Source organism: Streptomyces sp. Je 1-4 4N24, assembly GCF_026239515.1.
Lineage (GTDB): Bacteria > Actinomycetota > Actinomycetes > Streptomycetales > Streptomycetaceae > Streptomyces > Streptomyces nigrescens.
This window is the reverse complement of record NZ_CP110836.1, coordinates 3,883,047-3,940,717: the sequence shown is the minus strand read 5'-3', so window position 1 is coordinate 3,940,717 and position 57,671 is coordinate 3,883,047. Positions and strand designations below refer to the sequence as shown.

The following is a 57,671-nucleotide window of genomic DNA, read 5'->3' as shown; positions in this document are numbered from 1 at the left end:
AGTCATGTCGGAAGCAACGCAGCACGATCCGGTCTTACCGGGGCCCCACCTTCGCGAACCGGACCGGATGCGCAGTCTGCTCGACGCCGTGATGAGTCTGGGGCGTGGGCTCGAACTGCCGCAGGTGCTCAAGGGCATCGTCGAGGCGGCGGTCACCCTCACCGACGCGGAGTACGGGGCGCTTGGCGTGGTGGGTGACGGGCAGCGGCTGTCGCAGTTTCTGCCCGTGGGCATGTCGGACGCGCTCATGGCCGAGATCGGCCGTACGCCCTGCGGACGGGGCATCCTCGGTGAGCTCATCCGCCGTCCCGAGCCCCTGCGGCTGACCGATCTGAGCAGCCACCCGCACAGCTACGGTTTCCCGGACCACCATCCCCCCATGCGGACCTTCCTCGGGGTGCCGGTCCGGGTCCGTGACGAGGTCTTCGGCAATCTCTATCTCACCGAGAAGCGCGGCGGGGGCTCCTTCGACGCGGACGACGAGGCCGTGTTGACCACCCTGTCCATCGCGGCCGGGGTGGCGATCGACAACGCCCGTATGTACCACGAGAGCCGCCGCCGGGAGCGTCGGCTGGAGGCGCTCGCCGAGATCACCCGCAGCCTGCTGTCCGGTACCGAGGCGGACCGGGTGCTGCAGCTGATCGCCGAGCGCGCGCTGGAGGTCGCCGGGGCCGACAGCGCCGCCGTGCTCCTGCCGGCTCCGGCCGGGCCGGACTTGCTGCGGGTGGCGGTGGCGCACGGTGCGGGCGCCGGCCGGATCGCCGGTCTGCTCGTCCCGGCCGAAGGTTCACTGCCCGGTATGGCCGCGCGCACCGGCCGGCCGGTGGTCAGCGCCGACATCCGGTCCGACCCCCGCGCGTATCCGCTCGGGCTGGGTGACGGGACCGAGGGCGGGACCGAGGACGGGATCGAGGAGGAGTACGGTCCGGCCATCGCCGTCCCCCTCCAGATCGACAGCGGACGCGGTGCGCTGCGGCTGGGCCGGCTGGCAGGCCGGCCCCCGTTCGACGACGCCGAGGCGACCTTGATCTCGGGCTTCGCCGACCAGGCCGTGATCGCCCTCGAACTCGGCCGCCACCGCGCCGAGTCGGAGGAGCTGGCGGTCTTCCACGACCGCGACCGCATCGCCCGGGATCTGCACGACCTGGCGATCCAGCGGCTCTTCGCCACCGGTATCACCCTGCAGAGCGCGACCCGGCTCATCGACCGGCCCGAAGCGGCCGAACGCGTCGGCCGCGCGGTCGACGACCTGGACGACACCATCAGAATCATCCGCTCGACCATTTTCGGGCTGCGCACCACCGGCGACGGCCGGGGCGGTCCGAGCCTGCGCCGCGATCTCACCGAGGCCGTGCGGGGCGCCACCGGCACGCTCGGCTTCGCCCCCTCGCTGCGCATCGACGGGACGGTGGACGCCACCGTCCCGGACGCCCTGGCCGAGCAGTTGCTGGCGGTGGCCGTGGAGGCCCTGAGCAACGCCGCCCGGCACGCCCGTGCGCACCGTCTCGACCTGGTGCTGACCGTGGACGACGCGGTGACGCTGACGGTGACGGACGACGGGGTGGGGGTGGGCGCTGCCCGGCACACCGGCGGGCTGGCCAATCTGCGGGCACGGGCCGAGATGTACGGCGGCCGGCTGACCGTCGGGGCGCCCGCGTCCGGCGGTACCTGTCTGGTGTGGAGCGTTCCTCTGCCGTCTTGAGGAACGGGCACCGGCCGGCGGGGTGTTGCTCAGTCCCCGGTATCCGTTTGGTGTGGAGCGTTCCCCTGCCGCCCTGAGGAACAGGCCCCCGCCACCGGCGTGTTGCTCAGTCCCCCGGCTCCCGGAGCCGTTCGGCGACCATCGCTGCCTGGACGCGGCGGCCCACGCCCAGCTTGGACAGGATGGCGGAGACCCGGTTCTTGACCGTCTTCTCCGCCAGGAACAGCCGGTGGGCGATCTCCCTGTTGGTCAGGCCCTGTCCGATCAGTTCCAGGACCTCGCGTTCGCGGGGTGAGAGCCGGTCCAGCTCCGACGCCGGCGGCTCCTGGGGTGTGTGCTGCCGCGGGCCGCGCAGCCGGGCCATCACCCGGGAGGCCGCCCGCGGGTCGAGCATCGATTCGCCGGCCGCCACGGTGCGTACCGCCTGCACCAGTTCCGAGCCGTTGATCTGTTTGAGCACATAGCCGGCCGCCCCCGCCATGATGGCGTCGAACAGTGCCTCGTCGTCGTCGAAGGACGTCAGCATCAGACAGGGCAGCTCCGGCATCCGGGCGCGTAACTCCCGGCAGACCTCGATGCCTTCGTGGTCACCGCCGGTGCCGGGCCGGCCGCCGAGGCGTACGTCCAGGACGGCCACCTGCGGGCGGGCGGCGGGCACCCGCGCGAGGGTCTGCCGGGCGTCGCCCGCCTCCCCCACCACCTCGATGTCGCCCTCGGCCTCCAGGAGGTCGCGCACCCCGCGGCGGACCACTTCGTGGTCGTCGAGGATGAAGACCCGCAACGGGCCGGGTGGGGTGTGCTGGTTCATGCAGTGCTCGCTCTGTAGCCCGGGGCATACCGGCAGTCGGTCCGCTGACGGATCATCCAGTATGTCCCTCTCCGGTGGCGGTCCGGCATGCGGGACGGGACGTCCCGGCACGAGGGTGCCGTGGCGGAACGGGGCCGCGAAAGGGCCGAAAGGCCCCGGGGAATGGGGCCGTTTGGGCAGGTGTGTCCGGTGCCATACTGGCGCCCCCTTTCCGTCGGACGGGCGGAATCCACGGCGGTCCGCGGCGCCGCCCCGCCCTCCGTCACCGCAGGAGGCCCGTTCATGGAATCCCTCACCGGCACCGTCGGTGGCGAGTACCACGCCCTGCTCGCCCGGCACGACGCGATGCGGCTGCGCAACCGGCTGCTGTCCCCGAGGCGGTCCGCCGAGCCGGACTTATCCCGCCCGGCGCGCTACGACGGTGCCGCCGACCAGCGTCTGATCACCCAGTACCTGGATCTGGTGACCCCCTTCGGCGAGCTGATCGAACACCTCTATGCGGAGATGTTCCGTCGCCGCCCCTATCTGCGGAGTCTGTTCCCCGCGTCGATGGACTTCCAGCGCGCCCATCTCGCCCGGATCTTCCGGTATCTGATCGAGAATCTGCACGACCCGGACGAGGTGGCGGCGCTCTTCACCCGGCTCGGCCGCGACCACCGCAAACTGGGTGTCCGGCCGGTGCACTACCGGACGTTCGAGGCGGCGCTGCGGGTGGCGCTGCGCCGCACCGCCGGCAGCCGGTGGACCGACGCCGTGGAAGCGGCCTGGGTGCGGATGCTGCGGTTCGCCGTCGCGGCCATGGTCGAGGGCGCGGAGGCGACCCTCGCCGAACCCCCGTACTGGCAGGCCACGGTGACCGCCCATGAGCTGCGCCGCCCGGACCTCGCCGTCCTGCGGGTACGGCCCCATGAGCCGTACCCCTACCGGGCCGGGCAGTACGCGGCCGTCGAATCGCCGCTGCTGCCCCAGGCGTGGCGGCCGTACTCCCTCGCCCGCGCACCCCGGCCGGAAGCCGAGCTGGAGCTGCATGTGCGGCAGACCTGCGAGGGCGGGGTGAGCGAGGCCCTGGTGACCCGCACCCTGGTCGGGGACGTCCTGCGGCTGGGCCCCGCGAACGGCACGATGACGCTCGACGACGACGCCCTCGACCGCGATCTGCTGCTGGTGGCCGGCGGTACGGGCTGGGCGCCGGTCAAGGCGCTGGTGGAGGAGCTGGCCGGGCGCCGGCCCGGGGGTGCCGGGCGTCCGGTGCGGGCCGCCCGGGAACGCCGTCGTGTGCAGCTGTTCCTCGGCGCCCGCAGCCGCGACGAGCTGTACGACGCACGGGTGCTTGCGGATTGGGCGGACTGCCGCCCGTGGCTGCGGGTGGTGACGGTGCTCGACGAGGGCGCCGCGGCCGGTGCGTACGGTCCGGTGGCCGAGGCCGTGGCCCGCCACGGTGACTGGTCCGGTCACCTCGCCTATGTCAGCGGCCCGCCCGCGATGGTCGGCGCCACGGTGTCCCGGCTGGCCGCGGCCGGGACACCCGCCGACCGCATCCGCCATGACCCGCTCCTCGACGCCGGCGGGATCCGGCCCGGCCGGCGGAGCCCGGCCAGGGCCCGTTAAGGGCCGAACGGCCCCTGGTGTGCGGTGACCGGTGATCGTCTACTGGGCAGATATGCGTGTGCGGACGAGAGGGAGCAGGTGGTGAACGACACGTCGGCCGGGCGCTGTGCCGCGGCCCGCACCGGGCAGGGTGGGGCAGCCGCCGAGGGGCCGCGCCGCAGTGCAACCCTGCACCGCGCGGAAGCGCTGCGGCTGTTGGGCACGGTCTCCCTGGGCCGGATCGTCTTCACCCGCCACGCGCTGCCGGCCATCCACCCCGTCCCGCACCTCGTGGACGACGGCGACATCGTGCTGCGCACCCACGAGGGCGCCGCACTGACCACCCGGGACCGGCGGGCCGGCGCCGGGGGCGTGGTCGTCGCCTACGAGGCCGACGCCATCGACACCGTTACCCATCTCGGCTGGAGCGTCGTGGTCACCGGCTACTGCCATCTGGTCACCGACCCCGATGCGCTGGCGCGCTACCGGCGCCTGCTGCGGCCCGGGTGGAGCGGGCCGGACGAACACCCCCGGTGGGAGCGGCCGCATGAGCACGTGCTGCGCATCCGGCCCGATCTCGTGACGGGGGTACGGCTCATGGCCTGAGAGCCGTACCGCGGTGTGCGCAGGTCAGACGTACCGCTCCAGGATCGACGACTCCGCGAGCCGCGACAGGCCCTCGCGGACCGAGCGGGCGCGGGCCTCGCCGACGCCGTCGACCGTCTGGAGGTCGTCGACGCTGGCCGCGAGGAGCTTCTGCAGGCCGCCGAAGTGGTCGACGAGGCGGTCGATGACCGTGCCGGGCAGCCGGGGGACCTTCGCCAGCAGGCGGAAGCCGCGCGGCGAGACCGCGGAGTCCAGGGTCTCGGGGGCGCCGCTGTAGCCCAGCGCGCGGGCCACGATGGGGAGTTCGAGGAGCTCGGTGTGGCTGAGGGCGTCCAGCTCGGCGAGCGCCTCGGCGACCGTACGGGAGCGCTTGGCGGTCGGCTCGGGGACGTAGTCGCGGACGACCAGCTCCCGCTCGGGCTCCACGCCGGCGATCAGCTCCTCCAGCTGGAGGGCGAGCAGCCGGCCGTCCGTGCCGAGTTCGACGACGTACTCGGCGATCTCGGTGGCGATCCGGCGGACCATCTCCAGGCGCTGGGCGACCGCGGTGACATCGCGGACCGTCACCAAGTCCTCGATCTCCAGGGCGGAGAGGGTGCCGGCGACCTCGTCCAGGCGGAGCTTGTAGCGCTCCAGGGTCGCCAGGGCCTGGTTGGCGCGGGAGAGGATCGCGGCCGACTCCTCCAGGACGCGGCGCTCGCCGTCGACGTAGAGGGCGATCAGGCGCATCGACTGGCTGACGGAGACGACCGGGAAGCCGGCCTGGATGGAGACGCGCTGGGCGGTGCGGTGGCGGGTGCCGGTCTCCTCCGTCGGGATGGAGGCGTCCGGGACCAGCTGGACACCGGCCCGCAGGATCTTGGTGATGTCCTTGTCGAGGACCAGCGCACCGTCGAGCTTGCACAGCTCGCGCAGCCGGGTCGCGGTGAACTCCACGTCGAGGACGAATCCGCCGGTGCACATGGTTTCGACGGTCTTGTCGAAGCCCAGCACGATCAGTCCGCCGGTGTTGCCGCGCAGGATGCGCTCCAGTCCGTCGCGCAGGGCCGTACCGGGCGCGACGGCGCTCAGCGAGGCGCGCATCAGGCTCTCGGTGGAGGAACTGCCACCGGACCTGCCGGGAGTCGATGCCCGGTCGTTGGCTGCCACTGCACTCCTCCGTCGCAAGGTCTGTCGGTCCGCAGGCCGCCCGGCCCATGCTGTGGTTGACGTACCAGCGGAGCGTACGTGGCCGACAGGCAATTCTGCGGTGACGGGCGAGACCAGGGCAAAGTCTACCGGCGTGCGCCCTCTTCCTGTGGGGCCTCCCGGCGGACCCGCTTGGGCAGCACGCTGAGTGCCTGTCCGACGTCGGCGACCTCCAGCACCCGCATCCCGTCGGGGATCTTGCCGGGGTCGGAGGGGACGAGGGCGTGGGTGAAGCCGAGCCGGGCCGCCTCGGACAGCCGGCGCTGGACGCCCGTGACCCGTCTGACCTCGCCCGCGAGCCCCACTTCGCCGATGGCGACCAGGTTCTTCGGCAGGGGGGTGTCACTGGCCGCGCTGGCCAGTGCGAGGGCCACGGCGAGGTCCGCGGCGGGCTCGGTCAGCTTCACGCCGCCGACCGTTGCGCTGTAGATGTCGCGTTTGCCCAGGGAGCTGATCCGGCCGCGCTGTTCCAGGACGGCGAGCATCATCGAGACCCGGGAGGTCTCCAGGCCGGAGGTGGTGCGCCGGGGGGAGGGGATCTGGGAGTCGACGGTCAGCGCCTGGACCTCGGCGACCAGGGGGCGGCGGCCCTCCAGGGTCACGGTCAGGCAGGTGCCGGGCACCGGTTCGGCGCGGCGGGTCAAAAAGAGGCCGGAGGGGTCGGCGAGGCCGACGATGCCTTCGTCGTGCAGCTCGAAGCAGCCGACCTCGTCGGTGGTGCCGTAGCGGTTCTTGACGCCGCGGACCAGACGGAGCCGGGCGTGCCGGTCGCCCTCGAAGTGGAGGACGACATCGACGAGATGCTCCAGCAGGCGCGGTCCGGCGATGGCGCCGTCCTTGGTGACATGGCCCACCAGGAGGGTGGCCATACCGCGTTCCTTGGAGGCCCGGATCAGTGCGCCGGCCACTTCGCGGACCTGGGCCATACCGCCGGGCGCCCCTTCGATCTCGGGGGAGGCGACGGTCTGCACCGAGTCGAGGATCAGCAGCGACGGCTTGACCGTGTCCAGATGGCCGAGCACCGCCGACAGGTCGGTTTCGGCGGCCAGATACAGATGGTCGTCGAGGGCGCCGATGCGGTCGGCGCGCAGCCGTACCTGGCTCGCGGATTCCTCGCCGGTGACATACAGCGTGCGGTGGGCGTCGGAGGCGGCCTTGGCGGCGACGTCCAGCAGCAGGGTGGATTTGCCCACACCGGGCTCGCCGGCCAGCAGGGCGACGGCGCCGGGGACCAGCCCGCCGCCCAGGACGCGGTCCAGCTCGGGCACGCCCGTGGAGCGGGCGGTGGCCTGCCTGCCGTCGACCTGGCCGATGGGCAGGGCGGCGGTGGTGACGCGGCCGGGCGCGGTCGTGCGCACCGCGGGGGCGCCGCCGAACTCCTCGACCGTGCCCCATGCCTGGCACTCGGGACAGCGGCCGAGCCATTTCGCGGTGGTCCAGCCGCATTCGGTGCAGCGGTAGGAGGGACGCTCCTTGCCCGACGATTTACGCGTTGCCATGGGGTCACCGTAGCGGCGGGGTCCGACAATGCCGCCGGGAGCTCTCGCGGAGGGGGCCCGGCCAAGGTCTTCGGGGGCGGGGGCGCCCGATGCCGGCGGTTGCGCCGACCGAGTGGCGCATACGGAGTGCAGCGCCCGTGTAAAGAGCTATTCGTGTCCCCTTTTGAGGGAGATGGTCACCCGTAAGGGTTAAAAGTGTCCAACGCGAGCAAGCAGGGCTGCATCATCCGCCTACCGTCGCCGGGGTGATGAGCAGCAGGCCCGAGCACCCCACGCACTCCACCGGCGCACACCGGTCGCGCGGCGACGCGCGGCGCCGGAACCGTTCGCAGCCGTCCGAGCGGCCCGGCCCGGACGCCGCGCGCCCCCCGGACGGGAGCCGCGACGGCTACCAGCCCTATCTGGACGGGCTGTTCACCTACTGCCTGTCGGTGCTGTGCGAACACGACGCCGCGACCGCGGTGCTCGGCGAGACGCTCGCGCTCGCCGAGCGGCACCGCGGCCGCCGCCCCGCCGACCCGGCGCTGCACCGCTCCTGGCTCTACGCCCTGGCCCGCTGGGCCTGTCTGCGCCGGCTCGCCGAGCGGACCGTGCCGGCCGCCGGGAAGCCGGGCCCCGGAGCGGCCCGCGAGGCCGAGCGCCGGCAGCGTGAACTCGCCGCGCTGGCCTGGCCGGAGGCCGCGGGCACCACCCCCGAGCAACGCGAGGCGCTGGAGCTCTCGGTGCGCCATCACCTCTCGGCGGACGAGGTCGCCGCGGTGCTCGGCGCCGACCCGATCGCCACCCGCGCCCTGCTGGCCACCGCGTCCTGCGAGGTCGAACGGACCCGGGCGGCGCTGGCCGTCGTCGAGTCCGGCCGCTGCCGTGAGGTCGCGCGGCTGGCGGGCGACACCCAGATGCTGCTGGGCGCGGCGCTGAGCCGCGAGCTGGTGCGCCATGTCGACGACTGCGCCGAGTGCCGGCGGACCGCGGAGCGGGCCACAGCGCCGGGGACCTGGCCGGGCACCGCGCCGGTGCCCCAGGGCACCCTGCCGCTGGTCACCGCGCCCATGGAGGCCGTGTTCGGCGCGCTGGCCGCGGCCCGGCGCGCCAAGTCGGGCCGCGCGGAAGGGGTGGCCGGTGCGGGAGGCGGCGGCCGGGCTAGTGGGGCAAACGGTTCTCCTCGCTATGACCGCAGTGGATTCCCCGTGGGCCCCCCGAAGGACCGGGTGGCCCGCCGGCGCCGGCTGCGCAGCCGGGCGCTGACCACCACCGTGGTCGCCACGGTCGTCGCGGCGCCGGTGCTGGCCCTGTGGGCGGCGTACCGGGGCGGCCCCGCCACCGATGTGGCGGCGGACGACTCGCCCTCGGTGACGGCCAGCGACACGGAACCGGGGCCGCGGCTGGGCGGCCGCCCGTACGAGAACGCCGGCAACGCCAGGACGACACCCGGGCCCGGCTTCACGGCGGGCGACGGGACGCCCGATGTGTCCGTCGAGGTGATCAGCGCGGACGGCACCCCGCAGCGGCCGGGCGGCCGGGCGGAGTCGGGCCCCGGCCGGCTGACCGTCGCCGCCGAGCCCCGCGGCCGGACCACGGTCATCACGCTCAGCGCCTCGGGCGGCACCCCGGTGCGCTGGCGGGCGTCGGCGGGCGCGGCCTGGCTGCAGATGAGTCATACGGCGGGCGCACTGCGGCCGGGCGAGTCCACGACGATCACGGTCTATATCGACCACGACCGGGAGCCGGCGGGCCACTGGCGGGCCAGGATCGCCATCGAGCCCGGTGGCACCGTCGTCACGATGCACGGCCATGGCGTGACCGGCCCGGCGCCCGGCCCGCAGCGTCCGACGTCCCCGCATCCGAAGCCGACCCCGCCGGCCCCGAAGCCGACGCCCACGACGACCCCGACGTCCCCGTCGCCCACGCCCACGCCCACGCCGCCGAGTCCGACGCCGAAGCCGACCGGCCCGGACCCGTCCTCGACACCGTCGAACACGACGCATCCGGCCCGCTGAGCGCACCCGGGGCCGCCGGCCCCGGTGGGTCCCGGCGGCCCCGGGGTGCGCCTACTTCTGCGGCTTCTGCGACTTCTTCGGGGGCCGGGGGTCCGCCGGATGCGGCGCCATCGGCAGCGTCGCCGCCAGCCGCTCCTCGCACAGCTCGGCGAGCTTGGCGTAGCCCTTCTTGCCCATCAGCTCGGTCAGCTCGGGCTTGTAGGTGACGTAGACCGGTTCGCCCGCGCCGTGCGCCGAGGTCGCCGACGTGCACCACCAGTGCAGGTCATGGCCGCCGGGGCCCCAGCCGCGGCGGTCGTACTCGCCGATCGTCACCTGCAGGATCTGGGTGTCGTCCGGCCGGTCGATCCAGTCGTAGGTGCGCCGGACCGGCAGCTGCCAGCAGACGTCCGGCTTGGTCTCCAGGGGCTCGCGGCCCTCGCGCAGCGCGAGGATGTGCAGCGAGCAGCCCGCACCGGCCGGGAAGCCGGGGCGGTTCTGGAAGATGCAGGAGCCCTCCCAGCGCCGGGTCTGGCGGTCGCCGTCCTCGTCCTCCTCGATCCAGCCGGTCTGGGTGCCCACGTCGTGGTACTGCCACAGGTCGGGCGTGAGCCGTGCCACATGCTCGGCCACCCGCTTCTCGTCGTCGTCGTCCGAGAAGTGCGCGCCGAGCGTGCAGCAGCCGTCGTCCGCCCGGCCGGCCTGGATGCCCTGGCAGCCGCTGCCGAAGATGCAGGTCCAGCGGGACGTCAGCCAGGTCAGGTCACAGCGGAAGAGCTGCTCGTCGTCGCCCGGGTCCGGGAAGGTGACCCAGGCGCGGGCGAAGTCGAGCCCGACCTCGTCGGCCGGGGCCCGGTGCCCCTCGGCCGCCTGGGCGCGCCGCTTTTCTTCCTTCTTGAGCGCTTTTTCGTGCTTCGCCTTTTTCGTCTTTGCCACGACTCCAGCGTAAGGGGGAGCGACGGGTGCGGACCGCGCCGACAGGAGCGGACGGCGCGCGCAGTAGGTTTCCCCGTATGAGACTCGGTGTCCTCGATGTGGGTTCGAATACGGTCCATCTCCTGGTGGTGGACGCACACCCGGGCGCGCGCCCGCTGCCCGCCTATTCGCACAAGGCGGAGCTGCGCCTGGCCGAACTCCTCGACGGGGCCGGGGCGATAAGCGATCCCGGAGTGGAGCGTCTGGTGGCCACCATCCACGAGGCGCTGCAGGTGGCCGAGGACAAGGGCGTCGAGAGTGTGCTCCCGTTCGCCACGTCGGCGATCCGCGAGGCCACCAACGGGGAGGACGTGCTGCGCCGGGTCGCCCTGGAGACCGATGCCGAGCTGCAGGTGCTCTCCGGTGAGGACGAGGCACGGCTCACCTTCCTCGCCGCCCGCCGGTGGCTGGGCTGGTCCGCCGGCCGGCTGCTGGTGCTGGACATCGGCGGCGGCTCGCTGGAGATCGCCTACGGCCTCGACGAGGACCCGGACGTGGCGGTGTCGCTGCCGCTGGGCGCCGGCCGGCTGACCGCGGGCGACCTGCCCGGCGACCCGCCGGACTCCGACGACGTCCGGACGCTGCGCCGCCGGGTGCGGGCCGAGATCGCCAAGGTGGTGAGCGAATTCAGCCGCTACGGCACCCCCGACCAGGTCGTCGGCACGTCCAAGACCTTCAAGCAGCTGGCCCGGATCGCGGGCGCCGCGCGCTCCGCTGAGGGCCTCTACGTCCAGCGTGAGCTGACCCGCAAGAAGCTGGAGGAGTGGGTGCCGCGGCTGGGCGCGATGTCCGCGGAGGAGCGGGTGGCGCTGCCGGGAGTGTCCGAGGGGCGCTCGCGGCAGCTGCTCGCCGGGGCGCTGGTCGCCGAGGCGGCGATGGACCTGTTCGGGGTCGAGACGCTGGAGATCTGTCCGTGGGCGCTGCGCGAGGGCGTCATTCTGCGGCGGCTGGACCACCTGCCGTAGGGCGTGTCCCAGGGGCATGCGCTGCCTATCCGGCCCTGACCCATCGGACAGGTCCTGGCGCGCCGGTGCGCGTGAGTCTCGTCACGCCCCCGCCGGCCGTGTCGCCCCGGTAGCGCCCGTTCCGGCCTCCCCGCCCACGGGGACGGGCCGCCGGCGGCGGGGCGCGGCTGCCTGGACCTCCTGCCCTGTGCACAGCCCCGGCCCGTACGCTGTCCTTCGTGACAGAGCCAGTGGTGCGCATCCCGGATGCGAAGGTCGCGCTGTCCACGGCCTCGGTGTATCCGGAGTCGACGGCGACGGCCTTCGAGATCGCCGCGCGCCTCGGCTACGACGGCGTCGAGGTCATGGTGTGGACCGATCCGGTCAGCCAGGACATCGACGCGCTGCGCCGGCTCTCGGACTACCATGGCGTCCCGGTGCTGGCCGTCCACGCACCGTGTCTGCTGATCACCCAGCGGGTCTGGTCCACCGATCCGTGGGTCAAGCTGCAGCGCGCCCGCAACGCCGCGGAGAAGCTGGGCGCCTCGACGGTGGTCGTGCACCCGCCGTTCCGCTGGCAGCGCAGCTATGCGCGGGAGTTCGTCCGCGGAGTGTGGCGGATGGCGCACGAGACGGACGTGAAATTCGCCGTCGAGAACATGTACCCGTGGCGCTACCGGGACCGCGAGATGCTCGCCTACGCGCCCGACTGGGACCCCACCAACGACGACTACCGGCACTTCACCGTCGATCTGTCGCACACCGCCACCGCGCGCAATGACGCGCTGGAGATGGTGGGGCGGATGGGCGACCGGCTGGCGCATGTCCACCTCGCCGACGGCAACGGCTCCGCCAAGGACGAGCATCTGGTCCCGGGCCGCGGCAGCCAGCCCTGCGCCGCGGTGCTGGAGCGGCTGGCCGCGACCGGTTTTGACGGCCATGTGGTCGTCGAGGTCAACACCCGGCGGGCGATGTCCGCCGCCGAACGCGAGGCCGACCTGGCCGAGGCGCTGGCCTTCACCCGGCTGCATCTCGCCTCGCCGAACCGGGTCCCCGGCTCGTGACCGGTGGCCGGGACGAGGCGTCCCCGGGGCCCGGTACACCGCCCGCACCGGCCCGCCGCCGGGGCCGCCCGGCCCGCGCCGCCGCCGAGGCCGGTCCCGGCGCCCGGGACCGCATCCTGGCCGCGGCCCGTACGGAGTTCGCCGATCGCGGCTACGACAAGACCTCGGTGCGTGGTATCGCCAAGGCGGCCGGGGTGGACGCGGCGCTGGTCCACCACTACTTCGGCACCAAGGAGCAGGTCTTCGCGGCGGCCATCGAGCTGACCTTCGCGCCCGCGCTGACCATGCCGGACGCCCTCGCGGGCGGCGGTGCGGACGTGGGCGAGCGGATGGCCCGCTTCATGTTCGGCGTCTGGGAGAACCCGGTCAGCCGGCAGCCGCTGCTGGCGATCATGCGCTCGGCGCTGACCAACGACACCGCCGCGGCCGTGCTGCGCGGCCTCATCGAGCGCCGGATGCTCCAGCGGGTCGCGGGCGAACTGGACGTCCCCGACCCGGAGTTCCGGGTACAGCTGGCCGCCGGGCACCTCATCGGGATCGCCATGCTGCGCTATGTGATCAAGATGGACCCGATCGCCTCCGCGGACCCGGAGGAGATCATCACCATGGTCGCGCCGACCCTCCAGCGCTATCTGACACAGCCGTGACGCCAGCCGTGACGCCAGCCGTGACACAGCCCTGACAAGCACCCCACGAGGCGCCTCATCGGCCCGTCGACGGTCCCCGACCTGCGAGAACTCCCCCCGATCCGCTGTCCGCACTGCGGTCAGCCGTCTCACATGCCGGAGAGGCTGTCCAGATCTTGGATCAGGAGCGTAATCTCGACAGGAGCTGATATATGACGCCGCCCGGTACGCGGCCAGGGGCCAGGTACCGGCAGCGGCGGTCGTACGGACGATCCCGAGGGAGTGACCCATCGTGCCTGATCTGAGGTCCCGCACCGTTACCCATGGCCGCAACATGGCCGGCGCCCGAGCCCTTATGCAGGCCTCCGGCGTAGCGCGCGAGGACTTCGGCAAGCCGATCATCGCGGTCGCCAACAGCTTCACCGAGTTCGTGCCCGGCCACACCCACCTCCAGCCGGTCGGCCGGATCGTCTCCGAGGCGATCCACGCCGCGGGCGGCATCGCGCGCGAGTTCAACACCATCGCGGTCGACGACGGCATCGCGATGGGCCACGGCGGCATGCTCTACAGCCTGCCCTCCCGCGACCTGATCGCCGACTCCGTCGAGTACATGGTCGAGGCGCACTGCGCGGACGCGCTGATCTGCATCTCCAACTGCGACAAGATCACGCCCGGCATGCTGATGGCCGCGATGCGGCTCAACATCCCGACCGTCTTCGTCTCCGGCGGCCCGATGGAGTCCGGCAAGACGACCCTCGTCGACGGCACCGTACGCACCCTCGACCTGGTCGACGCGATCTCCGACGCCGTCAACGACAAGATCTCCGACGAGGACATCCTCCGCATCGAGGAGAACGCCTGCCCGACCTGCGGCTCCTGTTCGGGCATGTTCACCGCCAACTCGATGAACTGCCTGACCGAGGCCATCGGCCTCTCGCTGCCCGGCAACGGCTCGACGCTGGCCACCCACACCGCCCGCAAGGCGCTGTACGAGAACGCCGGCCGCACGGTCGTCGAGATCACCAAGCGGCACTACGACGAGGACGACCACACCGTCCTGCCGCGCAACATCGGCTCCCGCGCCTCCTTCGAGAACGCCATGGCCCTGGACATCGCCATGGGCGGCTCGACGAACACGATCCTGCACCTGCTCGCCGCGGCGCAGGAAGCCGGCCTGAACTTCGACCTGGACGACATCAACGCCGTCTCCCGCCGGGTGCCCTGCCTGGCGAAGGTCGCCCCGAACGTCGCCCCCGGCGGCACGTACTACATGGAGGACGTGCACCGCGCCGGCGGCATCCCCGCCATCCTCGGTGAGCTCTACCGCGGCGGCCTCCTCAACGAGGACGTGCACACCGTCCACAGCGCCTCGATCGAGGACTGGCTCAAGACCTGGGACGTGCGCGGCGGTTCCCCCTCCGACGAGGCCGTCGAGCTGTGGCACGCGGCCCCCGGCTGCAAGCGCTCCGCGACCGCCTTCTCACAGTCCGAGCGCTGGGACTCCCTCGATGTGGACGCGGCCGGCGGCTGCATCCGCGACATGGCGCACGCCTACTCCGTCGACGGAGGCCTGGCGGTCCTCAAGGGCAACATCGCCGAGGACGGCTGCGTCGTGAAGACCGCCGGTGTCGACGAGTCCATCTGGACCTTCGAGGGCCCTGCCGTGGTCTGCGAGTCGCAGGAGGAGGCCGTCGACAAGATCCTCAAGAAGCAGGTCAAGGAGGGCGACGTCGTCGTCATCCGCTACGAGGGCCCCAAGGGCGGCCCCGGCATGCAGGAGATGCTCTACCCGACGTCCTTCCTCAAGGGCCGCGGCCTGGGCAAGACCTGCGCCCTGGTCACCGACGGCCGCTTCTCCGGCGGCACGTCCGGCCTGTCCATTGGCCACGCCTCCCCCGAGGCGGCGGCCGGCGGCACCATCGCCCTCGTCGAGGACGGCGACCGCATCCGCATCGACATCCCGAACCGCGGCATCGAACTCCTCGTCAGCGATGAGGAGTTGGCGGCCCGCCGGGAGGCCCTGGGCGGCGTTTACGCCCCCAAGCAGCGCGAACGAAAGGTCTCGCAGGCGCTGCGCGCGTACGCGGCGATGGCGACCAGCGCGGACAAGGGCGCGGTGCGGGACGTGAGCAAGCTGGGCTGAGCCGGGGCGCACACAGCAGGGCACCAGCAAGGCCCAGTAGGACACGGCAGGACACAGCACGGTGCCGGCGGTCGTGGGATACGACCGCCGGCACCGTGCCGTGCTCCGGCTTTGACCACGGTCTGTGAACCGGTGCCGGGGCTGCGGAGTGGATGTCAGCAGTTCGTCGGGGGATTCGGTCCGATCTTGACCTCCCACAGCGAGTTGTTGCTGTCCCCGTTTCCGCCGAGAACGACCTTGGTGGTCATCGGGTTGGTGCTGTCGCCGTTGAACTCCCACTGCGCCCAGTCGTTCTGGGCGAAGATGAACTTGCCGGTCAGTTGCCGGGTCATGGGCGTCTCTACCAGCCACCCCCACTGGCCAGTGGGAATGTCGCGCCACACTTCCTGTTGCCAGACCTTTTCTTCACCCACGGTACGGGCATAGTTGCTCTGCCAGGTATTGGTGAACTTGTTAACGATCTTCAGCGAGGCCACGTCCGGCTTCCCGAGCGTCACCTCTATACCTGTCTCTTGGGAATTCTGGACGAATCCCCCGACGGTTTCGGAATTGATGCTTTTCTCTGACTGGATGAACTTGGTCGACGAGGCTCCCGGCCCCGAGCTGAGCACGGGCCTGCCGCGGCAGATCGGCTTTCCGCGGGTAGGCTCACTCTTTTGCGTGGTCTCCCACTTGCAGTAGGAGTGGTCCTTGTCGCACTTGGTCATCGCGTACTCGGCTGCGAGGTTCATCATCGCCTGAGTGTTGCCGCTCGGCGCGTCCGGACCTGCGAGGTCGTAGATGTTGAAGACGGAGCCTTCATCGCCCGACGCGCAGGTGTAAGAGCCCACCCGATTCGAGTCGTAGATGTCCTTCCCGGAGTGCCCGCCGAGTGCGTTCAGGCACAGGTCGTCCTTCACCGAGCGGATCATGAACCCGCCGGACGGTGACGGCTGGAGGTACCACTTCTGTTCAGCGGTATTGCTGCAGTCTTGCTCCAGCCACCATCCATGCTCCCCCATCGACAGGCACTTCTTGCTGTCGCGGACGACCATCTGGAAGCTGCCGTCGCCGGTGTTCCGGAACTGCCACCGCTGATTTTCGCTGTTCTTGTTGGGGAAGATGTAGGCCCTCCCCGGCCCATCCGCACCATCACCGTGCCAGCCGCGCGCGATCTCCAGCACCCGCGCGTCGTCCTCCATTTCGCTGGCGACGATCAGGCACTCCAGCTCCTGCGCGCAATCCCCTTCCGCAGCTTGCGCCTGACCCGCCCCCAGCGGTGAAATCGTGGCGGCCACGAATGCCATGGCGGAGAATGCGACCAGCAAAGAGCGCACCCGCATAACCCGTGATCTGACGGTTTTCACATTCAGTCCCCTCGTCCTGTCCGTACCTTGAGTAATGCGTCGACTTACCTTGTGCTTACGTCGACGCTCATATCTTCAACGGAGTTGGGCAGAGGGAACACCCCGTTCTCAATAATGGGGCCATAGGTAAAAGGCTATGCGTCACTCGCGGCGTCACTCATGGTGCGGAGCAGGCGGGCGAATTCCTGCTCGGCCGGCGAGAGCGCGGTCTCGCGGGAGGTGGCCAGCACGATGGTGCAGGCGGGCAGCCCCGGGTCGGGTCTGAGCAACGCCAGGTGCCCGTCCCGTAGTTCCTGGGCCACGCAACGCTGCGGCATCACGGCGATACCGAGATCGGCGATCACCGCCTGCTTGAGCGTCTCGTTCCCCGTGACCCCAGGACACCGCGAGGGCGGCAGCCCCCAGAGGGCCAGGGCGTCACCCTGTGCCCTACGCGTCGCAGAGCCCTCTTCCCGGAACAGGAAGCGCTGCTGCGCCAGGTCGGCCGGGGTCGCCGCGCGCCCGGCCAGTGGATGCCCAGGCGGCGCGACAAGGACGAGCTGCTCCTCCAGGATCGGCTCCATGCGGTGATGCGGTGACGCTCCCCCCTGGTAGCCGGGCAGGACGGCCAGACGCACCTCGCCATCCGCCAGCTGCCGGAGGATCTCCGTGGTGTTGCCGGTCCTCAGCTGGCGCTCGACACCAGGAAAGAGCTCGGCGAACCGGCCGAACACCGGCAGGAGCAGATGGCTGCTGTAGGTGCTCGTGCCGCCCACTAGGAGGCGCCCCGCAGGGGCAGCGGACACCCGGTCGATGGCGGCGGCGACCTCTTGCGCGAGGGACGAGATCTGCTGGGCGTACTGGAGGAGCACCTCACCTTGAGCCGTCAGCCGCAGGCGCGGACCGGACCGGTCGATGAGGGTGGTACGCAACGAGACTTCCAGCTTGTGCACATGCTGGGAGACCGAGGGCTGGCTCATATAGAGCTTCCGCGCCGCGGCGGAGAACCCCCCGCACGCCACGACCTGCTCGAAGACCCACAGCCGGTGCAAGTTGAGCTTCATGTACGTGTCTCCGCAGGCAGAGGCGGTCAGGGACGGTCGGGAACCGGCCTGATGGCCGGAATGCGCGGATAAGGCACGCATAAGGGCTACGTTCAGGGACTTATGTGGCCGTTTCTCCATGGCCAGATGATGAGCATGTAACAGAGATCGGCCCCCGTCGTTGTGACGGGGGCCGATCTCGTAGGGCGCGAGAGGCGTCAGACGCCGGGGAGTTGGGCGTTCTTCACGGCGGTGACGAAGGATGCCCAGGCGGCGGCGTCGAAGAGGAGTGCCGGGCCGTGGGGGTCCTTGCTGTCGCGTACGGGGACGAGGGCGGGGAAGTCGGTGCTGACTTCGATGCACTGGCCGCCGTCAGAGTTGCTGTAGCTGGACTTGCGCCAAGTGGCGGTGGTCAGGAGGTCGTCGGAGACCTCGATGCACTCGCCGCCGTCTGGGTTGCTGTACGTGCTCTTGCGCCAGGTGATGTTGCTCAAGTCGATGGCTCGCACGGCACTTCCTCCAACATCCGCATGACGAACTTCCGCGATTCGGCCGGGCTCAACGCCAGGTCACGCACCGCATCGTACGCGCGTTGCAGACGCTCAACGGAACTTGTTTCCTCGATGAGTTCGCCACGGTGGGCGTTCTCCGTATAGGCCACTGTGCGGCCGTCCGGCAGTCGCAGAAACATCACAGCGGTACTGACCAAGCCGTGCGGGCCAGCGTCATGAGGGAGCACCTGAAGTGTGAGGTTCGGGCGCTCGGCAGCCTCTGCCAGGTGCGCAAGCTGCTTTCGCCACTCCTCGGCATCGTCCAGCGGCGTTCGCAACACGGCCTCGGACAGGATGGTCCGGAAGGGTGGCGCTTCGTCCCCCATGAGCAGCTTGCGGCGCCCCACGCGAGCTTCGACCTGCCGTGTCAGCTCTTCGCCTTTCGTGCCACCCACCACGAGTACGTCGTGTGCGTAACCTTCCGTCTGGAGCAGGCCAGGCAGAACGCTCACCGCGTAGTGCCACAAGCTCAACGCTTCCGCTTCCAAGGTCATGTACCGCCGGTACCGCTCCTTGAACTGCGTGGGATCTGCCACCGCCAACTCCCACAACGTCAGCAGTAGTCCCGGCGTCCCGTAGTGCTGGTCCAGGGCCTGCGCGACCTCCGGGCTGCCCAGGGTCTGCCCGCTCTCCATCTTCCCGAACAGCGACCAGTCCCAGCCCAGTACGTCGCCGAGCTGCCGGAGGCTGTCGCCCTTCTGGGCCCGTAGTAATCGCAGCTCTTCCACGAATCGTTGGCGTGGCTCCTGGCTGCGACCGGTGACAGCTCGCCTCGGTGGCATGGCGACCTCCTCCGTGGAAGGTGTGGAACTAACGGTGCGTGGTCGCGAAATACAGCCTGCAAGCAGCATTCGCGCCCTTTTCCGGTCCATTCTCGTAAGGGCCGGAACACGCACAGTAGTGGCGCTCCGGGGCCTCACGCAGGGAAACGGCAGACGGGAGCGGGCACTTATGACCAGGGAACGACGGGCGGAGGCCGAGGGGATGGCCGAGGCCGAAGCGGTGTGTGAGGAGCTGGCCGCCGTGCTGCGGCGGACCGGGATCGTGCTGCCGTCACTGATGGTGGACCCGGTGACGTACGGCTATGAACCGCCGCGCGTCCTGGTGGAGTTGGGGCGCTGCAACGTGGAGACGACGCGCAAGCTCATCGCGGTGCTCAAGCGGGCGGCCGCGTGAGTGGGCGCGCCCCGTACGTCTCTCCGGCGTGCCATGTCGGCAGGCATCCGGCGTGCGACAAGGGCATCGCCGTGCCCGAGGCCGTCACCGTGCCCGGGGTGCGGCGCGAGCCCTGCACCTGCCACTGCCACCAGGACGGCGGGCCGTCCCGTCACCAGCCCGCCGGGTCCTTCGTCGCCGCTGCGAAGACCGTCCCGTCCGGCGCCGCCGCGTAGATCGGGCCGTCCGGGCCGTCCGTACGCGGGGCCGGGAGCGTCTCCACGAAGCCGTTGTGGCGGCCGGACATCCGCGGCGGCGTCTGCCCCAGCAGCTCACCCGATGTGGCGTCGACCGCGAGGAGCCGGCCGTCCGCCGCCGTGAAGTACAGCCGGCCGCCGCTCACCACCGGCGCCGAGCCCCGGCTCACCGAGGTCTCGGTGTCCCATTTCCGTCGGCCGACGGCCTGGAGGGAGCCGCCCTCGGCCAGCAGGTACACCGACTCGCCGTGCACCACGGCGGACGCACCGTCCAGCGGTGCGGTCAGCTTGAGGCGGCGGCTGTGCCCGGTGGCCGGGTCGTAGCGGACGACGGCGGTGGTGCGGTACGAGAGCGTCGGGTCGGTGACGGTCAGATACAGCGCCCCGGACGCACCGGAACCGGCCACGGCGAGCACCCCGGGCAGCCGCCGCGACCAGCGGACCTTGCCGGCGGCCGGGTCGATGGCGGTGACCTGGGTGGCTTTCCCGTCGGGGGTGCCCTCGGCCGCGTAGGCGGTGTGCGCGTCGCCGAACGCCGAGAAGAGGGGCAGCTGATGCCCCGGGAACCGCTTCTGCCAGCGCTGCCGGTGGGTGGTGCTGTCCAGTGCGGTGACCGTGCCGTCCGCCGCGGCCAGCAGGATGCGGTTGCCGACGACCTTGGCGCCGCCCTCGTACCCGGAGACGTCCTTGCTCCAGCGGGTGGCGCCCTCGCCGTCCGCCGACGGGTCGAGGGCCAGCAGTCGGCTGCCGTCGTTGGAGAAGACGTACAGCAGCCCGCCGGAGAGCACCGGTGCGGTCCGGGACACGGCCTTCTTCGCCGCGTTCTTGCCGGTGGCGGTGGGGTCCTTGCTCCGCCATGCCACCCGGCCGGAGTCCGGGTCGAGCCGCGCGGCCAGCATGCCGGGCTGACCGCAGAAGACGGCGCCGGAACCGGTGGTGCAGTGCGGCAGTTCGGCGTCGTAGCCCTTGGGGCGTTCGACGAGGGTGGTGCGCCACGGGTGGAAGTCGGCGCGGCCGTTGCGCGAGGGGTGGGTCTGCAGGGCCGGGTCCGGTCCGGCGCCACCCGGGGACAGCGTCTGGACGCCCGCGTACGTGCCGGCGCCGGTCACGACGAGGGCGACGGCGGCCCAGAGGGGCCAGCGGCGGGCACGGAGGCGAGAGGCGGAACGGGAGCGGGAGGGGGAGCGGGTACGGGAGCGGGCAGGGCGGTGGGGCGTGGCGAGGGCGGCGGGGAGTTCCGGGGCCTCGGGGCGTCCGGCATCGTCGGGGAGCCCCGGGCCGTCGAGGTGGTCGACGGGCGCGGGGGCGCGGACATGCGTGGTCTCGGCGCGCGACGGGGCGGCCTCGGCCCGTACCGGATGCGGTTGCGGCTGCTCCGGGCGGAGCCGCTCCGGCTGCCGCTGCTCCGGTATCCGCGCCGCGGGCACCACGCCGTCGGACACCGATGCGCCACCTACTGAGCCGTCCGGCAGCGCCTCACCCGTCACGGCCTCACCCGTCACGGCCTCGACCGCCGCTGCGCCGTAGGGCACCGCGTCACCCGGCACGACGCCGCCCGGCAGGACATCACCCAGCACGACACCGCCCGGCACGACCCCTCCAGGGACGCCCCTGCCCGGCATCAGACCGCCGATCGGCACGTCCGCGGACGCGTCCGTCCGCAGCAGCTCCATCAGCGCATCCGGTGTCGGCCGGTCCGCCGGATCCTTCGCCAGACAGCTCTCGACGAGCGGCACCAACTCCGTGGGCACACCCGCCAGATCGGCCTCGTCGTGCACCACCTGATACGCGACGAGATACGGGCTCTCCGAGTCGAACGGGCCGCGTCCGGTGGCGGCATGCACCAGCACCGAACCCAGTGCGAAGACATCCGCCGCCGGGCCCACCTCGCGCGGCCGCTGGAACTGTTCGGGCGCCATGAACGGCGGGGTGCCGATCAATTTCCCGGTCTCGGTGCGCATTTCACTGTCGGAGGGCCGCGAGATACCAAAGTCGATGACTTTTGGCCCATCTGTGGCCAGCAGCACATTTCCGGGCTTCAGATCGCGGTGCACCACCCCGGCGCGATGGATGTCGCGCAGCGCCTCGGCGAGCCCCGATGCCAGCCTCCGCACCTCGTCGACCGCCAGCGGGCCATTCCGCTTCACATGATCGGAGAGCGTCGGGCCGGGAATGTGGAGGGTCGCCATCCAGGGCCGTTCGGCATCAGGATCGGCGTCCACGACGGGCGCCGTGAAGGCCCCGCTGACCCGCCGCGCGGCCGCCACCTCCTGCCGGAACCGCCCGCGGAACTCCGGGTCCTGGGCGAATTCGGCATGGATGACCTTGACCGCGAGCAGCAGCCCGGAGGACGAGCGCGCCAGATGGACCACGCCCATGCCGCCGGAGCCGAGCCGCGCCTCCAGGCGGTATTGGCCGGCGTATTCCGGATGCTCCGCTTCCGGGCCGATGCCGGAATCGCGCAGCGATGGCATGGTTCCACCCCCGTGTCATTACCCGTGCCATTCGGTCGCAGGTGCGACGCGCGGAGCCTAGTCGATGGTGCGTACGAGTTGAACGAGGCTTGCTAGCGTGCGCGTTGCAGCACCGCACCGAGCGGCGGCACGAGCGGCCCCTCGGGCACCATCACCATCACACCATCAACGGGGGAACACGAAATGACCACACAGGACCATCAGGGCGCCGTGGAAGCGGCCGACGGCCAGGCGCTCGCCGCCGCGGCGGGCGGTCTCACCTACCCCATCGCGCCCGGCTACCGCGTCAAGGTCCGCCAGGGCCCCAGCACCGACTCCCCGGTCGTCCGCCAGCTCGCCGAGGGCGCCCGGATCCAGATCCGCTGCCAGCGGCACGGCCAGAAGGTCAGCGGCCCGTACGGCACCTCGGACATCTGGGACAACATCGGGCCCGGCCAGTACATCTCCGATACGTACGTCCGCACCGGCAGCAGCGACATGGTCGCGCCGCTCTGCACGAGCTGAGGCACGGCGCGCGCCGCGGGGCCGTGGACGACGGCCGGGGCGGCGCGCAGGCTCGGTCCACGCCAGCCCGGCCCGCCTCCCGGGCACCCCGGGGCCACAGGTCGCCGGGTGACCGGGCCCGCCGGGGATAATCGATGCCATGAGCGATGAGCAGCGGCCCTCGGCGAGCCCGGAGCCCGGCGGCAACGCGTCCGGCGGTCCCGAGCCGGAGGCGATCCGGTTCTTCGGCACCACCTGGCTCCACCACGACGGCGGCTACGGCCTGCGCCGGGCCGGCGTCGCGGTGGGCTCGCTCGCGCTCGCCGCGGCCGGCGCGGCCGTCCTGCGCTTCGCGTTCCAGGGCCTGGAGATCGCCGCCGTCGGCCCGTTCGTCGGCATCCTCGTCGTCGCCGGCTTCGCCATCTGCAGTGCCCTGGCCTTCCGCCGCACCTGGGACGGCTTCGTCCGCCGCCGTGACCCGGCCGCCGAGAGCGCTGCCGACAAGTCCGCGCAGAGCCTGATGTTCATCGGCTTCATCGGCTCGCTGCTCGCCTACTTCTGCCGCAGCCTCGTCGAGGCCCCCGGGGAGAAGCTGCACCGCACCGAGTACACCGCCGCCCGCGAACGCCACGAACGCCGCCGGGGTGCCCGCACCGGCAACCCGGCCGCCAAGAAGCCCAGGCCCAAGAAGCGCCGCTAGTACGGCAATTGCGGTGGGTGTTTCGCCGGCGTGCGGGGCGGGCATCGCAGGGGGGAACGAAACCGATGGGCTGCCCATACCCTCCTCGGGATGGGCGGCCCGCTGCGTTTGACGGCGTGTTCTGTGTCGTGATGCCCCGGAGAGGATCTGCGGGCCTGTGCCGACGCCCCGGCCGGCCTGGCAGGCCAAGGGCGGCCCCTACCCGAAGGGGTCAGCATGAGTACGAACTTCCAGCCGGGGCTGCCGGGGCTGCTTTCGGCCACCAACCTCCCCGCGGCCCGGACGGCAGCGCCGATCAGGCTACTGGCACTGACGACGGTCCCGGTGGGCGACCAGCCGGTCGGGGTCGCGGTCGCCGCCAACGGCAACGCCTATGTGACCAACACCGCGTCGAACGATGTGTCCGTGATCAACACCGCTACGGACACCGTCATCGTCCCCAGCATCCCCGTCGGCATCAATCCGATCGGGGTGGCGGTCGCCCCCAACGGCAAGGCCTACGTCGTCAACCGTGGCTCGAACACCGTGACGGTGATCGACACCGCCACCAACACCGTCCTCGTCCCCAGCATCACCGTCGGCACGACCCCTATCGGGGTGGCAGTCGCCCCCAACGGCAACGCCTACGTCACCAACCTGGGCGACTTCACCGTGACGGTGATCGACACCGCCACGGACACCGTCATCGTCCCCATCATCACCGTCGGCATCAACCCGTACGGGGTGGCGGTCGCCCCCAACGGCAACGCCTACGTCACCAACCTGGGCTCCAACGACGTGACGGTGATCGACACCGCCACCAACACCGTCACCGTCCCCAGCATCCCCGTCGGCACGACCCCTCTCGGGGTGGCGGTCGCCCCCAACGGCAACGCCTACGTGACCGCCTTCTCCTCGAACAATGTGACGGTGCTCAACACCACCACCAACACCGTCGTGGGCGCCCCCATCCCCGTCGCCCCCGGCATCAACCCGGCCGGGATAGCAGTCGCCCCCAACGGCAAGGCCTACGTGGCCGACGTGAACTCGGACGACGTGACGGTGATCGACACCAACACCAACACCGTCGTCTGCACCCCCATCCCCGTCGGCACCAACCCGTTCGCTGTCGCGGTCGCCCCCAACGGCAAGATCTACGTCACCAACCAGGGTTCGGACGACGTGAGCGTCATCCCGCCGTTCCCCACCCTGACCAGCATCACCCCCAACCAGGGGTCCACAACCGGCGGAACGCCGGTGACCCTCCTCGGCACCAACCTCACCGGCGCCACTGTCACCATCGGCGGCAACCCCGCCACCGGCGTCAACGTCAACCCCGGCGGCACCGCGATCCACGCCTTCACCCCGCCCGGCGCGCCCGGCCCGGCGACCGTCACCGTCACCACCGACGGTGGCTGCGCCAGCCTGGTGAACGGCTTCACCTACGTCTCTGCCGGCCACGCCACCTCGCTGACCGCCACCCCGGCGCTGGCGAAACTGTTCCCGCCGCACGTGTACTTCCCGTTCCTGACCGCCACGCTGAAGGACCTGGTCACCGGCCTGCCCGTGTCCGGCCAGACCATCACCTTCAAAACCGGCACGCACATCCTGGGAACCGCCACCACCAACGCCCAAGGCACCGCCAAGCTGGACGAGACCCTCACCTTCCCGCTCATCCTCGCCAACGGCGGCTACGACGCCACCTTCGCGGGCACCGGCACCCTGCTGCCCTCCAGCGCCCACGGGGAGATCCTGACCCCCTAGCAACGAGCCGCGGGAACCGGCTCCGGCCGGTCGGCCTGACCGGATCCACCGGCTGGTGAACTCCTGCGGCCGGAACCCGGCGATGTGCTCGACGACGTCGGTGCATACGTGGTCGAGCACATCGTCACCCAGCCGGAGCGCTGTTCGTGGACACAGCCCAGACGTCGGCCGTGCCCAATCTGCGGGCGATGGCCAGCTGCCTGCCAAGGGGGCCGTATGGGGTTGGTGACGGTGATCGGTACGGTGGGAGAGCCGCGCACGTACGGCGGTCGGAGGGGATGTCCGGTGAGCCGCCCGCAGGACCGGAGCGAACGCCGGGGCTCCCAACCTCCGGGACCAGGGCCGCCCGCGCCGATGGGGGCACCTCCCGGCCGAAGGCTGGGGGAGGATTACCGGGCGTCCCCTCCGACCCACCACCCACCAAGCGACAGCGAACCGGCCCCAGCCCACGGCAAACCCGCACCGGCGCCCAGCCCACGGCAACCCTCACCGCCCCCAGCCCACGGCAACCCGCACCAACCCCACCCCGCGCCCGGCATGATGCCCCGCATGCCGCACCGAACCGAGCAGGAGCAACTCCCCCCGACGCCACAGCCGTTGCAGCCCCCGACGCCACCACACCACGCCACCCTCGCCCGCGCCTTCGACGCGGTGGCCGCCCAGTACGCCGCCGCCCGCCCCGGCTACCCACCGGCGCTCTTCGACGCGATCGAGGAGCTGGCCGGGCAACCGCTGGCGGGGGCGCGGGTGCTGGACGTCGGAGCCGGCACCGGTATCGCGACCAAGCTGCTGGCCGAGCGCGGTGCGCGGGTCACCGCCGTGGAGCCGGGCGCCGCCATGGCCACCGAGCTGCACACCGCCCACCCCGACGTCCCCCTCGTCCGCGCCCTCGGCGACGCGCTGCCGTTCCGCGACGACGCGGCCTTCGACCTCGTCGGCTACGCACAGGCCTGGCACTGGACCGACCCGGCACGCTCCGTCCCGGAGGCGCTGAGGGTGCTGCGCCCCGGCGGCGCGCTCGCCCTGTGGTGGAACATCCCCGACCCGGACGTCGAATGGGCCGCCGAACAGGAGGCCAGGATCGCCCGCCGCCTGCCGGACTACCACAGCCACAGCGTTGCGCCGGAGGCCGCTGACCTGATCCGCGACCTCGGACTCGGCCTGCACCCCGTCTCCCGGGTCCTGCACTGGACCCGGCGCGTCCCGCTCGACACCCACCTCGCGATGCTGGGCAGCCGCTCATACTTCTCCGCCATCGGCCCGGCGGCCGCCGCCCCCGTCCTAGCGGCCGAGCGGGCCGCCCTGCGCGACGTCTTCCCGGACGGCATCGTCGAGGAGGCCTACGCCCTCGACCTGACTGTCACACTCCGGCCACCCACCCCGTCCTAAGGGGTGCAGGCCGCCGCGGAGTACGACGCAGGGCCGAGACGGCGGGAACGGACAACAGGGGAGCGGACGATGACGGAGCAGGAGCAGGAGCAGGAGCAGGAGCAGGAGCAGGAGACGGGGACGGAGCCGGGGACGGGTGCGGGCGTGCCCGGACGAGTGGCGAACGGCCCGGCCGGGGACCGGCTCGCGCAGTTCGAGGAGCAGCGCGGACGGCTGTGGGCCATCGCCTACCGGATCATGGGCACGGTCACCGACGCCGATGACGCCGTCCAAGAGGCCTGGCTGCGCTGGCAGTCGCTACCGGGTGAGCAGACTGTGGCCAGCCCGCGCGGCTACCTCACCACCGTCGTCAGCCGCATCTGCTACGACCTGCTGGGCTCGGCCCGCGCCCGCCGCGAGACCTACGTAGGGCCCTGGCTGCCGGAGCCGCTGCTCCACGGCACCGGCGGTCCGCTGCCCCTGGGCGGCGCCGTCCCCGAGGGCCCCGGCGGCCCCGGCCCCGAGGACCGGGTCACCCTCGACGAATCCGTCGGGATGGCGCTGCTGACCGTCCTGGAACGGCTCACCCCGGCCGAACGCACCGCCTTCATCCTCCATGACGTCTTCTCGGTCCCGTTCCCGGAGATCGCCGAGGCGGTCGGCCGCACCCCGGATTCCGTACGGCAGCTGGCCTCCCGCGCCCGCAAGCGCGTACGGGCCGAGGCGCCGCGCCGCACCGTCGACCGGGCAGAGCACCGCCGCACCGTCGAGGCCTTCCTCTCCGCCGTCATGGGCGGCGATTTCGAGGCGCTGCTGTCCGTCCTCGACCCCGAGGTCATCTGGCGTTCGGACGGCGGCGGCAAGGTGTCCGCCGCGCGCCGGCCGGTGCTGGGCCGCGAGAAGGTGGCCCGCTATGTGCAGGGCCTGGTCACGCGTGGCGCCCAACGGGAGGGGCTGCGGGTGTCGTTGGCGGAGGTCAACGGCGCCACCGGGCTGGTCTTCGTCGACCCGGCGGGCGAGCAGTCCGGAGTGTTCGCCTTCACCGTCCACGCTGGCCAGATCACGGAGGTGGACGCCGTCATCAACCCCGACAAGCTCGCCCACCTGGACCTCGACCGGCTGTGATCAGGACGGCCGCCAACCGGCCGCCGCCCCGTGGCGGCGTCCCGGCCGACGGGCACCGACCGGCCCGGCCGACGGGCGACCGACCGTCCCGCCGAGGCCTAACCGACCGACCCCACCGCCGCCCCCGATGTCACACTCCCCCACCCCACGTCGTCCCCCTCACGGCGCCGCCAATTCACCGCGGCGCCCCGGACCGACCACAGGAGGCAGCATGATCAGCGTGGCGAAGCGAGGGGGCTCCCGAGGGCGCACGGGACGGGGGAGGGTCGTGGTCCTCGGCGGCGGCTACGCGGGGACGATGGCCGCACTCCGGCTCGCCCCGTACGCGCAGGTGACCCTGGTCGACCCCGGGGACCGGTTCACCGAGCGCGTCCGCCTGCACGAACTGGCCGCCGGCCGCCCGGAGGTGAGCCACTCCCGGGCCCGGATGCTGCACGGCACCGGCATCGAGCATCTCGCCGCCCGTGCCACCTCCCTCGACCCGGACGCCCGCGCCGTGCACACCGACAGCGGCCGCACCCTCCTCTACGACCGGCTCGTCTACGCCCTGGGCAGCCACACCGACCCGCGCGGCATCGGTGAAAGGGCCTTCACCGCCGAGAGCGCCGCCGCCCTCCACAAGCGGCTGCTGGACGGGCCGGGTGCGCTGACCGTGGTCGGCGGCGGCCTGACCGGCATCGAGATGGCCACCGAGATCGCCGAGTCCCACCCCGCATGGCAGGTCCGGCTGCTCACCGGCGGTGAGATCGGCGGTGGTCTGTCGGTCCGCGGCCGGGCCCATGTCCGTACCGTCCTCGACCGGCTGGGCGTCCGCGTCGAGGAGGGGCACCAGGTCGCCGACGCGGACGGTGTCGATGCCGACGCCGTGCTGTGGGCCGGTTCCCTGAGGGCCACCGGCGGTCTCGCCCACGACGCGGGTCTGGTCACCGACCCGGTCACCGGCCGGCTCCGGGTCGACGCGATGCTCCGCTCGGTCAGCCACCCCGACATCTATGCCGCGGGCGATGCGGCCGCGGCCCGTACGCCCCGCGCCGGCGCCCTGCGGATGGCCTGCGCCACCGCGCTGCCCACGGGCTCCCACGTCGCCGGCGCGATCGCCGCCGAGCTGCGCGGCGCCGCGCCCCGGCCACTGTCGTACGGCTTCTTCGTGCAGTGTGTGAGCCTGGGCCGGCACGACGCCCTGATCCAGTCGGTACGGGCCGACGACACCCCGCGCGAACGGGTCCTGACGGGCCGCCCGGCCGCCCGGGTCAAGGAACAGGTGGTCCGCAACGCCGTCCGTGTCCTGCATCTCGCGGCCCGCCGCCCGGGCGTCATCCCGCTGATCCCGGGTATCGGCTAGGCGGGACGGTAGTACGGCCGTCCAGGGGCCGGTCCGCGTAACCGGCCCCGGCCCGCTCACCCAGGGGCCGGTCCGAGAAGTTCTCGTATACGGGCCACGGCCCCTCACCCAGGGCCGGTCCGAGGACCTGTCGCGTAACCGGCCCCGGCCCGTTCACCGCCCGCCCCTCAGTCCTCCCGCTCCGGCTTCCCGTTCTCGTACAGCCACTTCTTGAACAGCGGCTCCAGGTCCATGTCCGTGTACTCCTGGCAGAAGTCGATGAAGTCCTGCGCATCGGCGTTGCGGTAGCGGTACTCGGTGGGCCATTCGCGCAGGATCGTGAAGAAGGCCTTGTCGCCGACGGCGTTGCGCAGCTCCTGGAGGAGCATCGCGCCCCGCTCGTAGACGGGGGTGCCGGTCACATTCTTCGCCTTGCCCGGTTTGCCCGGCGGGAAGGCCCAGCGCGCCGGGTCCGTGGTGTCGTCGTAGAGCGCGTCGAACTGCTCCTGCGGGGTCTTGCCGCCCTCGCGCTCCTCCCACAGCCACTCGGCGTAGGTCGCAAAGCTCTCGTTGAGCCAGGTGTCCGCCCAGGTCTTCGGCGTCACCGAGTCGCCGAACCACTGGTGGGCCATCTCGTGCACGAGGGTGGCGGTGTCCGGCGCCCCCGCGTAGACCGGCTTGGTCTGGGACTCCAGGGCGATCCATTCGATCCGTTTCGGGGTGTCGTCGACGATCGCGCCCGCGGAGGAGAAGGGGTACGGCCCGAAGAGCTTGCTCTGCCACTTCACGATCTCCGGCAGCTTCTCCAGCGGCTCCTTGCTGGCCTTGGCCTCCGCCGGGTCCACCGCCACATACAGCGGCAGCCCCTCGGGCGTACGGGAGGTGCGGACCTCGAACCTGCCGATGGTGGCCGTCGCGAGATAGCTGGCCATCGGCCGGCCGTTGTGCCACCGGAAGGTGGTCCGTCCCCTGGCGGTCCGCTCCGACCTCAACTCCCCGTTGGCGACGGCGGTGTAGCCCTTCGGCACGGTGATGGTGAAGTCGTAGGTGGCTTTGTCCCGGGGGTGGTTGTTGCCGGGGAACCACGTCATGGCACCGGCCGGCTGACCGGCGACGAACGCCCCGTCGCGGGTCTTGACCCAGCCCTCGGTCGACTGGTCCGGGTCCTTCAACTCCTGCGGTGTGCCCTCGTAGTCGACGCGGGTACGGTACTCCGCGTCCTTCCTGAGTGACTCGTCCGGCCGCACGATCACCTTGTGTCCCTTACGGGAGAACTCCGCGTCCTCGCCGTCGACCTGCACATCCGTCACCCGCAGCCCCTGCAGGTCGAGCTGGAAGGACCGCAGATCCGCCGTGGCCTCGGCGGTGATCTCGGCGGTCGCGTCCAGATGCCTCTTCCTGATGTCGTAGTCGAGGTCGAGCCCGTAATGGCGCACCTGGTAGCCGCCGTTGCCGAGCGCCGGGAACAGCGGATCGCCCACTCCGCCGCTGCCCGCCACCCCTCGTACACCACTGCTGGTGCACGAGGAGAGCAGCAGGGCGACGGAGAGGGCGGCGGTCGCACCGCAACTGCGAAGGGGCCGGCGGTTCACAGCACTCCCGGGGTCCGCGGACATCAGCGTCCCGACCTTACGGTCATTTCCGTCCACACACCGGCCCTTCTCACACAGTTGTCCTACGGGGCGACGGACGGGGCTTCCTGCCGGGCGGTCCCGCCCGGGCCGCGGCGCTGCTCCTCCCAGGCACCGAGCGCGGCCGCGCAGGCATGGTCGAGATGCCGCAGCCCGGTCAGATCCAGCTGGACCTCCCGGTCCTTGGGCAACGCCTCCAACTGGTCGAGCAACTTGGGCAGCCGGAGGAAGGTGGCATTGCCGAGGGCCCGTACGCGGATGGGGCGGCGGGGCCCCAGAACGGCCGGTTCACCGTGGCCCGCCGGCTCGTCCAGCCCCACGATCTCCAGGTGGACGTGCGAGGTCTCCCACGCCGACTTGGCGACCGCCATCAGCAGCCCCAGCAGTACCCCCTCGAACATGTTGGTGGCCACGATCGCCACCGCCGTCGCGGCGAGCACCACGGCCTCACCCCGGTGCTCCCGCCACAACGGACGCCACTGCTTCACCGGGAGCAACTTGACGCCCGCATGCACCAGTACGCCCGCCAGCGCCGCGAGCGGCACCACGCCCAGCGCCGCCGGGAACGCCGCCGCGAAGACCAGCAGCCACACCCCGTGCAGCACCCGCGAGACCTTGGTCTGCGCCCCGGCGTACACATTGGCGGAGCTGCGGACGATCACTGCGGTCATCGGCAGCGCGCCGAGCAGCCCGCAGACCGTGTTGCCCGCGCCCTGCGCCATCAGCTCCTTGTCGTAATCGGTCTTCGGCCCGTCGTGCAGCCGGTCCACCGCGGCCGCGCTGAACAGCGACTCCGCCGACGCGATCAGGGTGAACGCCAGCACCGTGCCCAGCGCACCTGCCACCGCCCCCGCCTCCGTCAGCTGCGCGAAGTCCGCTCCGCCCGGCGGCTGGATCACTTCCAGCAGGCCCGCCACTTCGACCCGGGCCACCGGCATGTCGAGCACGAACACCACGACCGTCGCCAGGGCCACCGCCACCAGCGGCGCCGGCAGCACCCGCGCCGCCCGCTGCCATTTCGGCCACAGCACCAGCAGCGCGATGGTTCCCGCGCCGACCGCCAGCGCCGCCAGCGCCCTACCGGATCCGGCGGTGTTTGCCGCGAGGTCCGGCAGTCCGCCCAGGTTCGCCGGCCCGTTGCCCGGCGGACGGGCGTCCACCAGGGCGTACAACTGCCCGGCGATCAGCACCAGCCCGATGCCCGCGAGCATCCCCTGGACGACCGCCACGGAGATGGCCCGGAACCAGCGCCCCAGCCGGAGCGCCCCCATGACCAGCTGCAGCGCCCCGGCGATCAGCACCAGCGCACCCAGCGTGCCGAGCCCGTACTCCTGCACGGCCTCGTAGACGAGCACGGTCAGCCCGGCGGCCGGACCGCTGACCTGCAGACTGCTGCCGGGAAGTAACCCGGTGAGCAACCCGCCGACAATTCCGGTGACCAGCCCGAGCTCGGCCGGTACCCCGGAGGCGACGGCCACCCCGACACACAACGGGACGGCGACGAGAAAGACGACCAGCGAGGCGGTGAAATCGGCGCGCCAGACCGACAGCTTTTCCCGTGACGGTATGGATGACCGGGACAGATGTTGTCGGGCAATACGGAACCTACGCATGGGGATGCCTCCAGCGAGTGCGAGATGCGGTGGCGCACGAGTACGCACGGATACGCACGAGCGGACGCGGGGAGGTACGGGCAGCCGGCCGGCGATCCTCTGCACTGGTGTCTGCGATCGCCGGCTGCCACGCACTGCCGCGCGGTGCGCGCCATGGGGAAATGACGGCTGGATCCGTCGGATGCGCGGGCCGGGGGAGGCCCTTGGGGGCAGCTCTGAGCTCTCAGCAGCGGAAGACGAGGTGCTGGAGCGGCAGTTCACCGGATCTCGACACGGGTACGGCCTGCCGTCCGGTCAGCGGGGCGGTCAGGTGCAGCCCGCCCTCGGTCCGTACCGGTGCGGTGGTCGAGACGGTGGTGAACGGTGGCGTCGGCGCGGACACCGAGGCCGTGGACCGCCCGTCGCGGCGCGGTGGGCAGCGGTCGCTGCCGGATTCCGGATTCTCGGTCTCGGCGGGGTCCGACGCCCAGGGCGCGGTGCCCGGGGAACCGGTACGGCCGGCGCCGGTCGAGGCCGGGGCGGCCGTCGCGCGCTCTCCGTACACACCATCCGCGCCCAGGGGCAAGGCCAGCAGGACGGCCATGACGATCAACAGGAGCCGGCCGAGGCCGCGAACCCGGATCTTCGCCATCGTCGCCCCTTCCGGCGCGGCTGGACAGGTCATCCCATTGTGTCCAAGCGGACACGCAGGACCGCAAGTCGGTTTGTAACCACCCTGTAAACGCGGAGTTATCGACCAAGAACGGCCGGATCCTTTCACTACGGCGCCCGCCGGTGCGCGTAGATCCCCACCATGCGCCCCTTCTGCACCACGCCTGGCCGGATCACCACCCCAATGGCCCAACCGCCCGCCTGCGCCCCTCCTTCCGGCTGCCCGCCCCGTCCATGGCCTTGACGTCCTCGCGCCGCCGGGAGGATTATTCATCGCATGATGAATTATGGCCGTGACCCCGCCGTCCACGCCCGCGGCCTCACCGTCGTCCGAGGCGGCCGCACCGTCCTCGACGCCCTCGACTTCGACGTGCCCCGCGGCCGGGTCACCGGTCTGCTCGGCCCCTCCGGCTGCGGCAAATCCACCCTCATGCGCGCCATCGCCGGCACCCAGGCCAAGGTCACCGGGACCCTCGACGTCCTCGGCCACCCCGCGGGCGACCCCCGGCTGCGCCCCCGCATCGGCTATGTCACCCAGGACCCGTCCGTATACGACGACCTCACCGTCCGCCAGAACCTCGACTACTTCGCCGCCGTCCTGCACCCCGGCCGGTCCGCCCGTGGCAGGCGCCGCGAGAGCGTCACCCGCGCCATCGAGGACGTCGACCTCACCCGGCACGCCGACGCCCTCGCCGGCAACCTCTCCGGCGGCCAGCGCAGCCGGGTCTCCCTCGCGGTCGCCCTGCTCGGCGCCCCGGAACTCCTCGTCCTCGACGAGCCCACCGTCGGCCTGGACCCCGTCCTCCGCCGCGACCTGTGGCACCTCTTCCACACCCTCGCCGCCGACCGCGGCACCACCCTCCTCGTCTCCTCGCACGTCATGGACGAGGCCGAGCGCTGCCACCGGCTGCTCCTGCTGCGCGAGGGCCGCCTCCTCGCCGGGGGCACCTCCCCCACGGAGTTCGGTGGAGACACCCCCGACGCTCTCCGTGACCGCACCGGCTCCGACACCGTCGAGGCCGCCTTCCTCCATCTGGTCGACGAGGCCGAGGCGGCGGCCACCCGGCCACCGGAACCGGCGCACCCCACCACTCCCCAGGAGCCGGCGCGATGACCACCACACCGCACACCGAAGGCGCCCCGCAGACCGAAGGCGCACCGCAGACCGAAGGCGCACCGCAGACCGAAGGCGCACCGCAGACCGAAGGCGGACCGCCCAACGAAGGCGCCCCGCAGACCGCGGGCCCACCGCACCCCACCCCCGCGCCCTTCTCCCCGTCCCGCGCCCTCGCCACCGCCGCCCGGGTCCTGCGCCAGCTGCGCCACGACCCCCGCACCATCGCGCTGATGCTCGTCGTCCCCTGCGTGATGATCGCCCTGCTCCGCTACGTCTTCGACGCCCGCCCGGAGACGTTCGACAGCATCGGCGCCTCCCTCCTCGGCATCTTCCCGATGATCACGATGTTCCTGGTGACCTCCATCGCCACCCTCCGCGAACGCACCTCGGGCACCCTGGAACGCCTGCTCGCCATGCCCCTCGGCAAGGCCGAACTGATCAGCGGTTACGCCCTCGCCTTCGGCCTGCTCGCCATCGTGCAGTCCGCCCTCGCCACCGGCCTGTCCCTCTGGCTCCTCGGCCTCGACGTCACCGGCTCCCCCTGGCTGCTCCTCCTGGTGGCCGTCCTCGACGCCCTCCTCGGCACCGCGCTCGGCCTGTTCGTCTCGGCCTTCGCCGCCTCCGAATTCCAGGCCGTCCAGTTCATGCCCGCCGTACTGATGCCCCAGCTGCTGCTCTGCGGCCTGTTCACCCCGCGCGACACCATGCAGCCGGCCCTGGAGGCACTCTCCGCCGCCCTCCCGATGTCCTACGCCGTCGACGGAATGAACGAGGTCCTCCACCACCCCGACATCACCGGCGACTTCCTCCGCGACACGGTCATCGTCACCGCCTGCGCCCTCCTCGTCCTCGCCCTCGGCGCCGCCACCCTCCGCCGTCGTACGAGGTGACGCCGCACGCCGCCGCTGGGGGCATACGTGCCGCAAGGGCGATGAGGGCCCCTGCTCCTCAAGAGCTCGGGGGAGCGGGCACAGCGGCACCCCACCGCGGGGCAGCCGAACCCGTAGCGGAACCCCCACGGTGCGAGGATGGCCGGGAAAAGCCCAGCGCAGCGGAAAGGTGAACCCGCACGATGACCCAGAAGGTCGCAGTACTCGGCACCGGAAAAATCGGCGAAGCCCTGCTCAGCGGAATGATCCGAGGCGGCTGGGCACCCTCCGACCTCCTGGTCACCGCCCGCCGCCCGGAACGCGCCGCACAGCTCCAAGAGCGCTACGGCGTCGAAGCGGTCAGCAACGCCGAGGCCGCCAAGTCCGCCGACACCCTCATCCTCACCGTCAAGCCCCAGGACATGGGCACCCTCCTGCGGGAGCTGGCCCCGCACGTGCCCGCCGACCGCCTGGTCATCAGCGGCGCCGCCGGCATCCCCACCTCCTACTTCGAGGAGCGCCTGGCCGCCGGCACCCCCGTCGTCCGGGTCATGACGAACACCCCCGCCCTCGTCGACGAGGCGATGTCCGTCATCTCCGCCGGCAGCCACGCCACCGGCGCACACCTCACCCGCGCCGAGGAGATCTTCTCCGGCGTCGGCAAGACCCTCCGCGTCCCGGAGTCCCAGCAGGACGCCTGCACCGCGCTCTCCGGCTCCGGCCCGGCCTACTTCTACTTCCTCGTCGAGGCCATGACCGACGCCGGCATCCTCCTCGGCCTGCCCCGCGACAAGGCCCACGACCTCATCGTCCAGGCCGCCATCGGCGCCGCCGTGATGCTCCGCGACAGCGGCGAACACCCCGTCAAGCTCCGCGAGAACGTCACCTCCCCGGCCGGCACCACCATCAACGCCATCCGCGAACTCGAGAACCACGGCGTACGCGCCGCCCTCATCGCCGCCCTGGAGGCCGCCCGCGACCGCAGCCGCGAACTGGCCTCCGGCAACGGCTGACCGAGGACCGGCCCCGGGGGCGCGCCGACCGCCACGCCCCCGGACCGGACCACCGGCACCTCACCCCGCGGGCAGCAGCCCCACCGCCTCGAACGCCGCATCCACCCGCGGCCTGGCCAGGGAACGCGCCCGCTCCGCACCCCGCCGCAGCACCGCATCCACATGCGACGGCTCGGCGGCCAGCTCCGCATGCCGCTCCCGCACCGGCCGCAACACCTCCACCACGGCCTCCGCCACGTCCTTCTTCAGCGCGCCGTACGAGTCGTACTCCTCGGCCAGCCGCCGCGGATCGCCCCCCGTACACGCCGCCAGCACATTCAGCAGATTCGCCACCCCCGGCCGCTGCTCCGGCTCATACGCGACATCCCGCCCCGCATCCGTCACCGCCCGCAGCACCTTCTTCCGCACCACCTCAGGCTCATCCAGCAAATAGACGACCCCCGCCGTCCGGGCATGCGACTTCCCCATCTTCGACGTCGGCTCCTGCAGATCCCTCACCCGCGCCGCCACCACCGGATGCGTCGCCTTCGGCACCACGAACGTCGCCCCGTAGCGCTGGTTGAACCGCACCGCCAGATCCCGCGTCAGCTCCACATGCTGCGCCTGGTCCTCCCCGACCGGCACCTCATGGGTCCCGTACGCCAGGATGTCCGCCGCCATCAGCGCCGGATACGTCAGCAGCGACAGCCGCACACTCCCCCCGCGCGCCTGCTCACGAGCGGCCTTCTCCTTGTACTGGATCATGCGCCGCATCTCCCCGTCGGAGGCCGTGCACTCCATCAGATACGACAGCCGCAGATGCTCATCGACATGACTCTGCACAAACACCGTGCAGATCTCCGGATCCAGCCCCGCGGCCAGCAGCAGCGTCGCCGCCTGCCGACTGACCCGCCGCACCCGCGCCGGATCGTGCTCCACGGTCAGCGCATGCAGATCCACCACACAGAACAGCGCCTCCGCCCGGTGCTGGTCCACCTCGGCCCACCGCCGCACCGCCCCGAGGTAGTTCCCCAGCGTCAAATGCCCCGTCGGCTGCACCCCGCTGAAAATCCGCGTCCCCGCGCCCGCCGTCATCGCCATCTCGTCCGTCCTTCTCTCCTGCACTCCGCCATGGAGTGCGCGTCGAGACCGCCGACCTCACCGGCCGGCTACGAGAGGGAGATACGCAAACGGCCGCCGAAGCGGCGGCCGTGGTCCTGCATGCGCTGCTGGGTGGCCGCCGTCAGGCGTGCCACCACTGCTGTACGAGCGCATGCGTAGTCATGTCCCCAAAGTACCCCGATGACCCGTGCCAGGCGCGGGTTTGAACAACCCCACCCCCTCGTGTAGTGTCCTCCGAGTTGCCGCGGGGCCGACAGGCGCCGGGCAGCCATCCCGCCGCTTCGCGGCACACCACTACTGCACGGCCCCTCACCGGGAACGATTTCGGCATGCCGAAATTCGGACCGCGACGTGATTATGCGTCAAAGAGGAATTCCGCTAACGTAGTGACCACGCCGAAAGGTGCGGCAGCCTAATAGCCGCACCACGGCGGAACCCCCTTCCGACGGGGATTCGGAAACGAATTCGGACCGGCAACGGACCGAAACGGATCTGATAGAGTCGGAAAGGCCGAAAAGCGAAAGCGAAGCGGCCGACCCCGCTCCAACAGGGGCCAGAGACGGAAACGGATCTGGTAGGGTTGGAAACGCGAAGAAGCCGAAAGGCGGAAACGCGCCGGCGAAAATCGGGCCCGCAAGGATCTGATAGAGTCGGAAACGCAAGACCGAAGGGAAGCGCCCGGAGATCCTGGTGAAACAGGAACAAAGGAAGCGTCCGTTCCTTGAGAACTCAACAGCGTGCCAAAAGTCAACGCCAGATATGTTGATACCCCGTCTACCGGAAACACTTCCGGCGGATGAGGTTCCTTTGAAAGTCCACCACGGCCCATGCGGTCGGGGTGGCACACACAGCGAGGACGCTGTGAACCACCAGACTCATTCCGTCCGGTGGTTCCGCTCTCGTGTGTGTTGACCCGATTACGGGTAAACATTCACGGAGAGTTTGATCCTGGCTCAGGACGAACGCTGGCGGCGTGCTTAACACATGCAAGTCGAACGATGAACCTCCTTCGGGAGGGGATTAGTGGCGAACGGGTGAGTAACACGTGGGCAATCTGCCCTTCACTCTGGGACAAGCCCTGGAAACGGGGTCTAATACCGGATACGACCACCGACCGCATGGTCTGGTGGTGGAAAGCTCCGGCGGTGAAGGATGAGCCCGCGGCCTATCAGCTTGTTGGTGGGGTGATGGCCTACCAAGGCGACGACGGGTAGCCGGCCTGAGAGGGCGACCGGCCACACTGGGACTGAGACACGGCCCAGACTCCTACGGGAGGCAGCAGTGGGGAATATTGCACAATGGGCGAAAGCCTGATGCAGCGACGCCGCGTGAGGGATGACGGCCTTCGGGTTGTAAACCTCTTTCAGCAGGGAAGAAGCGAAAGTGACGGTACCTGCAGAAGAAGCGCCGGCTAACTACGTGCCAGCAGCCGCGGTAATACGTAGGGCGCAAGCGTTGTCCGGAATTATTGGGCGTAAAGAGCTCGTAGGCGGCTTGTCACGTCGGATGTGAAAGCCCGGGGCTTAACCCCGGGTCTGCATTCGATACGGGCAGGCTAGAGTTCGGTAGGGGAGATCGGAATTCCTGGTGTAGCGGTGAAATGCGCAGATATCAGGAGGAACACCGGTGGCGAAGGCGGATCTCTGGGCCGATACTGACGCTGAGGAGCGAAAGCGTGGGGAGCGAACAGGATTAGATACCCTGGTAGTCCACGCCGTAAACGTTGGGAACTAGGTGTGGGCGACATTCCACGTCGTCCGTGCCGCAGCTAACGCATTAAGTTCCCCGCCTGGGGAGTACGGCCGCAAGGCTAAAACTCAAAGGAATTGACGGGGGCCCGCACAAGCAGCGGAGCATGTGGCTTAATTCGACGCAACGCGAAGAACCTTACCAAGGCTTGACATACACCGGAAAACCCTGGAGACAGGGTCCCCCTTGTGGTCGGTGTACAGGTGGTGCATGGCTGTCGTCAGCTCGTGTCGTGAGATGTTGGGTTAAGTCCCGCAACGAGCGCAACCCTTGTTCTGTGTTGCCAGCATGCCCTTCGGGGTGATGGGGACTCACAGGAGACTGCCGGGGTCAACTCGGAGGAAGGTGGGGACGACGTCAAGTCATCATGCCCCTTATGTCTTGGGCTGCACACGTGCTACAATGGCCGGTACAATGAGCTGCGATACCGCGAGGTGGAGCGAATCTCAAAAAGCCGGTCTCAGTTCGGATTGGGGTCTGCAACTCGACCCCATGAAGTCGGAGTTGCTAGTAATCGCAGATCAGCATTGCTGCGGTGAATACGTTCCCGGGCCTTGTACACACCGCCCGTCACGTCACGAAAGTCGGTAACACCCGAAGCCGGTGGCCCAACCCCTTGTGGGAGGGAATCGTCGAAGGTGGGACTGGCGATTGGGACGAAGTCGTAACAAGGTAGCCGTACCGGAAGGTGCGGCTGGATCACCTCCTTTCTAAGGAGCACTTCTTACTCGAACCTGGTTCGGGTCAGAGGCCAGTACATCAGCGAATGTCTGATGCTGGTTGCTCATGGGTGGAACGTTGACTATTCGGCGCACTTGATTGGTTGTCACTAGTACTGCTTCGGCGTGGAACGTGGGGATTGATGGAGTGGGCCGGGCGCGCTGTTGGGTATCTGAGGGTACGGACTGTTGTCTGGACCTTCGCGATGCCGGCCCCAGTGAACTCAGCCTTCGGGTTGGGGTGGTGGGTGGCTGGTCGTTGCTTGAGAACTGCACAGTGGACGCGAGCATCTGTGGCCAAGTTTTTAAGGGCGCACGGTGGATGCCTTGGCACCAGGAACCGATGAAGGACGTGGGAGGCCACGATAGGCCCCGGGGAGCTGTCAACCGAGCTTTGATCCGGGGGTGTCCGAATGGGGAAACCCGGCAGTCGTCATGGGCTGTCACCCGCTGCTGAACACATAGGCAGTGTGGAGGGAACGCGGGGAAGTGAAACATCTCAGTACCCGCAGGAAGAGAAAACAACCGTGATTCCGGGAGTAGTGGCGAGCGAAACCGGATGAGGCCAAACCAGTCACGTGTGATACCCGGCAGGGGTTGCGTGGTTGGGGTTGTGGGATCTCTTTTCTGCAGTCTGCCGGCTGTGGGACGAGTCAGAAACCGTTGGTGTAGGCGAAGGACATGCGAAAGGTCCGGCGTAGAGGGTAAGACCCCCGTAGCTGAAACATCAACGGCTCGTTTAAGAGACACCCAAGTAGCACGGGGCCCGAGAAATCCCGTGTGAATCTGGCGGGACCACCCGTTAAGCCTAAATATTCCCTGGTGACCGATAGCGGATAGTACCGTGAGGGAATGGTGAAAAGTACCGCGGGAGCGGAGTGAAATAGTACCTGAAACCGTGTGCCTACAAGCCGTGGGAGCGTCGCACAAGGACTTGTTCCTTGTGTCGTGACTGCGTGCCTTTTGAAGAATGAGCCTGCGAGTTTGCGGTATGTTGCGAGGTTAACCCGTGTGGGGAAGCCGTAGCGAAAGCGAGTCCGAATAGGGCGTTGAGTAGCGTGCCCAAGACCCGAAGCGGAGTGATCTAGCCATGGGCAGGTTGAAGCGGAGGTAAGACTTCGTGGAGGACCGAACCCACCAGGGTTGAAAACCTGGGGGATGACCTGTGGTTAGGGGTGAAAGGCCAATCAAACTCCGTGATAGCTGGTTCTCCCCGAAATGCATTTAGGTGCAGCGTCGTGTGTTTCTTGCCGGAGGTAGAGCACTGGATAGGCGATGGGCCCTACCGGGTTACTGACCTTAGCCAAACTCCGAATGCCGGTAAGTGAGAGCGCGGCAGTGAGACTGTGGGGGATAAGCTCCATGGTCGAGAGGGAAACAGCCCAGAGCATCGACTAAGGCCCCTAAGCGTGTGCTAAGTGGGAAAGGATGTGGAGTCGCAGAGACAACCAGGAGGTTGGCTTAGAAGCAGCCATCCTTGAAAGAGTGCGTAATAGCTCACTGGTCAAGTGATTCCGCGCCGACAATGTAGCGGGGCTCAAGCACACCGCCGAAGTCGTGTCATTGCAGCATGAGGGCCAACGCCCGCTGTGATGGGTAGGGGAGCGTCGTGTGCCGGGTGAAGCAGCCGTGGAAACGAGTTGTGGACGGTTCACGAGTGAGAATGCAGGCATGAGTAGCGATACACACGTGGGAAACGTGTGCGCCGATTGACTAAGGGTTCCTGGGTCAAGCTGATCTGCCCAGGGTAAGTCGGGACCTAAGGCGAGGCCGACAGGCGTAGTCGATGGACAACCGGTTGATATTCCGGTACCCGCTTTGAAACGCCCAATATCGAATCCATTAATGCTAAGGCCGTGAAGCCGGCCTGGAGTCTTCGGACAAAGGGACGTGGTGGAGCCGCCGATCCAAGGTGGTAGTAGGTAAGCGATGGGGTGACGCAGGAAGGTAGTCCAGCCCGGGCGGTGGTTGTCCCGGGGTAAGGGTGTAGGGCGCTGTCCAGGTAAATCCGGACAGCATGAAGCCTGAGACCTGATGCCGAGCCGATTGTGGTGAAGTGGATGATCCTATGCTGTCGAGAAAAGCCTCTAGCGAGTTTCATGGCGGCCCGTACCCTAAACCGACTCAGGTGGTCAGGTAGAGAATACCGAGGCGTTCGGGTGAACTATGGTTAAGGAACTCGGCAAAATGCCCCCGTAACTTCGGGAGAAGGGGGGCCATTGCTGGTGATCCGATTTACTCGGTGAGCTGGTGGTGGCCGCAGAGACCAGCGAGAAGCGACTGTTTACTAAAAACACAGGTCCGTGCGAAGCCGTAAGGCGATGTATACGGACTGACGCCTGCCCGGTGCTGGAACGTTAAGGGGACCGGTTAGTCAACTTTCGGGTTGGCGAAGCTGAGAACTTAAGCGCCAGTAAACGGCGGTGGTAACTATAACCATCCTAAGGTAGCGAAATTCCTTGTCGGGTAAGTTCCGACCTGCACGAATGGCGTAACGACTTCTCGACTGTCTCAACCATAGGCCCGGTGAAATTGCATTACGAGTAAAGATGCTCGTTTCGCGCAGCAGGACGGAAAGACCCCGGGACCTTTACTATAGCTTGATATTGGTGTTCGGTTCGGCTTGTGTAGGATAGGTGGGAGACTTTGAAGCGGCCACGCCAGTGGTTGTGGAGTCATTGTTGAAATACCACTCTGGTCGTGCTGGATGTCTAACCTGGGTCCGTGATCCGGATCAGGGACAGTGTCTGGTGGGTAGTTTAACTGGGGCGGTTGCCTCCTAAAGAGTAACGGAGGCGCCCAAAGGTTCCCTCAGCCTGGTTGGCAATCAGGTGTTGAGTGTAAGTGCACAAGGGAGCTTGACTGTGAGACTGACGGGTCGAGCAGGTACGAAAGTAGGGACTAGTGATCCGGCGGTGGCTTGTGGAAGCGCCGTCGCTCAACGGATAAAAGGTACCCCGGGGATAACAGGCTGATCTTCCCCAAGAGTCCATATCGACGGGATGGTTTGGCACCTCGATGTCGGCTCGTCGCATCCTGGGGCTGGAGTCGGTCCCAAGGGTTGGGCTGTTCGCCCATTAAAGCGGTACGCGAGCTGGGTTTAGAACGTCGTGAGACAGTTCGGTCCCTATCCGCTGTGCGCGTAGGAGTCTTGAGAAGGGCTGTCCCTAGTACGAGAGGACCGGGACGGACGAACCTCTGGTGTGCCAGTTGTCCTGCCAAGGGCATGGCTGGTTGGCTACGTTCGGAAAGGATAACCGCTGAAAGCATCTAAGCGGGAAGCCTGCTTCGAGATGAGGACTCCCACCCCCTTTGAGGGGTTAAGGCTCCCAGTAGACGACTGGGTTGATAGGCCAGATATGGAAGCCTGGTAACGGGTGGAGTTGACTGGTACTAATAGGCCGAGGGCTTGTCCTCAGTTGCTCGCGTCCACTGTGTAGGTTCTGAAGTAACGACCTGTGTTTGTGCCGGGTTGGTTAACTTCATAGTGTTTCGGTGGTCATTGCGTTAGGGAAACGCCCGGTTACATTCCGAACCCGGAAGCTAAGCCTTTCAGCGCCGATGGTACTGCAGGGGGGACCCTGTGGGAGAGTAGGACGCCGCCGAACAATCATTGTGGGAAAGCCCCGCACCTTATGGTGCGGGGCTTTTCTGCGTTCAGGGCTCGGTACGCTCATGGGTATGCGCTTTTGAGGAGTTCCGCAGAAGTCTGGAGCCGGTGGCGGGCGTGGGCGAGGTGCTGGGGAAGCTGGACGCGGACGGGGTGCCGGTCGGCCGCGATGGGTGAGCAACTGGTGTGGTGCGCCGTGCAGTTGCTGCGGGACTGAGTGTGGGGCGGGGCGGGCGGGGTGCTGGGCCGGGAGGGCGTGTCGTACCGACCCGGGCGGGCGTCCGGCTGCGGGTAGTTCCAGTGGCGGCGTCCCAGTGGTGGATCGTCCCGGTGGCGGTCACTCCCCAACACCACCGGGTGCCGGTGGAACGCCCGGCTGCCAGGGGTCAGACCCGTAGGGAGTGGTGGGGCCAGCGGGCGCGGGCCTGTTCCTGGGAGCGCATGGTGGCCAGGGTGAGCAGGCCGCGGGCACGGCCCGTTTCGAGGAGGCCGGGGAGGGCGGGCAGCGGGGCGAGGGCCGCGATGTCGTCCAGGACGAGGGTGAGTGGTGGGTCGAGCCGACCGTCAGATGACCGTTCGGCCATGCGGCGGCCGTGCTCGACCACGCTCGAGAGGAGTGCGGTGAGCAGCGGCATCGCACCCGGGTCGGTACGCGGATCCTCGATGGGCTCGCCTACCACGTAAAGCGTTCCCCCTTCATCGAGAAATGATTCGAGAAGGACCGAATCTGCTCGATGCGGGGTGCAGGCATCCCGGATGTGGAGGGAGGAGAGGGCGGTCAGCGCCCGGCCGATCAACGCCTGGGCGGCTTCCCGGCGTTCGGGATGTGCCGTGAGCACCGACTCCAGCTCGCCGGCCTGGCCGGCCGAGGCCTTGGGGCTGGTGCGCAGGATGCGTACGGGCTCCTGGGCGGCGCCGGTGGCGTGCGTCCAGCGGTGCAGCTGGCGGAACGGGCGGCCGTCCACCGCGGCGGCGTGCAGCCAGCAGCGCAGCAGGGTCTGGGCGGCGTCCGCGACCGCCGAGTCCAGGGCGGCGGCCGGGCGTACGGGGGCCAGCAGGGCGGTGGCACGGGCGGTGGCGGTGGCGAGGTCCGTACAGCCGGAGGTCGGGGACCAGCGCAGCCGGGCCGGGGTGTCGAGGCGGTGCGTCGGGTCGTAGGTCAGCAGCGGGCCGAGTTTGGCGCGGGCGTCCTTGGTCTCGGCCCAGACGCCGGGGTCCGTCGTGGCGACGATCAGTGGGCCCGGGGCGGCGGCCGCGGTGGCGACGGATGCCGCGAGGGCGGCGCTGCGGTCGGTGGTGAACTGGACGCGGGGGAGGGCGGGTTCGGCGGCGTCGGTGGCGGGTGTGAGCGGGGGAGCGGTGCGCTGCTCCGGGACGGGGCCGGCGGCCACGGTGTCGAGGGGCGGCGGGGCAGGGGCGGCCGGTGCGGCGGGGGTGGCCGGGGCGTCCTCGGTGGGGGCCGCGGGCTCCTGGGCGGCGGGGACGGTCGTCCGGACCGCCTCCCGGGCCTCTCGCGCTTCCCGGGCCTGGCGCGCTTCCCGTTCTGCCTCCCGTGCTTCCTGGTCCGCCAGACGGGCCTCCCGGGCCTCCTTGGCCTTTGCGCGGCGGGCCGCCCGTACGGCGCGGTAGCGGGTGACCGTCCCGAGCGTGAAGATCACCAGGACCAGCAGCACCATCAGCTCGCCGATGAGGATGCCCCAGAAGAGGCCGTAACCGGAGAGCTGGCCCTTGGGGGTGCCGGGCCAGGCGGCGGCCATGTCGTGCGGTGCGGAGACCAGATGACGCAGCGCCATCGGCGTACCGGAGTAGGTGACGCCCGCGGGCCAGGCGCCGTGGGCGAACAGGCCGGCCAGCCCGGTCGCCGTCCACACCAGCACGGTCAAACCCAGCAGGAAGGCGAGCAGTCCGACCAGCAGGGAGTCGGGGACGCCGCGCCCCCGGCTCCGGCCGGCGCCTCGTTCGTCGTCGTATCCGCGGGTCACGCCACCGTCTCGCTCGACTCGTCTCTCCACTGCCGCTCCATCGCCATGGCCTCGGCGCGTGCCTCGGCCTCGGCGTCCGCCGCCGCCTGGACGGCGCGCGCCTCGTCCGTCGGCATCGCGGAAGCCTCGCTCATCGCGGACGCCTCGGTCATCGCCCGGTCGGTGAAGACCAGCGGGCGTTCGGCCTCGGTGATGAGGTGTTTGACGACCTGCACATTGCCGTTGACGTCCCAGACCGCGATGCCGGGGGTGAGGGTCGGGATGATCTCGACGGCCCACCGGGGCAGGCCGAGCACCCGGCCGGTGGCGCGTGCCTCGTCGGCTTTCTGGGCGTAGATGGTGCGGGTCGACGCCATCTTGAGGATCGCCGCGGCCTCCCGTGCGGCGGCGCCGTCGACCACGTCGCTGAGGTGGTGGACGACGGCCACGAACGACAGGCCGAGCCGTCGGCCGAACTTCAGCAGCCGCTGGAAGAGCTGTGCCACGAAAGGGGAGTTGATGATGTGCCAGGCCTCTTCCACCAGGAAGATGCGCTTCTTGCGGTCGGGGCGGATCCAGGTGTGCTCCAGCCAGACGCCGACGATCGCCATCAGGATCGGCATCGCGATGGAGTTGCGGTCGATGTGCGAGAGGTCGAAGACGATCAGCGGGGCGTCGAGGTCGATGCCCGCCGTCGTCGGGCCGTCGAACATGCCGCGCAGGTCACCGTCGACGAGCCGGTCGAGCACCAGCGCCACGTCCAGACCCCAGGCCCGGACGTCGTCTATGTCGACATTCATCGCCTCGGCGGACTCCGCCTCCGGATGCCGCAGCTGCTCGACGATGTCGGTCAGGACGGGCTGCCGGTGGGTGATGGTCTCGGTCACGTAGGCGTGCGCGACCTTGAGGGCGAAGCCGGAGCGTTCGTCCAGGCCGTGGCCCATCGCGACCTCGATGATCGTGCGCAGCAGGGCCAGCTGGCCGGTGGTGGTGATCGACGGGTCGAGGGGGTTGAGGCGGATACCGCCGTTGAGGGCGGCGGTCGGGTCCAGGCGGATGGGAGTTATCCCCAGCTCCTGGGCGATGAGGTTCCACTCGCCGACGCCGTCCTCGCCCTGGGCGTCCAGCACCACGACCTGACGGTCCCGGAACCTCAACTGCCGCAGGACGTAGGTCTTCTCCAGCGCCGACTTGCCGTTGCCGGACTCGCCGAGGACCAGCCAGTGCGGGGCGGGCAGCTGCTGTCCGTAGAGCTGGAACGGGTCGTAGATGTATCCCTTGCCGCTGTAGACCTCGCGGCCGATGATCACGCCGGAGTCGCCGAGACCGGGGGCCGCGGTGGGCAGATAGACCGCCTGGGCCTGGCCGGTGGAGGTGCGTACGGGCAGCCGGGTCGTCTCCACCTTCCCGAACAGGAAGCTGGTGAACGCCTCGGTGAGCGCTCCGATCGGATCGATCATGGCCATGACGTACGCGCCTCCCAGCGGCTTAGCGGCGGATCCCGGTCGCGAACGGCAGGGTGTTGACGAACGCCCGGTGGTGCTCGCGGTCGCACCACTCCAGCTTGAGGTAGGACTTGCCGGCCGAGGCGCGGATGGTGCGCTTGTCGCGCGCCAGCGCCTCGGGCGAGCGGGAGGACACCGTGAGGTAGCCGACGAGGTTGACGCCGGCGGCACCGGACGCCAGGTCCTCGCCCCGCTGGTCCACCCGGCCGTGGTGCGCGACATCCCGCGGGTCCACCACCCGGTTCATCTTCGCCGCGCGGCTGGCCTCGGCATCGTCGTTCGTCTTCTCCGTCAGCATCCGCTCGATGGCGATCTCGGTGGGCTCCAGGTCCATGCAGACCGCGACCGTACGGATCACATCGGGTGTGTGCACCAGGAGGGGCGCGAGGAAGTTGACGCCCACCGGGGTCAGCGGCCACTCCTTGACCCAGGCGGTGGCATGGCACCAGGGCGCGCGGGTCGTCGACTCCCGCGTCTTGGCCTGCAGATACGTCGGCTCCATCGCGTCCAGCTCGGCCGGCCAGGCGTTGCGCTTGCTCATCGCCTGGATGTGGTCGATGGGGTGGTCCGGGTCGTACATGGAGTGCACCAGGGAGGCGAGCCGGGCCTGGCCCAGCGGCTGGCGCACCCGGATGTCGGCCTCGGCGAGCCGGGCGCAGATATCGGTCAGCTCACGGGCCATGACCACCGCGAGACCGGCGTCCCGGTCCAGCTTCTTGCGCAGCAGCCCACCCTGGTGCATCCGCGCGGCGCGGGCCATGGTCTGTGCCTCGGCGGCCAGCTCGCGGGTGTAGTGCATACAGGCGACGAGGTAGGCGCGGTGCTGCTCGGAGGAGGTGGAGACCATCGACTGGAGCTGGTCATAGGACTCCCGCAGCCAGTCGGGGGAGTTCTTGTCGCCGCGCTGGGCGACGTCCTTGGCGTGCGCGTCCGGGTCGGCGGGCAGCGTCCGCGCCAGCATCTGCAGCCGGGTCACAAAGCCGTCCCCGTTGGCGACATGCTTGAGCAGCGTCCCGAAACGGTCGACCAGCGCCTCCTGGTCCTCGCTGTCGCGCAGGCCGACGCCCGGCCCCTCGATCTCGATGGCCGCCGTCACCGTCTTGCGGTCGGCGTGCAGCAGCACCGCGATCTCGTCCGGGCCGAACGGCGCGGACAGCCAGTTGATCCGGCCGATGCCGGGCGGCGGGCCGATCTCGACCTCCCGGCCGTCCAGCCGGACGCCCGCCTCGGCGGCGCCGGAGCGGTAGGTGGCGCCGCGGCGGGTCGTCCGGCGGAAGCTGCGCCGGATCTCGAACCACTTGTAGAACGTCCGGCCCTTGTACGGCACGTAGACGACGGCGAGCCCCAGCATAGGGAAGCCGGTCAGGGACGCGATCCGCAGCGGCAGCATGGGCACCAGCAGCCCGCACATCATGCCGAGGAACGCGCCCGCGATGATCAGCGCGATCTCACCGGTCTCGCGGTTCTTGCCGACGATCGCGTTGGGCCGGGCGCGGCCGATGAGGTAGGTGCGGCGTGGGGCGATCGGGTGGGACTGCGTACTCAACGCCCCTCACCTCCTGAGGTCTTGCCGGAGCGGGAACCGCTGCCCGGGTGGGGGTTCGTACGGGGAGCGGGGGTGGCGGGTGCCGAGGAGCGGCCGCCGCGGGAGCTGTGCGCGGCGACACCGCCGGCCACCGCGTCGGCCGGCCGGGACTGGCCGCCCTGCGCCTGCCCGCCGTCGCCGCCGGAGCCGCGGGAGCTGTGGGTCTTGATGCCCTGGGAGACCAGCGCGGCGGGCGAGGAGATCATCGCGGCGGCCTGGCTGCCGTCGGTGGCCCGGCCCTTGTTCGTACGGGCCGAGACCATCTCGTCGCCGAAGCCGGGGACGAAGCGGTAGATCACCGCACTGGCGAAGATGGCGAGGACGATGATCGAGAGGCCGGAGACGACCGCGGAGAAGGCGTTCGGGCCCTTGTCGTGGGACAGCGCACCGGCGACGCCGAGCACGATCACGATGACCGGCTTCACCAGGATCACCGCGATCATGATGCCCGCCCAGCGGCGCACATGCCCCCACATGTTCTTGTCGACCAGCCCGGCGTAGACGACCGTGCCGAGCAGCGCCCCGACGTACAGCAGCGCGGCCCGGATCACCAGCTCCAGCCACAGCACACCGGCGGCGAGCACGGAGACCAGCGACACCACGATCAGCATGATCGGGCCGCCGCCGATGTCCGTGCCCTTCGTGAGCGCCTGGGAGAAGGCTCCGAAGAAGGTGTCGGTCTGTGCCCCGGTGCCCTTCGCGATGATCTCGGTGACCCCGTCGGTCGCCGAGACGATCGTGTACAGGATCAGCGGGGTGAAGGCGGAGGCGAGCACGGTCAGCCAGAGGAACCCGACCGCCTCACTGATCGCCTCCGTCAGCCGCACCCCGCGCACCGCGCGCTTGGCGACGGCCAGCAGCCACAGGACGAGCGTGAGCACGGTGGAGGCGGCGAAGACGACGGCGTACTGGCGCAGGAAGGCGGCGTTGGTGAAGTCCACCTGGGAGGTGGCCTTCACCGCCTCCGACAGCTTGGTGACGATCCAGGCGGCGGCTTTGGCGCAGCCTTTGGCCAGGGATTCGAGGGGGTCTAGGGGGTTGTTGTCGGAGAGGCCGCCGCCGCCCGGGTTGGGCGAGCCGCCACTACCGCCGCCCCGCTCTTCGCAGAGTTCCTTGGCTTTGCCCGTGAGCAGGTCACAGGGGCCCTCGCTCGGTTTGGGAGAGGGAGCCGCGAACGCGCGAGCCGAGAGGACCACCAGGGTGGCCTGAAGGCTCGTCAGCGCCGAGGCCACGGCGAGGGCGCGGCGTCGGTTGTCACCTCGCATACGTGAATCCTCCGAACCCTTGGACGGCCTTGGACATGTCCTTGGCCGTCGCAGCGGCCTGATTGCCGCCGATCGGGGCCGGCCCGGCCTTCTGCGTGGAGCCGGCGAGCTTCCAGTCACCCTTGACCCACTGGAGCTGCATCGTGGACGTGTACCAGTTCTCCGCGACGGGGTTCTGGGAACCTGTGCCGGCGAGACCGAACAGGGTGGAGTACCAGACCGCGACGGTGGCGGTGGTGTCCTCGAACTTCTCGGTCTTCGTTCCGACGGGGTTGGCCCGGGACACAAATGTCATGCCGCCGGGTGTGCTGCCGTCCGCCTTGAGCCCGACCCGGCCGAGGAACTTGGGATCCGTGTAGACCTTGCGCAGGCTTGCCTTGTGGGCCGCGGCTGCGGAGGGGGTGTAGACGGCATCGACGATCGCGTCCCGCTCGGCGGACTTGTACATACCGCTGCTGGCGAGCGCCACCGCATAATTCGCCGCCGCCGACTGCGCCCCCTGCTCCGTCTTGGCGAACCCCGACGCGATGCCCCCGGTCTTGCCGCTGACGGCCTTGGTGCCGGTGGGGGCGGTGGGCTGGGTGCGGGCGGGGTCCTTGGGGGAGTCGTTCGAGGCGGTTTCGCTGTTGCCGCTTCCGCCGCGGTTGGCGAAGGCGATGGCCGCGAGCAGCAGGACGATCACGCCGACGATCGTGACGAGGTTCCGGCTGGACAGGCCGGTCCGGGACCGCCGTCCCGAGCCGTAGATGTCACCGTCGTTGTCGGGAAGTCTGGTCCGGGTCTGGCCCGTCTCCGGACCGCGGTGGCCGTCGCCGCCGTAGCCGCCGTCGTCACTGAGACTCATCGCGCCTGTGCCCCCTCTGCCGCCGTCGCCGTGCGTGCCGTTGTTGTGCCGCCCTCATATGACCGTAGCCGCGCGGGCGGCGGCTCGGGTGCAGCGGTACGAGTACATCTCACCGTGACGGGTCCTCAGATGCGGTACGACAGAGGCGAATGGGGGACTCTGGGTTATTTGTACGCATCGCCTGCTCCGCGGTTGCCGGTCGCCTTCTTGCGCCTTCTCGCCCCCGGGTCCACCTGTCCCCGCGCAGCGCTCGGCCCAATCGGTCCGCTGGTGGCGGGGGTGATGAGGGCGCGCTGCGGTTCCGTCGGGCCGGCGTGAGCGGGCGTCAGCATGTGGCCTCGGCAGGGGAGGTGGGGCCGGTGGAAGCGAGTGGGGGCACGGGGCGGCGGAGAGATGGTGGGCGGGGGCGCACGGGGGGGCGGCGTGGGGACGGGCGGGTGCCGGCGCCGTACGGGCGGCGGCAGGGGCAGGGTGCGGCCTAGAAGGACACGCCCTAGACCGCCATGCCGTAGACGATGGTGAACAGTGTCCCCAGGGAGCCGATGATGAAGACGCCGGTCAGGCCGGCCACGATCAGGCCCTTGCCCTGTTCGGCGCTGAAGGTGTCGCGCAGCGCGGTGGCGCCGATGCGCTGTTTGGCGGCGCCCCAGATCGCGATGCCGAGGCACAGCAGGATCGCCACCGCCATGACCACTTCGATCATCACGCGGGCCTCGTTGCCCAGGCTCCCGAACGGCCCCCAGTCCGGGGCGATTCCGCCGATGATGGTGGTGATGTCGCCTTTTTCGGCCGCAATGAACATGTGTGAACTCACCGCCCCTTGATGGGTAGTTGTGTCCCCGTGCCGGCGTGGCACAGGCCAGTCTCTATCTTCGCTGACAAATGGGCCGTCAGCTGTCGACTTGGCGGCTTTCTTTGAAGGATCCCGTGCGGGTGGGGTGTGCCTGTGGGCGCACGCCCTCCATTGAAGCGAATGGTCTCACCGTGTGTATCACGGGGGATAACCCTGAGCAATGATCATCGGAAGTGAGGGTGGCCGGTCCGGCGCGCCGGGCTCCCGTAGCCCGTCCGGCGGCGTACGGGGCGTCGCCATGTGCCGCGTCGCACCCCGGCCGGAGCGCCCCGTGCGCCGCGCCATGCGCCGTCGTGCGGCACCCGGAGCGGCGCGGCGCGCGGGGAGCGGCCGGAAAAAGGCAGTGAACCGGGGCTGAATGGGGGAGGGTTGGGGGGTGCGGAAATTCTGGGTGGCCGGTGGGCTCGGGGCGGGGCTGGTGCTCTGTCTGCTCGGGCTGCTTGTGATCGGTACGTATATGGCGGCGGCCGGGCTGGCCGGGGCCGGCGGGCGGGCGCTCGGGCTGGCGAAGGGTGCGGTACCGGCCGAGTATCAGCAGCTGGTGCAGAAATGGGGGACGCTCTGCCCGGCCATAAGTCCCGCGCTGCTGGCGGCGCAGCTCTACCAGGAGAGCGGGTGGAACCCCAGGGCACAGAGCCCGGCGGCCGCGCAGGGCATGGCGCAGTTCATCCCGGGGACCTGGCAGACCCATGGCGTCGACGGGAACGGGGACGGCAAGAAGGACGTGTGGGACCCGGAGGACGCCATTCCGTCGGCGGCCTCGTACGACTGCGAGCTGGCGAGCTATGTGAAGCGCGCACCGGGCAACTCCACGCACAACATGCTCGCCGCGTACAACGCCGGGGCCTATCGCGTCATCCAGTACAACGGGGTGCCGCCGTACCGCGAGACACAGAACTATGTGAAGACGATCACGACGCTGGCGAAGAGCTTCGAGGCGCCGTCGAAGCGGGTGGAGCCGTCGCGGCAGGCCGCGGGCGCGATCTACTTCGCACAGCAGAAGCTCGGTACGCGCTATCTGTGGGGCGGCACGGGGACCGCGGCGCAGGGCGGCCGGTTCGACTGTTCCGGGCTGTCCCAGGCCGCGTACCACTCGGTGGGCATCGAGCTTCCCCGGGTGGCGAACGACCAGTGGAACGCCGGGCCGCATCCGAAGCGGGACGAGCTGCTCCCGGGTGATCTGGTGTTCTTCGCCTACGACCTGAAGGACCCGCGCTCGATCCACCACGTGGGAATCTATGTGGGTGGCGGGTACATGATCAACGCGCCGTACACCGGGGCCAGGATCCGGTTCGACAAGATCGATACGCCGGACTACATCGGTGCGACCCGCGTCACGTCGGATGGCGCAAAAGCGCTGCCCGGTACGAACGCTGCGTGAACATAGGGCCCTGAACTGCGGTGATGGATCAAGCTTCGATAACGTCCTGGTGATCATCCGGTGGAGAGTGGAACGCCAGGGGTGGGCTTCACGTTTCCTTGGCGTGGGGACGTAGCAGCGCTTGACACGGCACACGCTCGACGACCACGGGGGCAGGCAGCACACGAAGGCGCTCGCGCGCGCGAAAGATAAGGGGCCGCTGCAGATGGCTGGACTCGCATTCGAGGGGCCGAACCCCGACGTCGACGTGCTCGACGGCATCAACGGCCTCGCGAAGGACGCCCCCCACTGGGTCAACAAGGCCATGGAGTACATCGGTGAGTACGGCCTCATCGCCGGCCTCGCCGTGCTGTGTCTGATCGCCTGGTGGTCCGCGCGCCGCAGGCCGGGCGCGCCGGCCGCCGTCGCGGGCCTGGTCTGGGCGCCGCTGGCCGCGGGCATCGCCCTGCTGGCCAATATCCCGATCCGGTCGTTCGTCGAACGGCCACGGCCGTTCAAGGACCATGCCGGGCTGGAAGTGCTGATCCCCGGCAAGAGCGACTTCTCGTTCGTGAGCGACCACGCGACGCTCACCATGGCGGTCGGTGTCGGTCTGTTCATCGCCCACCGGAAGTTCGGCCTGATCGGGATTCTGCTGGCGCTCGCCGAGGGCTTCTGCCGCGTCTACATGGGCGTGCACTACCCGACCGATGTGGTCGGCGGCTTCGCCCTGGGCACCGCCGTCGCGCTGCTGCTGGCGCCGCTCGCGCAGGCGCTGCTGGTGCCGCTGACGACGGCGATCGGCCGGTCGAAGCTTTCGTGGCTGGTGTGCGCGCCGGGCGTCGAGGCCGCCGCGGGGCAGGACGCCGACGGCAGCCGGGTGGTGGCCACGGGATCGGCGATGCGGCGCGGGCAGAAGGAGCGGGACAAGGATCTGGCGGCCTGAGGGCGCGGCCGGCCGGTTCGGGTGAACCGGCCGGCCCGCCCCCGGGATTGACGGCCTGGCGGATGCGGACGGCCCGGCCCCTCGTGGGGGCCGGGCCGTCCGTGTGTCCGCCGCTGTGCGGGGCGGTCTCAGAGCGCCTGGGGGAAGGTGCTGAACAGCCGCTGCGGGTCGTAGGTCCGCTTGACCTCGGCGAGCCGGGTGGCGGCGGCGCCGTAGTAGGCGGACTTCCAGTTGGTGAGGCCCGGGTCGGTGTAGTTCTGGTAGGCGGCGCCCGAGGAGTGCCGGCGCATCGCGTCATGGAAGGAATTCAGCCACGCTGTGCGCGTGCCGGACGAGCCGTTCGCCGGCCAGGACGTCAGGTACTGGGCGAGGAACTTCGAGCCGCGGTGGACGAAGGCGGTGTCGGTGCGCCCGACGCGGTTGATCGCGCCGCCCAGTGCCGTCAGCGCCACATTCCCGCTGACGCCCTTGCGGCCGCCCGCCTCGATCTGGTCCATCAGCGTGCGGATACCGGTCGCGGACAGTGAGCTGTCGAAGAAGTGCGAGCGGGCGGCGTAGGTCTCGCGGCCCAGCTGGCCGGCACCGGTCTGGCCGGGCAGCGAACCCGGCATATGGCACTGCGCGGTGGACTTGGTCGAGCAGCCCGCATAGGACTCCATCGCGTCCAGGTAGCCGGTCGGCGTCAGACGGACGCTCTTGGCGGGGCCGGGGCCGCCCGGCTGGTCGGCGAGCTTGTCGAGGGCGTTCTGCAGCTCGCGGTAGCCGCCCAGGGAGAAGGCGGCGACGGAGACGGACGGGGTGTTGCCGGGGCGCGCGTCGAGATGGCACGCGGACCATATCTCGTCGGCCTGCACCGGCCCCCACTTCTGCCAGGACGCCACGACCTTCGCCGCCTTGGCCCACGGCCAGGTCAGGTACGCCATCACCGCGCGCGGCGCCGGGTGCGTACGGAAGCGGAGCTCGGTGACCACGCCGAAGTTGCCGTTGCCGGCGCCGCGCAGCGCCCAGAAGAGGTCGGCGTGCTGCTTCCTGTCGCAGTCGACGGTCTTGCCGTCCGCCGTGACCAGGGTGGCGCCGACGAGGCTGTCGCAGGTCAGCCCGTAGGCGCGGGAGACCACACCGTGGCCGCCGCCGAGGGTGAGGCCGGATATGCCGACGGTGGGGCAGGAGCCCCCGGGTATCGTCACGCCGTGCGCCCCGAGGCCCTCGTAGACGTCGATGAGCTTGGCGCCGGCGCCGATGCGGGTGGTGCCGCCGGACGGCGCGCCGACCTTGGAGAGGGCGGAGACGTCGATGATGAGCTTGCCGTTGCCGCTGGACCAGCCCGCGTAGGAGTGGCCGCCGCTGCGGATGGCGACCGGGGTGTCGTACCGCCGGGCGAAGGAGAGGCACTCGGCGATGTCCGCCGGATGCTTCACATAGGCGATGGCCGACGGCTTCAGCGTGTCGTAGCGGGTGTTGTAGAGGCGCCGGGCGGTCGCGTAGGCGGCGTCGGAGGCGCGCACCAGCTTGCCGTCCAGGCTCTTGCCCAGCGCGGTCCAGGAGGACTGGGAGGCCCGGCCCTTGGCGCCGCCCCCGGCGGCGGCCGCCGCATTGGTCTGTGCCGCGCCGGCGCCGGCCGCGGTCTCCGTGGCGGCACCGGAGGACGCCGCGCCCGCCTTGCCGGTCTTGTTGTCGCAGCCGGTGGCCAAGGCGACCGAGGTCGCCGCCAGTCCGCCGCCGGCCTGCAGGAGTGTGCGCCGCTTCACTGGGATGAATCCCCCTCGATGTCGTACGGTCCTGCCCCGCCTGCCGATGACCCGGCCGGTCGTCACGGGGCGCGTGCGGGGAATTCGCACCGGACGGGTGCGGCGACGCGCTGCCCTCACGTACCGCTGTGCCCGGTAATGCTCCGCGCTGTCCGGTGCCGTCCCTGAAGTCCGTTACCGGCGCGGTGCCGTTGCTTCCCTGACTAGGCAGATGCGGGAGGGGCGTGAGGGGTTCCCGGAACGGACTCGCTCATTCCAGGGGGCGCCCGGTTCCGTCCTCACCGGTATCGGATCCGGCCTCGGCATCGGCCAGATGGCGCTCCGCGTCCGTACGCGCCTGTGAGCGGGCCCGACGGGCCGGCCCCCGCCAGCCGCAGCTACAGCGGGCCGTGCAGAAGGCGCCGCGTTCGGTGGTGGAGGTCGCATGGGGAGCTCGGTGGGGCACCCCGTCACGCTACGCGCCCCAGGTGGCCTTGCGTGACGAGCCCCCTTGACGGTCGTTGAACGGAACGGTCGACGGAACGTCAGATGCGGCGCCGGCGGAACGTCCGACCCTCCCGAGCGGACCGGCCGGCCCAGGCCGTTCCCGAAGACAGCGGCCGAGGGGGCTCGTACGCGATGGTGGTGCAGGACAGGCGAGGCGGTGGCACGGTCGCCGTGGCCATGGCGTGCGGGACGGGTCTGGCGGTCGGGCTGCTGACCTCGGGCTGTTCCCCGGAAGGCGCCGCGGCCGACGACCAGGAGCCGTCCGGCCGGGCCGCCCCCGCCGCCGCGGAGGTCCGGGGCAGCGCCGACGCCCTGGTGCGGGCCGGCTCCGCCACGGTCCGCACGTCCATGGAGACCGCGAGCGGCGGCACCCGCGTCGCGATCCGCGGCACCGGCGGCTACGACTTCGCCACCAGCACCGGGCGGCTGCGGGTCGTGCTCCCCGACCCGGCGGGCAGGCCCAGCGGCGGTCATCAGCCGATCACGGAGATCCTCGCGCCCGGTGCGCTGTACATGAAGAACCGCGGGGCCGGGGTGCCCGCCGACAAATGGGTACGGGTGGCCACCGCCTCGCTGGCCGACGGGAATCTGGTCACCGGCGGCGCGACCGATCCGCTGGCCGCCGCCGAACTGCTGCGCGGCGCACGGGCGGTGACGTATCAGGGCGAGGAGTGGCTGGACGGTGTCCGGGTGCGGCACTACCGCGGGACGACGGACATCGGGGCGGCCGCCGCGGCGGCGTCGCCGCGCTCAAGACCCGCGCTGATCGCCGCGGAGGACGGCTTCACCACCGACGAGGTGCCGTTCGACGCGTATCTGGACGAGGCCGGGCGGCTGCGCAAGGTGCGCCAGTGGTTCCGCTTCGCCAACGGTGCGCCGAAAGGGGCTTCGGTGACCTCCACGACGGAACTGTCCGGTTTCGGGACGAAGGTCGCGGTGCGGCTGCCGGATGAACGTGACATCTACGCGGGGAAGATCGCTTCGCCCACGCCATGAGGCCGGGCGCCGCGGGCAGGGCATGTGACGGGGGCGTGTGCCGGATGGCGGAAATGGTCCATCCGTGCCATGCGCGGAGTGTGCGCCCGTCCCTAGGCTTGCGGTAACCACCCCAGGCGTGGGAAGGCGCTCGAAGGAGGAGGTGTTGTACGTGGCCGGACACCGCCCTACGACGGTCCAGGACCACGTAGCCCTCGTCGAGATCGACCTGACCGGTGAGTTGATGATCGCGGCAGCGGCCGCGAGCGAGGATCGGCTCAGCCCGGACCGTATCGACGAGGTGCTGGAGGTCGACGGGGAGGACGGCGACCGCGCGGACCGGGTGCCGCCCCGGCGCGGAACCGCCGGACGCTGCCCCGGCTAGTCACGGCCGGCCGGCTCAGGTGCGCAGCATCCGCTCGATGGCCTTGGTGGCCTCCTGCACCTTGGCGTCGATGGCCTCGGGGCCCTTGACGGCCGCGTCGGCGACGCAGTGCCGCAGATGCTCCTCCAGGAGCTGGAGGCCGAAGGACTGCAGGCCCTTGGTGCTCGCCGAGACCTGGGTGAGTATGTCGATGCAGTAGACATCTTCTTCGAGCATCCGCTGCAGTCCGCGGATCTGGCCCTCGATCCGCCGCAGTCGCTTGATGTGTGCGTCTTTCTGCTTTGCGTAGCCGTGCACACCGGCTGCCGGTGAAGTCTCTGCGTGATCGGTCACGGTTTGAACTTCGCTTCGGGGGTCGGGGGCCGGCTGCGGGGGGTGGCAGGCCGCGGCGGCTGCGGTGCTGCCGCTGGTGTCGGCGTCCGTGGTCGTCATGGCCGTCTCCCGTGGTATCTAGGCGATCTATATACCCCTGGTGGGTATATGGTACCGAACTTTGCGGGCACCTGTGGTACCCCGTGCAGAGCATGCTGCACGATGGGCGACACTGAAGGAATGCCGGTTAGCAGTGGCTGGATGATGCGCCTAGCATCAACTCGACCGAATCCGATGCACCCCGAGGATTTCACGTGCGCTTTCGTCTGACCCCCAGGGAGACGAGCTTCTACGACATGTTCGCCGCCTCCGCGGACAACATCGTCACGGGCTCCAAGCTCCTGATGGAACTGCTCGGGGCGGACGCCTCAGCCCGGGCAGAGATCGCCGAACGCATGCGGGCGGCGGAGCACGCGGGTGATGACGCGACCCACGCGATCTTTCACCAGCTGAACTCCTCGTTCATCACGCCGTTCGACCGCGAGGACATCTACAACCTCGCCTCGTCGCTCGACGACATCATGGACTTCATGGAGGAGGCCGTCGATCTGGTCGTCCTCTACAAGGTGGAGGAGCTGCCCAAGGGCGTCGACCAGCAGATCGAGGTGCTGGCGCGGGCGGCCGAGCTGACCGCCGAGGCCATGCCGCAT

Annotated in this window: 45 protein-coding genes and 3 rRNA genes (1 of these 48 only partly in view); 26 read left to right on the top strand and 22 right to left on the bottom strand. The window is 70.1% G+C overall.

Annotation, left to right across the window (positions count from 1 at the left end):
• The first annotated feature begins 67 nt into the window (after positions 1-67).
• Positions 68-1,702 carry a GAF domain-containing protein gene (locus tag SLV14N_RS16895; protein ID WP_263273191.1) on the top strand — a complete coding sequence of 545 codons (1,635 nt, stop codon included), beginning with the start codon at positions 68-70 and terminating at the stop codon, positions 1,700-1,702.
• Between the two features lie 106 nt (positions 1,703-1,808).
• Here the strand turns inward: SLV14N_RS16895 and SLV14N_RS16890 are convergent, their stop codons facing one another.
• Positions 1,809-2,510: a response regulator transcription factor gene (locus SLV14N_RS16890; protein WP_263269935.1), complete on the bottom strand. Its 702-nt coding sequence runs from the start codon at positions 2,508-2,510 to the stop codon at positions 1,809-1,811.
• A gap of 282 nt (positions 2,511-2,792) precedes the next feature.
• Between SLV14N_RS16890 and SLV14N_RS16885 the strand changes: the two genes are divergently transcribed.
• Together SLV14N_RS16885 and SLV14N_RS16880 are read left to right on the top strand one after the other, a co-directional pair.
• Positions 2,793-4,118, top strand: coding sequence for a globin domain-containing protein (locus tag SLV14N_RS16885; RefSeq protein WP_263269933.1), 1,326 nt, complete (start codon positions 2,793-2,795; stop codon positions 4,116-4,118).
• A 168-nt stretch (positions 4,119-4,286) separates the two neighbouring features.
• Complete coding sequence (locus tag SLV14N_RS16880; protein ID WP_263273189.1) at positions 4,287-4,703, top strand: pyridoxamine 5'-phosphate oxidase family protein; 417 nt, start codon at positions 4,287-4,289, stop codon at positions 4,701-4,703.
• Positions 4,704-4,727: 24 nt separating this feature from the next.
• On the opposite strand, the gene disA is transcribed toward SLV14N_RS16880, so the two are convergent.
• Positions 4,728-5,852, bottom strand: coding sequence for a DNA integrity scanning diadenylate cyclase DisA (disA, locus tag SLV14N_RS16875; protein WP_026170238.1), 1,125 nt, complete (start codon positions 5,850-5,852; stop codon positions 4,728-4,730).
• Between the two features lie 125 nt (positions 5,853-5,977).
• The gene (radA, locus tag SLV14N_RS16870; RefSeq protein ID WP_263269931.1) at positions 5,978-7,390 is read right to left on the bottom strand and encodes a DNA repair protein RadA; all 1,413 of its coding nucleotides are present in this window, start codon (positions 7,388-7,390) and stop codon (positions 5,978-5,980) included.
• A 248-nt stretch (positions 7,391-7,638) separates the two neighbouring features.
• On the opposite strand from radA, the gene SLV14N_RS16865 reads away from it, so the two are divergent.
• Positions 7,639-9,387: a sigma-70 family RNA polymerase sigma factor gene (locus SLV14N_RS16865; RefSeq protein WP_263269929.1), complete on the top strand. Its 1,749-nt coding sequence runs from the start codon at positions 7,639-7,641 to the stop codon at positions 9,385-9,387.
• Between the two features lie 51 nt (positions 9,388-9,438).
• Here the strand turns inward: SLV14N_RS16865 and SLV14N_RS16860 are convergent, their stop codons facing one another.
• Positions 9,439-10,302, bottom strand: a complete 864-nt coding sequence (locus SLV14N_RS16860) for a hypothetical protein (RefSeq protein ID WP_208681699.1) — start codon at positions 10,300-10,302, stop codon at positions 9,439-9,441.
• A 77-nt stretch (positions 10,303-10,379) separates the two neighbouring features.
• On the opposite strand from SLV14N_RS16860, the gene SLV14N_RS16855 reads away from it, so the two are divergent.
• From SLV14N_RS16855 to ilvD, 4 genes are all read left to right on the top strand, one after another.
• Positions 10,380-11,306: a Ppx/GppA phosphatase family protein gene (locus SLV14N_RS16855; protein ID WP_208681698.1), complete on the top strand. Its 927-nt coding sequence runs from the start codon at positions 10,380-10,382 to the stop codon at positions 11,304-11,306.
• A 218-nt stretch (positions 11,307-11,524) separates the two neighbouring features.
• Entirely contained in the window at positions 11,525-12,349 is an 825-nt protein-coding gene (locus tag SLV14N_RS16850) for a sugar phosphate isomerase/epimerase (protein WP_187413045.1), read from the top strand.
• Positions 12,346-12,996, top strand: a complete 651-nt coding sequence (locus tag SLV14N_RS16845; RefSeq protein ID WP_263269927.1) for a TetR family transcriptional regulator — start codon at positions 12,346-12,348, stop codon at positions 12,994-12,996. Before SLV14N_RS16850 ends, SLV14N_RS16845 begins: the two co-directional genes overlap by 4 nt.
• Before the next feature lie 271 nt (positions 12,997-13,267).
• Positions 13,268-15,118: a dihydroxy-acid dehydratase gene (ilvD, locus tag SLV14N_RS16840; protein ID WP_263269925.1), complete on the top strand. Its 1,851-nt coding sequence runs from the start codon at positions 13,268-13,270 to the stop codon at positions 15,116-15,118.
• A 155-nt stretch (positions 15,119-15,273) separates the two neighbouring features.
• On the opposite strand, the gene SLV14N_RS16835 is transcribed toward ilvD, so the two are convergent.
• The 4 genes from SLV14N_RS16835 to SLV14N_RS16820 form a co-directional block, all read right to left on the bottom strand.
• Positions 15,274-16,404 (bottom strand): RICIN domain-containing protein, encoded by a 1,131-nt coding sequence (locus SLV14N_RS16835; RefSeq protein WP_263269924.1) that lies wholly within the window; start codon positions 16,402-16,404, stop codon positions 15,274-15,276.
• A gap of 194 nt (positions 16,405-16,598) precedes the next feature.
• Positions 16,599-17,507 carry a LysR family transcriptional regulator gene (locus SLV14N_RS16830; protein WP_263269922.1) on the bottom strand — a complete coding sequence of 303 codons (909 nt, stop codon included), beginning with the start codon at positions 17,505-17,507 and terminating at the stop codon, positions 16,599-16,601.
• A 197-nt stretch (positions 17,508-17,704) separates the two neighbouring features.
• Positions 17,705-17,995 (bottom strand): DUF397 domain-containing protein, encoded by a 291-nt coding sequence (locus SLV14N_RS16825; protein WP_263269920.1) that lies wholly within the window; start codon positions 17,993-17,995, stop codon positions 17,705-17,707.
• Positions 17,977-18,819 carry a helix-turn-helix transcriptional regulator gene (locus tag SLV14N_RS16820; protein ID WP_263269918.1) on the bottom strand — a complete coding sequence of 281 codons (843 nt, stop codon included), beginning with the start codon at positions 18,817-18,819 and terminating at the stop codon, positions 17,977-17,979. The genes SLV14N_RS16825 and SLV14N_RS16820 overlap by 19 nt, the downstream gene beginning before the upstream one ends.
• 169 nt (positions 18,820-18,988) lie before the next feature.
• On the opposite strand from SLV14N_RS16820, the gene SLV14N_RS16815 reads away from it, so the two are divergent.
• Positions 18,989-19,213 carry a hypothetical protein gene (locus SLV14N_RS16815; RefSeq protein WP_263269917.1) on the top strand — a complete coding sequence of 75 codons (225 nt, stop codon included), beginning with the start codon at positions 18,989-18,991 and terminating at the stop codon, positions 19,211-19,213.
• Between the two features lie 151 nt (positions 19,214-19,364).
• On the opposite strand, the gene SLV14N_RS16810 is transcribed toward SLV14N_RS16815, so the two are convergent.
• Positions 19,365-21,923: a PQQ-binding-like beta-propeller repeat protein gene (locus tag SLV14N_RS16810; RefSeq protein WP_263269915.1), complete on the bottom strand. Its 2,559-nt coding sequence runs from the start codon at positions 21,921-21,923 to the stop codon at positions 19,365-19,367.
• Positions 21,924-22,106: 183 nt separating this feature from the next.
• On the opposite strand from SLV14N_RS16810, the gene SLV14N_RS16805 reads away from it, so the two are divergent.
• The 6 genes from SLV14N_RS16805 to SLV14N_RS16780 all read left to right on the top strand — a co-directional run bounded on the left by SLV14N_RS16805 (position 22,107) and on the right by SLV14N_RS16780 (position 28,684).
• Positions 22,107-22,427 carry a peptidase gene (locus tag SLV14N_RS16805; protein ID WP_208681687.1) on the top strand — a complete coding sequence of 107 codons (321 nt, stop codon included), beginning with the start codon at positions 22,107-22,109 and terminating at the stop codon, positions 22,425-22,427.
• Between the two features lie 139 nt (positions 22,428-22,566).
• Positions 22,567-23,106 (top strand): hypothetical protein, encoded by a 540-nt coding sequence (locus SLV14N_RS16800; RefSeq protein ID WP_208681685.1) that lies wholly within the window; start codon positions 22,567-22,569, stop codon positions 23,104-23,106.
• 216 nt (positions 23,107-23,322) lie between these two features.
• Positions 23,323-24,849, top strand: coding sequence for a YncE family protein (locus SLV14N_RS16795; RefSeq protein ID WP_263269913.1), 1,527 nt, complete (start codon positions 23,323-23,325; stop codon positions 24,847-24,849).
• Between the two features lie 549 nt (positions 24,850-25,398).
• Positions 25,399-26,238 (top strand): class I SAM-dependent methyltransferase, encoded by an 840-nt coding sequence (locus tag SLV14N_RS16790; RefSeq protein ID WP_263269911.1) that lies wholly within the window; start codon positions 25,399-25,401, stop codon positions 26,236-26,238.
• A gap of 69 nt (positions 26,239-26,307) precedes the next feature.
• Entirely contained in the window at positions 26,308-27,342 is a 1,035-nt protein-coding gene (gene sigJ / locus SLV14N_RS16785; protein ID WP_263269910.1) for an RNA polymerase sigma factor SigJ, read from the top strand.
• 211 nt (positions 27,343-27,553) lie between these two features.
• The gene (locus SLV14N_RS16780; RefSeq protein ID WP_208681675.1) at positions 27,554-28,684 is read left to right on the top strand and encodes an NAD(P)/FAD-dependent oxidoreductase; all 1,131 of its coding nucleotides are present in this window, start codon (positions 27,554-27,556) and stop codon (positions 28,682-28,684) included.
• 167 nt (positions 28,685-28,851) lie between these two features.
• Here SLV14N_RS16780 and SLV14N_RS16775 read toward each other — a convergent pair whose 3' ends face one another.
• The 3 genes from SLV14N_RS16775 to SLV14N_RS16765 form a co-directional block, all read right to left on the bottom strand.
• Positions 28,852-30,255: a M1 family metallopeptidase gene (locus SLV14N_RS16775; RefSeq protein WP_263273187.1), complete on the bottom strand. Its 1,404-nt coding sequence runs from the start codon at positions 30,253-30,255 to the stop codon at positions 28,852-28,854.
• An 83-nt stretch (positions 30,256-30,338) separates the two neighbouring features.
• On the bottom strand, positions 30,339-31,907 hold the full coding sequence (locus SLV14N_RS16770) for a SulP family inorganic anion transporter (RefSeq protein WP_263269908.1): 1,569 nt from the start codon (positions 31,905-31,907) through the stop codon (positions 30,339-30,341).
• A 223-nt stretch (positions 31,908-32,130) separates the two neighbouring features.
• Positions 32,131-32,538: a hypothetical protein gene (locus SLV14N_RS16765; protein ID WP_208681672.1), complete on the bottom strand. Its 408-nt coding sequence runs from the start codon at positions 32,536-32,538 to the stop codon at positions 32,131-32,133.
• A 297-nt stretch (positions 32,539-32,835) separates the two neighbouring features.
• Here SLV14N_RS16765 and SLV14N_RS16760 point away from each other — a divergent pair, with 297 nt between their 5' ends.
• The 3 genes from SLV14N_RS16760 (at position 32,836) to proC (ending at position 35,557) form a co-directional block, all read left to right on the top strand.
• Positions 32,836-33,672 (top strand): ABC transporter ATP-binding protein, encoded by an 837-nt coding sequence (locus tag SLV14N_RS16760; RefSeq protein ID WP_263269906.1) that lies wholly within the window; start codon positions 32,836-32,838, stop codon positions 33,670-33,672.
• Positions 33,669-34,565: an ABC transporter permease gene (locus SLV14N_RS16755; RefSeq protein WP_263269904.1), complete on the top strand. Its 897-nt coding sequence runs from the start codon at positions 33,669-33,671 to the stop codon at positions 34,563-34,565. Before SLV14N_RS16760 ends, SLV14N_RS16755 begins: the two co-directional genes overlap by 4 nt.
• A 182-nt stretch (positions 34,566-34,747) precedes the next feature.
• Positions 34,748-35,557 (top strand): pyrroline-5-carboxylate reductase, encoded by an 810-nt coding sequence (gene proC, locus SLV14N_RS16750; protein ID WP_208681665.1) that lies wholly within the window; start codon positions 34,748-34,750, stop codon positions 35,555-35,557.
• 60 nt (positions 35,558-35,617) lie between these two features.
• Here proC and trpS read toward each other — a convergent pair whose 3' ends face one another.
• On the bottom strand, positions 35,618-36,637 hold the full coding sequence (trpS, locus tag SLV14N_RS16745; protein WP_263269903.1) for a tryptophan--tRNA ligase: 1,020 nt from the start codon (positions 36,635-36,637) through the stop codon (positions 35,618-35,620).
• A 951-nt stretch (positions 36,638-37,588) separates the two neighbouring features.
• Here trpS and SLV14N_RS16740 point away from each other — a divergent pair.
• From SLV14N_RS16740 to rrf, 3 genes are all read left to right on the top strand, one after another.
• A 16S ribosomal RNA gene (locus SLV14N_RS16740) occupies positions 37,589-39,117 on the top strand.
• Positions 39,118-39,421: 304 nt separating this feature from the next.
• Positions 39,422-42,543: ribosomal RNA gene (locus SLV14N_RS16735) — 23S ribosomal RNA — on the top strand.
• Between the two features lie 74 nt (positions 42,544-42,617).
• Positions 42,618-42,734, top strand: a 5S ribosomal RNA gene (gene rrf, locus SLV14N_RS16730).
• Together the 16S, 23S and 5S rRNA genes form the textbook arrangement of a ribosomal RNA operon.
• 388 nt (positions 42,735-43,122) lie before the next feature.
• On the opposite strand, the gene SLV14N_RS16725 is transcribed toward rrf, so the two are convergent.
• From SLV14N_RS16725 to SLV14N_RS16700, 6 genes are all read right to left on the bottom strand, one after another.
• A complete protein-coding gene (locus SLV14N_RS16725) occupies positions 43,123-44,718 on the bottom strand; it encodes a type VI secretion protein (protein WP_263273185.1) in 1,596 nt (531 codons plus the stop codon).
• Complete coding sequence (locus tag SLV14N_RS16720) at positions 44,715-46,157, bottom strand: ATP-binding protein (RefSeq protein WP_093644568.1); 1,443 nt, start codon at positions 46,155-46,157, stop codon at positions 44,715-44,717. Before SLV14N_RS16720 ends, SLV14N_RS16725 begins: the two co-directional genes overlap by 4 nt.
• 28 nt (positions 46,158-46,185) lie before the next feature.
• Positions 46,186-47,748, bottom strand: coding sequence for an SCO6880 family protein (locus SLV14N_RS16715; protein WP_208681663.1), 1,563 nt, complete (start codon positions 47,746-47,748; stop codon positions 46,186-46,188).
• Complete coding sequence (locus SLV14N_RS16710) at positions 47,745-49,052, bottom strand: hypothetical protein (RefSeq protein ID WP_208681662.1); 1,308 nt, start codon at positions 49,050-49,052, stop codon at positions 47,745-47,747. The genes SLV14N_RS16715 and SLV14N_RS16710 overlap by 4 nt, the downstream gene beginning before the upstream one ends.
• Positions 49,042-49,896 carry a hypothetical protein gene (locus SLV14N_RS16705; RefSeq protein ID WP_208681661.1) on the bottom strand — a complete coding sequence of 285 codons (855 nt, stop codon included), beginning with the start codon at positions 49,894-49,896 and terminating at the stop codon, positions 49,042-49,044. Before SLV14N_RS16705 ends, SLV14N_RS16710 begins: the two co-directional genes overlap by 11 nt.
• Positions 49,897-50,389: 493 nt before the next feature.
• Complete coding sequence (locus SLV14N_RS16700; RefSeq protein ID WP_006603970.1) at positions 50,390-50,698, bottom strand: hypothetical protein; 309 nt, start codon at positions 50,696-50,698, stop codon at positions 50,390-50,392.
• A 427-nt stretch (positions 50,699-51,125) separates the two neighbouring features.
• Here SLV14N_RS16700 and SLV14N_RS16695 point away from each other — a divergent pair, with 427 nt between their 5' ends.
• Positions 51,126-52,130, top strand: coding sequence for a bifunctional lytic transglycosylase/C40 family peptidase (locus SLV14N_RS16695; RefSeq protein WP_269470886.1), 1,005 nt, complete (start codon positions 51,126-51,128; stop codon positions 52,128-52,130).
• 205 nt (positions 52,131-52,335) lie between these two features.
• Positions 52,336-53,055 carry a phosphatase PAP2 family protein gene (locus tag SLV14N_RS16690; RefSeq protein WP_208681657.1) on the top strand — a complete coding sequence of 240 codons (720 nt, stop codon included), beginning with the start codon at positions 52,336-52,338 and terminating at the stop codon, positions 53,053-53,055.
• Between the two features lie 128 nt (positions 53,056-53,183).
• Here SLV14N_RS16690 and SLV14N_RS16685 read toward each other — a convergent pair whose 3' ends face one another.
• Together SLV14N_RS16685 and SLV14N_RS16680 are read right to left on the bottom strand one after the other, a co-directional pair.
• Entirely contained in the window at positions 53,184-54,803 is a 1,620-nt protein-coding gene (locus SLV14N_RS16685) for an FAD-binding oxidoreductase (protein WP_263269899.1), read from the bottom strand.
• Between the two features lie 250 nt (positions 54,804-55,053).
• Positions 55,054-55,248, bottom strand: a complete 195-nt coding sequence (locus SLV14N_RS16680; protein ID WP_259670367.1) for a hypothetical protein — start codon at positions 55,246-55,248, stop codon at positions 55,054-55,056.
• 173 nt (positions 55,249-55,421) lie between these two features.
• Here SLV14N_RS16680 and SLV14N_RS16675 point away from each other — a divergent pair, with 173 nt between their 5' ends.
• Positions 55,422-56,285, top strand: coding sequence for a hypothetical protein (locus SLV14N_RS16675; RefSeq protein WP_263269897.1), 864 nt, complete (start codon positions 55,422-55,424; stop codon positions 56,283-56,285).
• A 145-nt stretch (positions 56,286-56,430) separates the two neighbouring features.
• Entirely contained in the window at positions 56,431-56,649 is a 219-nt protein-coding gene (locus SLV14N_RS16670) for a hypothetical protein (protein ID WP_127155378.1), read from the top strand.
• Positions 56,650-56,664: 15 nt separating this feature from the next.
• On the opposite strand, the gene SLV14N_RS16665 is transcribed toward SLV14N_RS16670, so the two are convergent.
• A complete protein-coding gene (locus tag SLV14N_RS16665) occupies positions 56,665-57,081 on the bottom strand; it encodes a metal-sensitive transcriptional regulator (protein WP_208681652.1) in 417 nt (138 codons plus the stop codon).
• Between the two features lie 194 nt (positions 57,082-57,275).
• On the opposite strand from SLV14N_RS16665, the gene SLV14N_RS16660 reads away from it, so the two are divergent.
• A protein-coding gene (locus SLV14N_RS16660) for a DUF47 domain-containing protein (protein ID WP_026170326.1) crosses the window boundary here: on the top strand, positions 57,276-57,671 show its 5' portion. Its footprint extends 225 nt past the window's final position; the window shows 396 of its 621 coding nt (coding positions 1-396); the start codon lies at positions 57,276-57,278; its stop codon lies off the right edge, out of view.

Bases quoted from the DNA above. Each gene is read 5' to 3' on its own strand.
- SLV14N_RS16895 (WP_263273191.1), top strand. From the start codon at position 68: ATGCGCAGTCTGCTCGACGCCGTGATGAGTCTGGGGCGTGGGCTCGAA.
- SLV14N_RS16890 (WP_263269935.1), bottom strand. From the start codon at position 2,510: ATGAACCAGCACACCCCACCCGGCCCGTTGCGGGTCTTCATCCTCGAC.
- SLV14N_RS16830 (WP_263269922.1), bottom strand. From the start codon at position 17,507: ATGAAGCTCAACTTGCACCGGCTGTGGGTCTTCGAGCAGGTCGTGGCG.
- SLV14N_RS16760 (WP_263269906.1), top strand. From the start codon at position 32,836: ATGATGAATTATGGCCGTGACCCCGCCGTCCACGCCCGCGGCCTCACC.
- SLV14N_RS16795 (WP_263269913.1), top strand. From the start codon at position 23,323: ATGAGTACGAACTTCCAGCCGGGGCTGCCGGGGCTGCTTTCGGCCACC.
- SLV14N_RS16855 (WP_208681698.1), top strand. From the start codon at position 10,380: ATGAGACTCGGTGTCCTCGATGTGGGTTCGAATACGGTCCATCTCCTG.
- SLV14N_RS16885 (WP_263269933.1), top strand. From the start codon at position 2,793: ATGGAATCCCTCACCGGCACCGTCGGTGGCGAGTACCACGCCCTGCTC.
- SLV14N_RS16770 (WP_263269908.1), bottom strand. From the start codon at position 31,907: ATGCGTAGGTTCCGTATTGCCCGACAACATCTGTCCCGGTCATCCATA.
- SLV14N_RS16710 (WP_208681662.1), bottom strand. From the start codon at position 49,052: ATGCGAGGTGACAACCGACGCCGCGCCCTCGCCGTGGCCTCGGCGCTG.
- SLV14N_RS16835 (WP_263269924.1), bottom strand. From the start codon at position 16,404: ATGGCATTCGTGGCCGCCACGATTTCACCGCTGGGGGCGGGTCAGGCG.
- SLV14N_RS16755 (WP_263269904.1), top strand. From the start codon at position 33,669: ATGACCACCACACCGCACACCGAAGGCGCCCCGCAGACCGAAGGCGCA.
- SLV14N_RS16720 (WP_093644568.1), bottom strand. From the start codon at position 46,157: ATGATCGATCCGATCGGAGCGCTCACCGAGGCGTTCACCAGCTTCCTG.
- proC (WP_208681665.1), top strand. From the start codon at position 34,748: ATGACCCAGAAGGTCGCAGTACTCGGCACCGGAAAAATCGGCGAAGCC.
- SLV14N_RS16665 (WP_208681652.1), bottom strand. From the start codon at position 57,081: ATGACGACCACGGACGCCGACACCAGCGGCAGCACCGCAGCCGCCGCG.
- SLV14N_RS16865 (WP_263269929.1), top strand. From the start codon at position 7,639: ATGAGCAGCAGGCCCGAGCACCCCACGCACTCCACCGGCGCACACCGG.
- SLV14N_RS16700 (WP_006603970.1), bottom strand. From the start codon at position 50,698: ATGTTCATTGCGGCCGAAAAAGGCGACATCACCACCATCATCGGCGGA.
- SLV14N_RS16705 (WP_208681661.1), bottom strand. From the start codon at position 49,896: ATGAGTCTCAGTGACGACGGCGGCTACGGCGGCGACGGCCACCGCGGT.
- SLV14N_RS16800 (WP_208681685.1), top strand. From the start codon at position 22,567: ATGAGCGATGAGCAGCGGCCCTCGGCGAGCCCGGAGCCCGGCGGCAAC.
- SLV14N_RS16810 (WP_263269915.1), bottom strand. From the start codon at position 21,923: ATGCCATCGCTGCGCGATTCCGGCATCGGCCCGGAAGCGGAGCATCCG.
- SLV14N_RS16790 (WP_263269911.1), top strand. From the start codon at position 25,399: ATGCCGCACCGAACCGAGCAGGAGCAACTCCCCCCGACGCCACAGCCG.
- SLV14N_RS16780 (WP_208681675.1), top strand. From the start codon at position 27,554: ATGATCAGCGTGGCGAAGCGAGGGGGCTCCCGAGGGCGCACGGGACGG.
- SLV14N_RS16675 (WP_263269897.1), top strand. From the start codon at position 55,422: ATGGTGGTGCAGGACAGGCGAGGCGGTGGCACGGTCGCCGTGGCCATG.
- SLV14N_RS16815 (WP_263269917.1), top strand. From the start codon at position 18,989: ATGACCAGGGAACGACGGGCGGAGGCCGAGGGGATGGCCGAGGCCGAA.
- SLV14N_RS16805 (WP_208681687.1), top strand. From the start codon at position 22,107: ATGACCACACAGGACCATCAGGGCGCCGTGGAAGCGGCCGACGGCCAG.
- sigJ (WP_263269910.1), top strand. From the start codon at position 26,308: ATGACGGAGCAGGAGCAGGAGCAGGAGCAGGAGCAGGAGCAGGAGACG.
- SLV14N_RS16765 (WP_208681672.1), bottom strand. From the start codon at position 32,538: ATGGCGAAGATCCGGGTTCGCGGCCTCGGCCGGCTCCTGTTGATCGTC.
- radA (WP_263269931.1), bottom strand. From the start codon at position 7,390: ATGGCAACGCGTAAATCGTCGGGCAAGGAGCGTCCCTCCTACCGCTGC.
- trpS (WP_263269903.1), bottom strand. From the start codon at position 36,637: ATGGCGATGACGGCGGGCGCGGGGACGCGGATTTTCAGCGGGGTGCAG.
- SLV14N_RS16820 (WP_263269918.1), bottom strand. From the start codon at position 18,819: ATGCCACCGAGGCGAGCTGTCACCGGTCGCAGCCAGGAGCCACGCCAA.
- SLV14N_RS16690 (WP_208681657.1), top strand. From the start codon at position 52,336: ATGGCTGGACTCGCATTCGAGGGGCCGAACCCCGACGTCGACGTGCTC.